Origin of the sequence: Salinispora cortesiana (genome assembly GCF_000484695.1) — a bacterium.
GTDB classification, from domain to species: domain Bacteria; phylum Actinomycetota; class Actinomycetes; order Mycobacteriales; family Micromonosporaceae; genus Micromonospora; species Micromonospora cortesiana.
This window is the reverse complement of record NZ_AXVR01000006.1, coordinates 57,319-114,989: the sequence shown is the minus strand read 5'-3', so window position 1 is coordinate 114,989 and position 57,671 is coordinate 57,319. Positions and strand designations below refer to the sequence as shown.

Genomic DNA, 57,671 nt, shown 5'->3' with positions numbered 1-57,671 from the left:
CGGTGTACGCCCGCTCAGCAAGGTCATACAGCTGCAGGTTGGCCGCGACCAACCCGAGCACCAGGTGCCCCGCCGGCTCCTGTGGGGCCAGCTCCACCCCCCGCCAGGCCGCGTTCAGCGCGGGCTGACCATTACGGGAACCGGCCAGGATCGCCGCGCCGCTGCGCTGAGCGTACGCATCCGCCGGTCCCAGCGCCAGAATCCGGTCCGCGGTCCGGGCCGCCTCCCCGTGCTCGGCCAGATCAGCCAGAGCCATCCCCCGTGCGACCAGGGCGGGGATCGAGTCCGCCGCGACCGCCAGCGCGCCGTCGGCGGCGGTGAGCGCCTCCGCGGGTCGCCCCGCCGCGAGCTGCACCCGGGAGAGCTCGGTCGACACCGCCGCGTGGGCGGGATCAAGGGCGAGGGCGAACCCCAGCTCGGTCACGGCCTCGTCGTAGCGGCCAAGCTCGGCGAGGAGCTGGGCTCGCTGCAGGTACCCGTCGGCGGCGGAACGGTCAGAGGCGGGTTCGCTGGACATCGCTGCGAGCCTAGGCGGCCGGAGCCGCGTACACCAAGGCCACCGCGATGCCGGTCAGGCCCTCATCCCGACCGGGGAAGCCGAGCCCGTCGGTGGTGGCGGCGGAGACACTCACCGGGGCACCCACCGCCGCCGAGAGCACCTGCTGCGCCTCGGCCCGACGCGGCCCGATCTTGGGGCGGTTCCCGATCACCTGCACCGACACGTTGCCGACGGTATAGCCGGCCGCCCGCACCCGGCGGGCGCTCTCACTAAGCAGTGCCACGCCGGAGGCACCGGACCACTCCGGCTGCCCCACCCCGAAGTTGGCGCCGAGATCGCCGAGGTCGGCGGCGGAGAGCAACGCGTTGCACGCGGCGTGGGCGGCGACATCCGCATCCGAGTGCCCAGCCAGACCGTCCTGCCCGGGCCAGTGCAGGCCGGCGACCCAACATGGCCGACCGGACTCGAAAGCGTGCATGTCAACGCCGATGGCAACCCGCGGAACGATCACCATCCGAGGGTACGCGTCAGCAGCCGACCGTCAGCAGATGCTCGGCCAGCGCCAGGTCGAACGGGCGGGTGATCTTCAGGGCGTGCTCGGAGCCGGGTACGCAGACCACCGGCACACCGAGCTTCTCGACCAGGCCGGCATCGTCGGTGAGCGGGTCGGTAGCGGCGGCGTGCGCGGCGGTCAGCACCGCCCGCCGGAACCCCTGCGGCGTCTGCACCGCCCGCAGGGCGCAGCGATCGACCGTGCCGAGGACACGTTCGCCGGCACCGACCTCCTTGATGGTGTCGACCACCGGCAACACCGGGATCACCGCGTCGTGACCGGAGCGGACCGCCGCGGCGACCGACTCGACCAGCCCGGGCGGGGTGAGTGCTCGGGCCGCATCGTGCACCAGCACGACCTCCGGGCCGGCGGGGACCGCGGCGAGCGCGGCGGCGACCGAGACCTGCCGTTGCGCGCCGCCCGGCACCACGGTGACCGGCGCCACCGGGGCCAACAGTTCGCGGACCGCGACGAGATCCGCCGCCGGGGCGGCCACCACCACGGTGTGCACCGACGCAGCGGCGGTGAGCCGACGGACCGCGTGCACCAGTAGCGGCTCCCCACCCAGCAGCCGAAGGGCCTTCGGCCGGCCGGGGCCCAGCCGTACGCCGGCACCGGCCGCAGGCACGAGGACCGCGACGTCACCGCGCGGATCAAGCTGCGCGGTCACGTCGCGGTCCTCGGTGATTTCCTCATGGCAGATCGGGTACGACGATCGGGTGCGGATCAGGCTTCGGTCAGCACCTTGTCGAGCAGTGTCTCCGCCTCGTCCTTGGTGCTCTTTTCGGCCAATGCGACCTCACCGACGAGAATGTCACGGGCCTTGGCGAGCATGCGCTTTTCGCCTGCCGAGAGCCCCCGCTCCCGCTCCCGACGCCACAGGTCGCGGACGACCTCGGCCACCTTCAGCGGATTACCGGAGGCCAACTTCTCAAGATTCGCCTTGTAACGCCGTGACCAGTTGGTCGGCTCCTCGGTGTGCGGAGCCCGGAGAACGTCAAAGACCTTGCCGAGGCCCTCTTCGCCGACCACCTCGCGCACACCCACGATCTCGGCATTCTCCGCGGGAACCCGGACCGTGAGGTCACCCTGCGCGACCCTGAGAACGAGGTACTGCTTCTCCTCGCCCTTGATGACCCGAGTCTCGATTGCCTCGATGAGTGCGGCCCCGTGGTGGGGGTAAACAACGGTCTCGCCGACACTGAAAACCATAGGTTCGAAACCCCTTTCGCTGTGTCTAGGGTAACACGCTCAGACACCGGTGTCTCACCGCTGCCCTGACTGTTGGCGCAGCTCAGGGGCCCTGTGAGAGGGATTTCTTCAGCTTGACAGGCGGCCAGACCGAAGCAATGAACACGCTCCGTAACGGCAATATGCCGCCACGGTTGGGTGACGGAACCCGGGATCCAAGGCGATGCGCTCGACTCATGGTAGCCCGCACCGCCGGCACTCGCCCATGCCTGGCGGGAGCGGGCCCGGTGCGGCAGGCTGAACGAGAGCCCGCCGCAGGCTCGCCATGAATCCAGGGGGTTCGATGGACAGGCCCGCCGCAGACGACGACTCCGACCTGCCGGACCTGCCGCCCGAATGGGGCCGGGTGGCCGTCCCGAACAACGCCGCCGAACTCTCGGCCGAGGCCGAACAGGTCCGCCGGGAACTGAACCGGCCGACCCCGTCCGGATCGGTCGTGCCGGCGCTCCTGGCGCTCCTGATGGCCATGGTCGCCGTGTTGGCCGGGCTGAGCGCGACCATCTGGGCGCAACCGCTCCCCACCCCGTCAACCCCCGCCACACCCGCCAACCTGATCGGGCGGACCATGCCCGCTTTCGACCTGGTGGACAACGGTAAACCGGTGTCGCTGCGGAGTCTGTTGCCCGCCGTGATCCTCCTCACCGACGCGTGCGCCTGCCCGGCCGAGGTGGCCAACACCGTCGCCGTCGCGCCACCCGGGGTCACCGTGATCACTATCAACCCCGACCCCGTCGTACGGGAGTCGCCCCCCGCCCCGGCCACTGCCCTTCGTCCGCTCGGCGACCCGGCCGACGGGTTACGTGCCTTCCTCCGCCTGCCGCCCCGGGCCGGCGTGGCCAGCGCGCTGCTCGTGGACCGCTCCGGCACGGTGCGGAAGGTACTCCCCGAGCTCCGCTCCACCGCCGACCTCGAACCCGAACTGGCCCGCCTCGCCAGCTGACCGTTCGAGCAGGCCCGCATACAGGGTCAGGCCCGGGCCGAAAGCCAACATCACCACCCGTCCCGCCGGCGCAACCGCCCGGTGCAGTCGATCCAGCACCAGCAGCACCGTCGGCGACGAACAGTTGCCGTGCTCGGCCAGCGTCTCCCGGGACGCCGCCAGGGCCGCCGACGGCAGGGCGAGTTCCCGCTCCACCACATTGAGAATGCGGGGGCCGCCCGGGTGCACCGCCCAACCGTCCACCTCCGACCGACGCGTGCCGTGTCGGGCGAGCAGGCCGTCCACCAACGCCCGTACCTGCGTGGAGAGCACCTGCGGCACCTTCGGCGACAGCCCCATCCGAAACCCGACGTCGGTGACATCCCAGGTCATGTGATCAGCGGTGGAGGTGTCAGTCACCGAGGCGACCTCACGCACCGCGTACCCGGGGCCACCGGGCACGACCACGGCGGCCACCGCGGCGTCGGAGAAGAGCGCGTGCGAGACGATCTGCTGGGTGTCCACCCGGGCGGTGGAGGGCTGAATGTGCAGGCTGGTCAGCTCGGCGCAGAGCAGCAGGGCGGGTCGGCCCCGGGCGGTCACGAAGTCGCTCGCCACGCCCAGCCCCGGCAGTGCGGCATAGCAGCCCATGTGACCGACGAAGACCCGCTGCGTGCCCGGCGCCATGCCGAGATCCCGGGCCAGAAGAATGTCCAGTCCCGGGGTTGCGTAGCCGGTGCAGGAACAGACCACGAAGAGCCCGATGTCCCCGGCGGACAGCCCCGCGGCGGTGAGCGCCCGCCCAACCGCCTCCTTGCCCAGTGGCAGAGCCTCCACCTGATAGCGCCGCATCCGCCGCTCGGTCGGCCAGTCGGAGACATCCTCCAGCACCGGGTTGACCGCGGCCTGCCGGCGATTCACCCCCGAGTTGGCGAAGATCCGTTGGGCCAGGGCCCGGGTGGTTCCGGAGAAGTGCCGCGCGAAGAAACCCTCCCACAGCTCATCCTGGTCGGCCGACGGCGGATGCGCCGTACCGATCCCCACGATCACCGGCACGGCCATGACGCCCACCCTTCGTTCTGATCTCCCAGCACGTTCACCAACGAGGGGCCGACCCGTCGCGGTCCGGGTCGCCACCGAGCACGGCGATGCCGAGCCAGTCCGCGCAGACGTCGGACGTGGCCGGGTGCAGCGAACCGCAGCGCGCATCCCGGTAGAGCCGCTCCAGCGGATGCCCCCGACGAGTGGCCGCGGTGCCGGCCGCCTCCAGCACCGAGGCCGCCACGTCGGCCGCGGTGGTGCCCGCCAGCAACTTCGCCCGCCAGACCCAACGGTTCGTCTCGGCGTCACCCGGCGCCTCGTCCACCCGCCGGGCGGCCTCCGCCACCACCAGGTCCGCCGCGGCCACCGCTGCGTCGGCACGACCGAGCCGGGCCCGGACCGCCGGCAGACCGCCAAGGTCACGGGCGTTCAGGTGCTCGGCGGCGGCGTCGATCGCGGCCCGCGCGACCCCGACGTAGACCGCGGCGTAACTCGCGACCAGCCAGTGCGGCATCAACTGCGCGACGACCAGAGCCAGCCCCTCGACCCCGCCGAGTAGCCGGTCTGCCGGCACGGTGACCTCCAGGTGCAGGTCGTGCGAGGACGTGGACCGCATGCCCAACGAGTCCCAGGTCTCCTCTACGGCCAGCCCTTCCCCCGCCGGCACGAGAAACTGGGAGACCACCGAAGGATCAGCCGCACTACGGGCGGCCACGAGATAGCCGTCGGCGTGGCCGGCACCGGAGCAGAAGGTCTTGCTCCCCTTGATCCGCCAGCCGCCGGCAACCGGCTCGTACACCGTGCTGAGCCGCGAGAGCCGGGCCCCCGCCCCACGTTCGCTCATCGCCACCGCATACCAGGAGCCATCCGCCGCCGCACGCAGCAGCCGGTCCCGCGCCGCCAACGCCTCGTCCGGCAGGCCGAGCGTCTCGGCCAGCTCCTCGGTCACCGCGCCCAACGCACCGGTGACCGAGGCGTGCATGTTGAACACCAGCGCGGTCGCGCCGTTTCCCCGGGCCAGCTCGGTCGCGACCGCCGCGTACTCCCCGAAGGTGGCGCCCAGGCCGCCAAGCTCCCGCGGCACCATCAGGCCGAACAGGCCCGCCTCCCGGAGATCTCGGAAGTCCTCGTCCGGGAAGGTGCCGTCCCGGTCGTGGTCGCCCGCCCGGGCGGCGAATCGCGGCGCCAACCGGCGAGCCACCTGCACAGCCTGCGTCATGCGACCGTCCCCTCCTCGGATACGTCCGTCTGCGTCTGATCGCGCTCGCGCCGACCCCAGCCCTGGTAGAGCACCGCCGTTGACCAGGTCGGCACGATGCGTGGCGGCACCCCGCCCGCGCCCCTCGCCCGCCGGGCCAGCCAGCCGAGCACCCGAGTCAGCTGCGGTCGAATCCCGCGCAGCCGCAGGTTAACGCCGTGCCGGGCACACTCGGCGGCCAACGCGCGCGCATCCACGAACAACCGTGGGTCGTGGATCCCCCGCGGGACCGTGGGTAGCCGCTCGCCGATGTGGACGGCGAGCAGCCGGCTCAGCGCGGTGTCGTTGAGCGTGTCGAGGACGAGCAACCCGCCCGGGCGGAGGAGACGGCAGGCCTCGGCCACCACCGTTCGCCAGTCGGGAACGTGCTCCAACAGCTCACCCGCGGCCACCACGTCGGCGCAGCCGGAGGCGAGCGGTACGGCGGTCGCATCGGCGTTGACCACCGTCACGCCATGCCCGGCCGCTTGGCGCAGCGCCGAACCGGTGAGGTCGACCCCAACATGTCGATAGCCCTTGCCGGCGAGGTGCGGGGCGAGTAGCCCGGCGCCGCAGCCCAGGTCGACCAGGAGGGCGGCGGGACGCGACGCCGCCGGCACCAGTGCCGCCCGGGACTCGGCCAGCCAGTGCAACATGGCGAATGCACCGTCCGGTCGCCACCACTCTCCGGCCAGGTCGTCGTACTGGCGCGGATCATTGCGCGGCAGGGTGCGGCGCGCGTCTGGCATGGACCGAGCGTGGCACGACTGCCCGGTAACGACCAGACTTCCCTCATGACCTCCTCAGTGCTACGGCGTGTCGCGCGGGTGCTGACCCGGCCAGAGCGAGCCGGGCCCACAGCCGGCGGCGCCGGCTCGGGAGCGACCCGCACCCGGCCGGTGGTGGCCCTGCTCCGGGCGAGTCATCCCGAGCCAGCAGCCGCGGTCACCACCGTGGCCGGTCTGCTCGCCTGGGGCGTCGGGGCCCCGCCGGCAGTGGTGCTCGCCGTGGTGCTCACCGTGGCCGCCAGCCAACTCGCCGTCGGTTGGACCAACGACGCGCTCGACGCGAAGCGGGACACCGTGGTCGGGCGGCCCGACAAGCCGGTCGCCGCCGGTCTGGTCAGCCGTCGCACGACCGCTCTGGCCGCTGCCGCGGCCGCGCTCGCCACCCCGGTGCTCGCGCTGACGACGAACCGGTCCGCCGCGGCCGTGGCCACGGCCGGGCTGATCTCCGCGCTGCTCTACAACTGGCCACTGAAGTCCTCGCCGCTGTCGGTCCTGCCCTACGCGATCTCCTTCGGGTCGTTGCCGGCGTTCGTCGTGCTGGCCCTGCCGGGCGCTGGAACCCCACCGCTCTGGCTGGTCACCGCCGCGGCTCTGCTCGGCGCGGGCGCGCACTTCGCGAACGTGCTGCCCGACCTCGACGACGACGCCCGCACCGGGGTCCGCGGGCTACCCCACCGGCTCGGCGCGGGTGGCAGCCGGGCCACCGCCCTCGGGCTCCTGATCGCCGCGACCGCCACCCTGGTCCTCGGGCCGCCCGGACCACCGTCGCCGGTCGGGATCGCCACGGTGACCGCCGCCGTCCTGATACCACCGCTACTCTGGTGCCTCGAACGCGTCACCAACCGCGCCAAGGCCCGGTCGGTGGCCGCCTTCCGAGCGGTCTTGATAATCGCTATCATCGATGTACTCCTCCTCGTGACCAGCGGACCGTTGATCTGAGCGCTCCCACCGCGGTGACATCCCCGGGTCGGCGTGCGGAACTGGATCAGCCCCAACTACCCTGGAGCGCGGTCTGCACGGGCATGGCCGCCGTGTCCGGCGTACGACCGGGCCCGATCATGACGAGGAGGACCGACGTGACGCGCTCGATCAGGGGTTCCCGCCGGTCGGCCCTGCTACTGGCCGGGTTGGCGACGAGCGGGCTACTGCTCTCCGGATGCAGCGCCGGCCAGGTTGCCGAGACCGCCGGAACCGTACCGTCGGTGCAGGGCGTCAACGTCGCGGCCGAAGGCGGCGTCTTCGCCGTACGTAGCCTGCTGATCGCCTACCCGGGGGTGGACGGCTACCAGGCCGGCGACGACGCGAACCTGGACGTGGTCCTCTACAACGACTCGCCGAACCAGGTCACGGTGACCGTCACCACCGAGGACGCCCGGGACATCGTCCTCAGCGACCCCCACGCCCCACGCGGGGAGGGCTCGTCCCCGAGCTCCACCGAGACCGAGCCTCCCGCTGGCGCACCGGCCCGGATCACGGTGCCACCGCTGAGCCACGTGCAGCTCAACTCGGAGGCGTCGACGGTGCTGCGGCTGATCGGCCTGAACAGCCGGCTGCACGTCGGTGAGGCCGTCTTCGTGACCTTCGACTTCGATGGCACCACGATCCGGGCGGCGGCCCCGGTCGCCGTGCCGCTCAGCCCGGCCGCTCCCCCGGAGCCGATCATCGAGCGCCACACCGGCTTCGAAGAGCTGGAGGACGGGCACGGCGGTGCGGGTGGCACCGGGCACTGATCGTCGACGCGACGGTTAACGTCCTGGGGTGACCACCTCCCGATCCTCCCGCTCCGGCGCGACCGGCCGCAGCCGCGCTGCCCGCGAGCCCCGCCCCGCCTACGAGTGCGACGCCTGCGGCCACCAGCCACCAAAGTGGGTCGGCCGCTGCCCGGAGTGCGGCGAGTGGGGCTCAGTCATCGAGTGCACGCTGACCGGCCCGACCGTCTCCGGCCGGGTGGTCAGTTCCCGGCTGCCGGCCGAGCCCGCGCGGCCGATCGCCACCATCAGCGCCGCGCCCGCGCGCGCCCGCCCGACCGGCGTCAGTGAGCTCGACCGGGTGCTCGGCGGCGGCCTGGTTCCGGGCGCGGTGGTGCTGCTCGCTGGCGAGCCGGGGGTCGGCAAGTCAACCCTGCTCCTCGACGTGGCGCAGCAGTGGGCCGCCGGCGGTGCCAACCCGTCACTCGTGGTCAGCGGTGAGGAGTCGGTCAGCCAGGTCCGGTTGCGCGCCGAACGGATGGGCACCCTGCACGAGCAGCTCTATCTGGCGGCCGAAAGCGACCTCGCCGCGGTACTCGGGCACCTGGACGCCGTCAAGCCGGGGCTGCTGGTGCTGGACTCGGTGCAGACGATCTCGACCACCGGCACCGAAGGAGTGCCCGGTGGGGTGACCCAGGTCCGCGCGGTCACCGCGGCCTTGGTGGCGGTCGCCAAGGAGCGGGGCATCGCGACCCTGCTGGTGGGGCACGTCACCAAGGACGGCCAGGTGGCCGGCCCACGGGTGCTGGAGCACCTGGTTGACGTGGTGCTGCACTTCGAGGGGGACAAACACTCGTCGCTGCGGTTGGTACGAGGAGTGAAGAACCGGTTCGGTGCGGCCGACGAGGTCGGCTGCTTCGAGATGCACGAGGGCGGCATCAGCAGCCTGGCCGACCCGTCCGGGCTCTTTCTCACCCGCTACTCGGAGCCGGTTCCCGGCACCTGTGTCACGGTGGCGATGGAGGGGCGACGTGCCCTGGTCACCGAGGTGCAGGCGCTGATCGGTGCGACCGTGGCCGGGTCGCCACGGCGGACGGTCTCCGGGCTCGACTCGGCCCGACTCGCGATGGTCCTGGCGGTGCTCCAACGGCGTACCGAGCGGTTGACCCTGCACGACCGGGAGGTCTTCGCGGCCACTGTTGGCGGCATCCGGGTCGTCGAGCCCGCCGCTGACCTGGCGGTCGCCCTGGCAGTCGCCTCTGGCGGGCTCAACCTCGCGATCACCCCGCACCTGGTGGCGATCGGGGAGGTCGGACTCACCGGTGAGGTACGGCGGGTGGGGGCGGTGCCGCGCCGGCTGGCCGAGGCGGCCCGGCTCGGCTTCCGGCTCGCCCTCGTGCCGCCGGGCTGCGGTCCGGAGAGCACCGGCGTCCGCGCTGACCAGCTACGAGTGATCGAAGTCAGTGATGTCCGAGCCGCGCTCCAGGCCGTCGCGCGGGCATCTGCGGAATAACCTTCATCCCCCATCAATACCGAAAGTTTCCTATTAAACCGCCATCAAACGGTTTAATCGGTTAATCCGGGCAGCACGACACATCACAGTAACCGCGGCACCACCCACCGCAGAGTAGTCCGTAGACTGTCCCCGTGCCGACCGACCGCGACACCACCAAGCCTGCCGGCGCGACACCGTACGCCCGCACCGGTGCCGTGGGCTCGCCCGCCCGTCCGATCAGCGTGCACGTGACCGGCGGCGCGGCCAGTGACCCGCTGCGCGCCAACCTGGCCCTGATGGCACCCGGCACCGCCCTGCGCGACGGACTGGAACGGATCCTCCGCGGACGCACCGGTGCCCTGATCGTCCTGGGCTACGACAAGGTCGTCGAGAGCCTCTGCACCGGCGGCTTCCCGCTCGACGTGGAGTTCTCCGCCACCCGCGTCCGTGAGCTGTGCAAAATGGATGGCGCCGTGGTGCTCTCCAGCGACGGTAGCCGGATCGTCCGGGCGGCAGTGCATCTGATGCCCGATCCCGCGATCCCCACTGAGGAGTCCGGCACCCGGCACCGCACCGCCGAGCGGGTTGCCCGGCAGACCGGCTACCCGGTCATCTCGGTGAGCCAGTCCATGCGGATCATCAGCCTCTACGTCAACGGCCAGCGGCACGTGCTGGACGATTCGGCCGCCATCCTCTCCCGGGCCAACCAGGCACTGGCCACGCTCGAGCGTTACAAGCTACGGCTGGACGAGGTCTCCGGCACCCTCTCCGCCCTGGAGATAGAGGACCTGGTCACCGTTCGGGACGCGGTCGCTGTCGTCCAACGGCTCGAGATGGTCCGTCGGATCGCCGATGAGATCGCCGGATACGTGGTGGAGCTGGGCACCGACGGCCGACTCCTCGCGCTGCAACTGGACGAGCTGATGGCCGGTGTGGACGCCGACCGCACCCTGGTCATCCGGGACTACCTGCCCACCGGCCGCAAGTCACGCACCCTCGACGAGGCCTTGGTCGAGCTGGACCTGCTGACCGCGACCGAGCTGATCGACCTGGTCTCTGTCAGCAGAGCGATCGGCTATCCGGCCGCCACCGACGCACTCGACGCCGCGCTCAGCCCCCGCGGGTTCCGGCTACTGGCCAAGGTGCCGCGGCTGCCGGTGGCGATCGTTGACCGTCTGGTGGAGCACTTCGGCAGCCTTCAGCGGCTACTCGGCGCGACCGTGGAGGACCTGCAGGCCGTCGAGGGCGTCGGAGATGCCCGGGCCAGAGGCGTCCGAGAAGGCCTTTCCCGGCTCGCCGAGGCATCGATCCTGGAACGCTACGTCTGACCGCCGGTGACACGGCTGCCCACTGAGCCGACGCGCGGCCCGCTGGGCCCCGACGCTGGCCCGCCGGTCAGTCGAGGTGCGACTCAGTCGACCGACGACTCCGTCAGCCAGTGACCTTGAGCTCCACGGGCTTGCTCAGTTTCGTGCCGACCCGGGCGAACACCTGATAGGTGCCGGGCGGCACTCCGGGGCCGACGGCGACCCCACCTTGACAGCGGGTGTCGTCGTTGCCGTTCCACCTGACCCGATAGGACCGCTCAAAGTTCGGCGTGAACGACTGGACGTCCGAGCCCGTGAACGTGCCACAGCTGTCGGAGGACCAGATCTTCGCCGCCCCATCCTTGAGGAACAGCTCCTGTAGATCCGGGCCGACATCCCGGCTACAGGTCCGGCTCGAGCTATTTTTGATCTTCAATTGCAGATCAACGGCACCACCCTGGCCCACCGACGCCGGCTGGGCGACAGCGGTCACGCTGATCTCGTCATCGACGCAGGTGCCGTCGTCGGGGACCGGGGGCGCCGGAGGCGGGTCATCCACCTCAGCCCCCTCGGACGGCTCGGGTTTGGGCGACTCCTCCTCGCCGGCGTCGCCCGAGTCATCCGGGGGGTCCGGCTGCTCAGTGCCCGTCGGGGTTTCGGAGTCGGCGCCGGGGTCACCGGCGGACTGCTCCTGCCCGCTGGCATTCGTGTTGGCGGGCTCCTCCGAGCTATTCCACGAGGAGTAGAAGACCACGATCAGAAAGAGAAACACCGCTCCGAGCACAACGGCGCGACGCCGCCAGTAAACGGCGGGGGGCAAGGGGCCGACCGTCAGACGCATGATGTCCTACCGTAGCGGCGTCGCGTACGGCAACCGACAGCGACGCGCCGAGCTGGCCCAAGCCAACGGAAGCTTTTCTCCAGTTACAACGACGCAGGTAGCCGAAGGTGCGGGCAAGAAAACGGAAGGTAACCTGCGCCGGTGCGGCCAGGTCACCTTCGTCCGGCAGACCAGTGGCCGCAGCCGGGCCGCGCGATCAGAGATACACCTTGCGCTGATACACGGCGTGGGCACCGGCGACCCGGTCCAGGAACAGCAGACCCGCACAGTGGTCAATCTCGTGTTGCAGGGCCCGCGCCTCGAACGCGTCGGTGACCAACCGAACCGTCGCTCCGGTCCCGGGTAGGGCTCCCTCGACCACCAGGTGACCGGCGCGTTTGACGTCACCGGTCAGATCCGGCACGGACATGCACCCCTCTCGTCCCGCCTTCCATCGACTGGCCTCCACCACGACCGCGTTGCACAGCACAAACGCACCGTGCCCGATGCCGGTCTTCGGATGGCCGGTGACATCCACCGCGAAGACCCGGGCACCGACCCCGATCTGCGGGGCGGCCAGACCGACGCACCCCGGAGCAACGCGCATCGTGGCGACCAGATCGGCGGCGAGGCGTACCGTCTGCTCCGCCGTCGGATCCACCTCGCCGCCGGCCCGGCTGAGCACCGGGGCCGGGGCGGACACCACCGGTCGCACCTGACCCGGGGGGCCCAGCACATCCAGCGTCCAGTCGCCGAGACCGGCGCGCTCCTCGCGGTTCACAACAGGTCCGGGTCTGCCGGCCGGAGGGTTACCTCCACCCCGAGTTCGGCGGCGGTTGCCGCCAACCGGGCCGTCACCTGCTCGGCCACGTCCGGCGGCAGCTCGACCTCAGCGAGGACGACATAGAGCGCGCCGGCGAGGCGGGTACTCAGATCCGTGACGTTGCCGCCCGCCTCCGCGAGCACCCGGGTCATGGCGGCGACGATGCCCATCCGGTCAGCACCATGCACCGCCAACACGTACGGCGCGCCGTTCGACGTCTGCTCCGCGTCCGGCACCACCGCGCGTACCGTCGCCAGTAGCTGACCGTCGGCGGCGAGCGGAGCCAGCGCGGCCTCGGCCTCGGCGACGGCCGGCCCCACGCAGATCAGCGTCATCGCGAAATGCCCCCGGAGCCGGGTCATGGTGCTGTCGGTGAGGTTCGCGCCGAGGCGGGCGAGCACCTCGGCGACATCGGCCACGATGCCGGGCCGGTCCCGGCCGATGACGGTGATGGCGAGCTCACTCATCCCCAGATTCTCCCCTACCAGGCCCACAGCGCCACCCAAATACTGCTCGGTTGACCACTCGTCGGGACTGGTCAGCGGGGCTGGCTGCCGTCGGAGCGCACCGCCCGGGGCGTGACATGATCGACCGACAATGACTGAACCGACCTTCACCACCCGGGTCAGCCGGTGGTACACGCAGCATGCCCGGGACCTGCCGTGGCGACACCCTGAGGTTGGCGCCTGGGCCATCCTCGTCAGTGAGGTGATGCTCCAGCAGACCCCGGTCGCCCGAGTGCTGCCCGCCTGGACGGACTGGATGGCCCGCTGGCCCGCCCCGGTCGACCTGGCGGCGGAGCCGCCAGCAGAGGCGATCCGGATGTGGGGGCGGCTCGGCTACCCACGGCGGGCGATCCGACTGCGCGAGGCCGCGGTGGCGATCGTGGAGCGGCACGACGGGCAGGTGCCGAACCGGCTGGAGCAGCTGCTGGCCCTGCCCGGAGTCGGCACCTACACGGCGCGGGCCGTGGCCGCGTTCGCATACGGGCAGCGGCACCCCGTCGTGGACACCAACGTACGACGGGTGATCTGTCGGGCGGTCACAGGTGAACCGGACGCCGGACCCGCCACCCGCCCGGCCGACCTGGTCGCCGCCGAGGAGCTACTGCCGGCGGAACCGGCCGCCGCCGCGCTGGCCAGTGCCGCCTTCATGGAGCTGGGGGCGGTGGTCTGCACGGCCCGGTCGCCGCGTTGCGGGAGTTGCCCGGTCGCCTCGATCTGCGCCTGGCGGGCCTCCGGGGAACCGGCGCCGGCCGGCCCCACCCGACGTCCGCAACGGTACGCGGGCACCGACCGTCAGGTCCGGGGGCTGCTGCTCGGCGTGCTCCGGGAGGCAACCGCCCCGGTACCCCGGCAACGCCTGGACCAGGTGTGGGCCGACGAAGCACAGCGCTTTCGGGCGCTGGCCAGCCTGGTCAACGACGGCCTCGTGGAGCAGGTCAACGAGGCATGCTTCCGGCTGGCCGGGGACGGACCGCCGATCCTCGTCCGCTGAGCATGCGCAACGGCCCGATGGCGGTCGCCATCGGGCCGTTGCGCGCTCGGTTGGACCTACCCGGCCTACGCCGTGTCGTCCGCCCCCGTAGCGGCACCGCCGAGGTCGGCTGGGACCGCGTCCGGCAGGTCGGCCGGCTTGTCGGTGCCACGGAAGGTGAGGGTGGCGGAATCGATATCGGCCGGATCACCGTCGCAGTCGACGATGACGATCTGGCCGGGGTTGAGCTCGTTGAACAGGATCCGCTCGGAGAGGTTGTCCTCGATGTCGCGCTGGATCGTGCGGCGTAGCGGCCGGGCGCCGAGAACGGGGTCGAAGCCCTTCGTCGCGAGGTACTTCTTGGCGTTGTCGGTGAGCTCCAGCCCCATGTCCTTGTTGCGCAGTTGGGTCTCGATCCGGCCGATCATGATATCGACGATCGAGAGGATCTCCCGGTGGCGCAGCTGGTGGAAGACGATGGTGTCGTCGATCCGATTGAGGAACTCTGGCCGGAAGTGCTGCTTGAGCTCGTCGTTGACCTTCTGCTTCATCCGGTCGTAGTTCGAGTCGGAGTCATCAGAGGCCTGGAAGCCCAGCGACACCGCCTTGGCGACATCGCGGGTACCGAGGTTGGTCGTCAGGATGATGACCGTGTTCTTGAAGTCCACGATCCGGCCCTGACCGTCGGTGAGCCGCCCGTCCTCGAGGATCTGCAGCAGCGTGTTGAACACGTCCGGGTGGGCCTTCTCGATCTCGTCGAAGAGGACCACGCTGAACGGCCGCCGACGGACCTTCTCGGTCAGCTGCCCGCCCTCGTCGTAGCCGACGTAGCCGGGAGGGGCACCAACGAGCCGGGACACCGTGTACCGGTCATGGAACTCGGACATGTCCAGCTGGATCAACGCGTCCTCGCTGCCGAAGAGGAACTCCGCGAGGGCCTTGGACAACTCGGTCTTACCGACTCCGGACGGGCCGGCGAAGATGAACGAACCAGACGGCCGCTTCGGGTCCTTCAGACCGGCCCGGGTGCGACGGATCGCCTTCGACACCGCCTTGACCGCGTCCTCCTGGCCGATGACCCGCTTGTGCAGCTCATCTTCCATCCGCAGCAGCCGGGAGGTCTCCTCCTCGGTCAGCTTGTAGACCGGGATACCTGTCCAGTTACCGAGCACCTCGGCGATCTGCTCGTCGTCGACCTCGGTGACGACATCCAGGTCACCGGCCTTCCACTCCTTCTCCCGCTGCGCCTTCTGGCCCAGCAGCTGCTTCTCGGTGTCCCGCAGCTGCGCGGCCCGCTCGAAGTCCTGCGCGTCGATCGCGGACTCCTTGTCCCGACGCACCTGCGCGATCCGCTCATCGAAGTCCCGCAGGTCTGGCGGCGCGGTCATCCGCCGGATCCGCATCCGCGCGCCCGCCTCGTCAATCAGGTCGATCGCCTTATCCGGCAGGAATCGATCCGAGATGTACCGGTCGGCCAGGGTTGCCGCCGCCACCAGGGCCGCATCCGTGATCGACACCCGGTGGTGCGCCTCGTAGCGGTCCCGCAGACCCTTCAGGATCTCAATGGTGTGCGGCAACGACGGCTCACCCACCTGGATGGGCTGGAACCGGCGCTCCAGCGCGGCATCCTTCTCCAGGTGCTTGCGGTACTCATCCAAAGTCGTCGCGCCGATGGTCTGCAACTCACCCCGCGCCAGCATCGGCTTCAGAATGCTCGCCGCGTCGATCGCACCCTCGGCCGCACCCGCGCCCACCAACGTGTGGATCTCGTCAATGAACAGGATGATGTCACCACGGGTACGGATCTCCTTGAGGACCTTCTTCAACCGCTCCTCGAAGTCACCCCGATACCGTGAACCCGCCACCAAAGCACCCAGGTCAAGGGTGTACAGCTGCTTGTCCTTCAGCGTCTCGGGCACCTCGCCCTTGACGATCCGCTGCGACAGGCCCTCCACCACGGCGGTCTTACCCACACCCGGCTCACCGATCAGCACCGGATTGTTCTTCGTCCGCCGGGACAGCACCTGCATGACCCGCTCGATCTCTTTTTCCCGACCGATAACCGGATCAAGCTTGCCCTCACGAGCAGCCTGCGTCAGATTGCGACCGAACTGGTCCAACACCAAGCTCGTCGAGGGAGCGGCCTCACCCGGCGCCGTCCCCGCCGCCGCCGGCTCCTTGCCCTGATAGCCCGACAGGAGCTGGATCACCTGCTGACGGACCCGATTCAGGTCCGCCCCCAACTTCACCAGCACCTGAGCTGCCACGCCCTCACCCTCACGGATCAGGCCCAGCAGAATGTGCTCGGTGCCGATGTAGTTGTGCCCGAGCTGCAGTGCCTCCCGCAGCGACAGCTCCAGCACCTTCTTGGCCCGCGGGGTAAACGGAATGTGACCACTCGGTGCCTGCTGGCCCTGCCCGATGATCTCCTCAACCTGCTGACGCACGCCCTCCAGAGAGATCCCCAGACTCTCCAGCGCCTTGGCGGCCACGCCCTCACCCTCGTGGATCAGGCCCAGCAGAATGTGCTCAGTACCAATGTAATTGTGGTTGAGCATCCGGGCCTCTTCCTGGGCCAGGACGACAACCCGACGCGCTCGGTCGGTGAACCGCTCGAACATGCCCTCGTGCTCCTCACATACCGTGCGCCTCGATGATCTATATCGTGGCGGGGCCGCTGCGTGAACGCCCGGGATGGGCGTCCGTGCCTTTTAACTCTATCGCCGCGGGCCGACTCCGCTGGGGTCCTGTCTCCCCCGGTGGTGCCGGATACGCGCTGTTTTGCCCAACCGTCCGCGCTCAGCAGGTGTTCCGGTAGCAGCGCTGCTACGCGCAGAGCGAAATTCGACCGCCGCCCGAGCGACCCCATGGCACCCCCGGAAAGCACCACCGGCCCAGAAACAGCCCACTCCGCCCCCGCCACGGCGACACCGCCGGCCCACCGGCGGAGCGCCCACCCAGGCCCCGGCCGCCATCGGGCCGAGACACCGCAACGCCGGCCCGGAGTCGGTGCTCCGAGCCGGCGTCCGCCAGATACCGGTCAGTGGCCGGCGCGAGCGTGGTACTCGTCCACGATCTCCTGCGGGATGCGACCCCGGTCGGAAATCTCCTTGCCGGCCTTCTTGGCCCAGGCCCGGATCGCCTTGTTCTGCTCACGGTCGGCGGTGGCACCGCCCCGGCCCCGGGCAGCCCGGCCACCCACGACCACGCCACCCCGGCCCACCTTCGTGCCGTTGGCGACGTACGCGGCGAATACCTCCCGCAATTTCTCGGCGTTGACGCTCGACAGGTCGATCTCGTACTGAACGCCGTCGAGGGCGAACTTGACGGTCTCGTCAGCGTCCCCGCCATCCAGGTCATCGACCAGCTTATGAATGATCTGCTTGGCCACGTCCCACATTCCTTTCCAGCAGGGTGCAGCGGTTCTGCGAATCCCGCAAGAGCACAATAACCCGGGTGACGCTCCGCGCGTCAATAGGATCCGGTTACGAGTCGGGTGGCCCGACCGTCACTCCGGTCGGACCAGCGGGAAGAGGATGGTTTCCCGAATTCCCAGGCCGGTCAGCGCCATGAGGAGCCGGTCGATTCCCATTCCCATACCACCAGACGGTGGCATTCCGTACTCCAGGGCCCGGAGAAAGTCCTCGTCAAGCTGCATCGCCTCATCGTCGCCCCGCGCCGCGAGCCGCGCCTGGGCCACCAGGCGTTCCCGCTGAACCACCGGATCCACCAACTCGGAGTAGCCCGTACCCAGTTCGAAGCCGAGCACGTAGAGGTCCCACTTTTCGGTCAGGCCCGGCTCGGTACGGTGCGCCCGGACCAACGGGCTGGTCTCCTCGGGATAGTCCCGCACGAAGGTGGGCTCCAGCAGACCCGGGACGACCAACTCCTCGAATAGTTCCTCGGCCAGCTTGCCCGAACCCCACTTCGGGTCGACCGCCAAGTCCACCTTGTCCGCGTACTCGACCAGACGGGCCCGCTCCGTGCGTACCGTGACCTCCTCTCCGAGTGCTTCGGAAAGAGATCCGAACAGCGTCACCGAACGCCACTCACCGCCGAGGTCAAACTCACGACCGTCCGCGTGGGTCACCACCGTCGAGCCGCCGACCGCGAGCGCCGCCCGTTGGATGAGATGACGAGTCAACTCACCGATCGTGTCGTAGTCGCCATACGCCTGGTAAGCCTCGAGCATCGCGAACTCCGGCGAGTGCGACGAGTCGACGCCCTCATTGCGGAAGTTACGGTTGATCTCGAAGACGTGATCTACGCCACCGACGAGCGCGCGCTTGAGAAACAGTTCCGGAGCGATTCGCAGATACAGATCGGTGCTGAGCGCATTGCTGTGGGTCACGAATGGGCGGGCGGCTGCACCGCCGTGTAGTAGCTGGAGCATCGGGGTTTCCACCTCGAGGAAGCCCCGCTCGTGCAGCGACTCCCGCAGGCTACGGACCGCGGTCGCCCGGGTACGAACCATCTGCCGGGCCTGCGGACGAACGATGAGGTCGACGTAGCGCTGCCGGACCCGGGCCTCCTCACTGAGCGGCTTGTGCGCCACCGGCAGCGGACGAAGGGCCTTCGCGGTAACCGCCCACCCCTGCGCCAGCACCGACAACTCACCGCGCCGGCTGGTGATCACCTCACCGGTCACCCCGACGAGGTCACCGAGGTCCACCAGGCGCTTCCAGTCCTCAAGCCGCTGCGCGCCGACCCGGTCCAGGGAGAGCATTGCCTGCAGCTCCGTCCCGTCGCCGTCCCGGAGCGTGGCGAAGCAGAGCTTGCCGGTGTTCCGCACAAAGATCACCCGACCGGTGACCGACACCTGGTCACCGGTGGCCGTGTCCGTCGGCAGATCGGCGTAACCCTGGCGGATCTCGGCGAGGGTGCTGGTCCGCGGATAGCCAAGCGGATACGGCTCGACCCCCTCAGCGAGCATCCGATCCCGCTTCTCCCGGCGGACCTTCATCTGCTCCGGAAGGTCGTCGGCGGGGTCAACTGGTACGGCGTTCTGCTCGATCACGGCGTGCTTCCTCAGGCAGAGAATTCGGGCGGGGTCAGCCCCCGAGCGTACTCAAGGGCTCTCGCGGGGGACATCGGATAGCCGGCCGCCATGACCGAACCCACGCCCACAGCATCGTCCGGGGGCGAAGACGACCGATAACGACCGCGGTAGCCGGAGTCACTCAGCGCTGACCACCGGCCGTACCGTACTCGGGAGGTCCGGGCTCACACGTTGCGGTCGTAGACCATCCGGAGCCCAATCAGGGTGATCATCGGCTCGTGGTGGGTGATCGTCCGGCACTCCCGCATCACCAACGGGGCCAGCCCCCCGGTGGCGATCACCGCCTTGACCTCACCCAACTCCTCCACCATCCGCTCAACGATCCGATCCACCTGCCCGGCGAAGCCGAAGTAGAGGCCGGCCTGCAGACATTCGACCGTGTTCTTACCGATCACCGAACGCGGCCGGGCGGCCTCGACCTTACGCAGCTGGGCGGCGCGGGCCGCGAGCGCATCGAAGGATATCTCGATGCCGGGGGCGAACGCCCCGCCGAGGAACTCACCCCGCCCACTGATCACGTCGAAGTTGGTGGTGGTGCCGAAGTCGACGACGATCGACGGACCGCCGTAGAGGTTGTACGTCGCGAGCGTGTTGACCACCCGGTCGGCACCGACCTCCTTGGGGTTGTCGATGGCGAGCTGCACCCCGGTCCGCACCCCGGGCTCGACGATCATGTGCGGCACGTGGGCGTAGTAGCGGCCCAGCATCGTGCGCACCGACCGGAGCGCGGCGGGCACCGTCGAGCAGGCCGCCACTCCGCTGATCTCCACGTCGGCACCGGAGAGCAGACCCCGGAACATCAACCCCAACTCGTCCGCGGTCGACCGCGGATCGGTGTTGATCCGCCACGAGTGCACCAGTTTGTCGCCATCGAAGGTCGCCAGCACGGTGTTGGTGTTTCCGATGTCGATGCAGAGCAGCACACCGACAGCCTAGACAACAGCCAACGCGGGCCGAACGCCGCGCCGCAGCGGGCCCGGCCCACCCGCCGGGCGGCCGTCGCCTCCCACCCCGAGGGCCACCCCGACCAGCGACCGGCGCCCTCACTCCGCCCGCAGGTCCAGCGCGATGTCCAGAATCGACGACGAGTGGGTGAGCGCGCCAACCGACAGGAAGTCCACCCCGGTAGCCGCCACCTCGGCCGCCACGGCCAGCGTCAGCCCCCCGGTCGCCTCCAACTCGGCCCGTTCCCCGACCGCGCTCACCACCTCCCGCAGCGACTCCACCCCCATGTTGTCGACCAGCAGGAAGTCGGCGCCCGCCTCCACCGCCTCCACCGCCTCGGCGAGGGTGTCCACCTCCACCTGCACAGCCACGCTTGGGAACGCCGCCCGGACCCGCCGGAAGGCCGCGGCCACCCCACCCGCCGCCAGCTTGTGGTTGTCCTTGACCATCGCCGCGTCGTACAGGCCCATCCGCTTGTTGGTGCCGCCTCCGGCGCGGACCGCGTACTTCTCCAGCGCCCGCAGGCCCGGGGTGGTCTTCCGGGTGTCCAGCACCATCGCCTTCGTGCCGGCCAACGCGTCGGCCCAGGCCCGGGTGTGGGTGGCGACGCCGGACATTCGGGAAATCAGGTTCAGCGCGGTGCGCTCGGCGGTGAGCAGCAGCCGGGTCGGGCCGTTCACCGTGGCCAGCACGTCGCCGCGGGCCACCCGCTGCCCGTCGTGGGCGACGAGCGACACCGCCAGCGCACGGCCAGCTCCGGTCACCTCGCCCACCAGCTCGAACACCGCCGCGGCCACCGGCAACCCGGCGACCACCCCGTCGGCGCGCGCGACCACGTCCGCCGTGTCAACCTGGCTGTCGGGGATCGTGGCGACACTGGTCACGTCGAGGAACTCCGGCCCCAGGTCCTCCCGGAGCGCGTCGGTGACCACCCGTCGTACGTGCTCCGGGTCCAGCCCCGCCGCCCGCAACAAGCCCTCGGTCTCTCCAGTCACGTTTCCTCCCCACGCTCAGTACCCCCGAGCCCCTGCCACCAAGGTGTCAGCCGGCCCTGTGGGTCAAGGGCGCCGACCAGGTGACCACGCCACCGCTCGTCGGCCACCGGAAAGTCCTCCCGCCAGTGGCAACCCCGGGTCTCCTGCCGCGCGGTGGCGGCAGCCACCAGCACTGTAGCCACCGTCAGCAGGTTCGTCGCCTCCCAGTCCGCGGTGCGGGGAACCCCCTCGGCGGCACCGAGCTCGACCAGGGCAGCCGCCGTGTCGGCCAGGGTCGCCGCCGACCGGAGCACGCCCGCGCCCCGCGTCATCGCCCGTTGCAGGGCGGGAACCCCGGCGACGGGGAGCACCCGACCCGCACCCCCCACCCAGGCACCGGTCGACGCCGGGCGCAACTGCTCCGGCAGACCGGTCGCCAGATCGACCGCGATCCGGCGAGAGAAGACCAGCCCCTCCAGCAACGAGTTGCTGGCCAGCCGGTTCGCGCCGTGCACACCGGTGCAGGCGACCTCACCGCAGGCGTACAGGCCGGGGATGGAGGTACGGCCGTGCAGGTCGGTACGGACGCCGCCGGAGGCGTAGTGCGCCGCCGGGGCCACCGGAATCAGGTCGGTCGCCGGGTCGACGCCGATGGTGAGGCAGGACGCCACAATGGTGGGAAAGCGACGGGCAAGGAACGCACCGCCGAGGTGCCGGGCGTCGAGAAAGACATGGTCCGAGCCGGTGGCCAGCAGCACCCGGTGGATGCCCTTCGCGACCACGTCCCGGGGGGCCAGCTCCGCCAGCTCGTGCTGCCCGACCATGAACCGCTTGCCCTCAGCGTCCACCAGCTGGGCGCCCTCGCCCCGCAGCGCCTCGGAGACCAGCGGCTGCTGGGCGTGCTGGGTCCCGGAACCCCGGGCGGACGGCGGGACGATCAGCGCGGTCGGATGGAACTGGACGAACTCCACGTCGGTGACGGCGGCACCGGCCCGCAGGGCGAGGGCCACCCCGTCGCCGGTGGAGACCGCGGGATTGGTCGTGGCCCCGAAGACCTGACCCATTCCCCCGGTCGCGAGCACCACCGCGCGCCCCAGGATCGCCCCGACGCCGTCCTCGCTGCCCTCACCGAGCACGTGCAGGGTTACCCCACAGGCGGGGCCGAGCCCGTCCGGACCATTACCGGGGGCCCGGAGCAGGTCCAGCACCAGGGCGTGCTCGACGAGCCGGATCCATGGATCCCGGCGAACGGCGGCGTGTAGTGCCCGCTGCACCTCCGCACCGGTGGCGTCGCCACCCGCATGCACGATCCGGTCCGCTCGGTGCCCGCCCTCCCGGGTGAGCATGAGCGAGCCATCCGGGTTGCGATCGAACTCCGCGCCGATCCGCATCAACTCCCGCAGCCGGGTGGGCCCCTCCTCGACGAGGACCCGGACGGCCGCCGGATCGCTGAGGCCGACCCCGGCGATCTCGGTGTCCGAGGCGTGGGCCGCGGGGGTGTCGTGCGGATCGAGCACCGCGGCGATGCCGCCCTGCGCCCAGCGCGTCGAGCCCTCCTCAATGTCGACCTTGGAGACCACCGTGACGTGCAGGCCCACCTCCCGCAGATGGAGCGCGGCGGTCAGCCCGGCGACACCGGAGCCGACGACGATCACGTCGGTCGTCTCCACCCACCCGGGCGCGGGCGCCGCCAGCAGACGGGGCAGAGCCGGCCAGTCACCGGTCGGTAGGTCCATCCCCACAGTCAACCCGAACAACGCACGTCGGAGGCGGCGGGGGCGAGACGAGTGGTTTGGGCAACGCCGCACCCGACCGGGCCGCTCCGCCCTCCGACCACGCCGAAGGAGAGCGCCGCGAGCTCCTCGTCACCGGTTCCGGACCGGCAACCGGGCCGGGCCGGCCCCCTGCAGCGACCCGGTCACCTGGCGGTCGCTGAGCCACAGGTAGCAGCGGACCCCCCGATCGCCGACCCCCCACCGGTCGGCGCTGGGTGGACGGACCACCACATCGACCCGCAGCCGAAGCGCCGGGTCGTCGGGCACTTCCACGAAGCGCGCGATCTCGCTGCGGCAACCGGCGTAGAGCGGCGCCCAGTCCGCGTCCGCGGTGGGGTACGGGCGGTCCGGCGCCCGCCACACGCCGACGAACTCCGCATCGTGCCGGCTGCGGCAGTCCACGGGGCGCAGGGTACCCACCCCGCCGCCCCGATCCGGGCCACTCTGCTGGCAACCGAGCCGCAACGGTGACCCACCGGCGAGCACGCCACGCAGGCTGCCGGTGCGCAGGACCACCTCGGCACCCGCCTCAGCGGTGGTGACCTCGGTGAGGTCGCAGCGGTACCAACGGGAACCAGCGGCCCAGCCCGAAGGGGACGGGACCGCCACCCAGGGCCGCAGCCGCCCGGTCCGCCAGTCGGCCCCCACGTACGTGCTGGTGCGGGTGTCACAGTCGGCGAACGCGCCCCGCAGGTCGGCCGAGCCGGCGGCCGGTGGGCCCGACTGCCCCGCCGCGAAGGTGCCCACGTGCACGGTCTCGACCCGGTGCGGGGCTGTGCACTCCACCGGCTGGTATGCCGCCAGGGTCACCTGGGCGGTGGGGTCGGCCACCTGGCAGACCCCCGCCTCGGGGGTGAACGGACCGGCGGCGGGCAGCGCCCCCCAGTCGTCGGTCAGGTCACCGTCGGTCGGCCCGGCACAACCGGCCAGCAGCGCCGCCACAGCGACCGCGCTCGCGCCCATCCCGACCCGATATCCCACGGCGCCTCCCGGAGTCGACGCCCCGCCTGCCGACGAGTCCACCCAGGGTAGCCAACAATGCCCGGCTGATAACAGCTCCTTTTGGCGTGGTTCCGGTGGGCGGGCGCAGTGCGGCTGGGCAGGAGGCCGGTGCCGTCCACCGGGGGAGACAGGCGGGCGCGGCCCGGTCAGGCCGGCGAGTCCGCCAACGGGTTGGGGACCGGCGCCCCCGCCGTCCCGGGCGCCGCCGTGGCCGCGTCCGCGGTCAGGTCGACGATCCGGTTGCCCGAATCGACGTGCACGATCCGCGGCTGGTAGGTACGCGCCTGCGCGTCCTCCAACTGTCCGTAGGCGATGAGGATGACCAGATCACCCGGGTGGACCAGGTGGGCGGCGGCGCCGTTGATGCCGATCACGCCGCTGCCTCGCTGCCCCGGGATCACATAGGTCTCCAACCGGGCGCCGTTGGTGACGTCCACAATCGCCACCTGCTCGCCCGGGAGCAGGTCGGCGGCGTCCAGCAGATCCTGGTCCACCGTGACCGAGCCGACGTAGTGCAGGTCGGCCTGGGTGACCGTGGCCCGGTGAATCTTCGACTTGAGCATGGTGCGCAGCATCGGGCGCCTTTCGTGAGGGTGGGTCAGATTCGTGGGGCGAGCTGGACCGACACGTTGTCGATCAGACGGGTGGTACCGACCCAGGCGGCGGCGAGCAGCCGCGCCGGGCCGGTAACCGGCCCCGGCTCCAGTTCCGGATCGGTGAGCACCAGGTAGTCCAGTTCGACGCCGGGCGGGCCGGCGCCGAAAGCGGCGTGCGCGGCGGCCAGCACCGCGCCCGCGTCCGCGCCCCCGGCGGCAGCGGCTACCCCCGCCTGCAACGCCCCCGGCAGGCTCAGCGCAGCCGCCCGTCCGTCGGGCGACAGGTAGCGGTTACGGCTGGACAGGGCCAGCCCGTCCGACTCCCGGACCGTCGGCACGCCGACGATCTCCACCGGCACCTCCAGGTCGCGCACCATCCGGCGGACCAAGGTCAGCTGTTGGTAGTCCTTCTCGCCGAAGAACGCCTGGTCCGGCCGGGTGAGCTGAAGCAGCTTCAGCACCACGGTCAACACCCCGTGGAAGAAGCCCGGGCGGCTCTGCCCCTCCAGCTCCTCGCCGAGCTGGCCCGGGTTGACCCAGATCCGAGGCTGTCCCTGCGGATAGAGCTCCGGTGCGGCTGGCGCGAAGACCACCGCCGCGCCGGCCCGGCGGCAGATCTCCAGGTCTTCGTCGAGGGTGCGCGGGTAGCGGTTGAAGTCCTCGTCCGGCCCGAACTGGAGCGGGTTCACGAAGATCGTGACCACGACGTTGTCGGCCTGCTCCCGGGCCGCCCGCAGCAGGGTCTCGTGCCCGGAGTGCAGGGCGCCCATGGTCATCACGACGCCCACGGTGCCGGTCAACCCGCCCCGCGCCGCTGCGAGCTCGACGCGGGTGTGCACCAGCTCGGTCACGCAGCCACCTCCCGATCCCGCCCACGCAACACGCCCAGCAGCGGCTGCGCATCCGTGGGCCGCAGCCGGCCGGCCGCGACCACTCGATCCACCGTCCGTCGGGCCAACGCCAGGTAGGGGCCCACCGATTCCGGCGCGGTCGCCGCGAGCTGAGTCAGGTGCCGCTCGACCGTGCCGGCGTCACCTCGGGCAATCGGTCCGGTCAGCGCGTCGTCCCCGAGCGCCAGCGCGTTGTCCAGGGCGGCCCGCAGCAGCGGAGTGAGCACCCGCTGCGGCTGGGTCACCCCGGCGTCCCGCAGCCGGTCAGCCGCCTCGTTGACGAGCGTGACCAGGTGGTTTGCACCGTGCACGAGGGCCGCGTGGTAGAGCGGTCGGTCCGCCTCGGCGACCCACTCCGGTACGCCGTTGAGGTCGGCGACCAGCCGGGTGGCGAACGGGCGCAGCTGCGCCGGGGCGGTCAACCCGTACGAGATACCGGGCAGCCGGGTGAGATCGTCCGGCGTACCGGTGAAGGTCATCGCGGGGTGCAGGGCCAGCGGGGTGGCACCGGCCCCGACGACCGGCGCCAGCACCGCCAGGCCGTGCGCGCCGGAGGTGTGCGCGACCACCTGCCCCGGACGCAGCGCCCCGGCTTCGGCGAGGCCGGCGACGACCCCCGCGAGCGCGTCATCCGGCACCGCCACCAGCAGGAGGTCGGCGGCGGCGCGAGCTACCGCGGCGGCCGGCCGCCGCGGCACGTCGGTCAGGAGCAGCGCCATCCGGGCCTGTGAGGCGGAAGAGCCCCCGGCCGCGGCGACGACCCGGTGCCCGGCGGCGGCGAGAGCGGCGGCCAGGACGGCACCGACCCGACCAACGCCGACCACGCCGACGGTCAGGGAACGGGAGGCGGGAGCGTCAACCACCGGATCGGCGGGACGCGGAGACAGCGAAGCGCTCATAGCGATGATCCAGTCCTCGGAGGGGTACCGGTCGTTGGCAAGTATGCGCCGCGGCGCCGGAACCGGGACAGGGAGGTGTGAAAACGTTCACCACCGGGGTCAGGGAACACCCGTTCGCCACCGAAGGCGAACGAGCGGGGCCGCTCCGCGACCGGGCGGCCCACCGAAGGAGGAGCTGATGTCGATCCGCTGGCGGGACGCGATGGAACAGGCGCTGTACGGGCCGGACGGCTTCTTCGTCTCCGGTGCCGGACCGGCCGACCACTTCCGGACCAGCGTGCACGCCTCCCCGGCGTTCGCGGCGGCCCTGCACCGGCTGATCGCCACCGTTGACGCCGCCCTGGAGCACCCAACTCCACTCACAGTTGTCGATGTCGGAGCGGGGCGGGGCGAGCTACTGCGCACCCTCCACGCCAGCATCGCCGGGGCCACCGACACGTCCCTCGCGCACCGGCTACGCCTCACCGCCGTCGAACGCGCGCCGCGCCCCGCGGACCTGCCCGCGGAGATCACCTGGACGCACGAGATCCCCGCGGGCGTCACCGGCCTCCTGCTGGCCACCGAGTGGCTCGACAACGTCCCGCTGGACCTGGCCGTGGCCACCCCGGCGGGCTGGCGGTACCTCCTGGTGGACCCCGCCACGGGCGAGGAGACCGTCGGCAGCCCGGTCAGCCCGGAGGACGCCGACTGGTTGGCCCGGTGGTGGTCGCCGCCGGCCGACGACGACCCGGGCACCCGCGCCGAGATCGGTCAGACCCGCGACGACGCCTGGGGGAATGCCCTCGGGCGACTCGACCGGGGGCTGGCGGTCACCGTGGACTACGGGCACCTCCGGGAAACCCGACCGCCCGCCGGAACCCTGACCGGCTACCGGAACGGGCGACAGGTCCCGCCGGTACCCGACGGGTCGTGCGATGTCACCGCGCACCTCGCCGTGGATTCGGTCGCCGCCGCCGGTGCACAGGTCGCGCAGGTCCCGTACACCCTGGTGGCACAGCGGACGGCGCTGCGGGCACTCGGCGCCGACGGCCGCCGCCCACCGCTGGAGCGAGCCAGCACCGACCCCGCGGGATACCTCCGGGCCCTCTCCGCGGCGTCGGCGGTGGCCGAGCTGATCGACCCGGCGGGCCTCGGCGGGCACTGGTGGCTCCTCCAGCCGGCCGGCGTCACCCTCGACCCACTCGTGGCACCATGACAGGCATGACCACGGACGCCGATCTCCGCGAACTGACCGTCGGCACCGGCGCCGGTGGGGAACAACTCGGCACGGACATGGTGCTCAACATCGGTCCGCAGCACCCCTCGACGCACGGCGTACTCCGGCTGCGGCTGGTGCTCGACGGCGAACGGGTGGTGAGCGCCGAACCGGTCGTCGGCTACATGCACCGGGGCGCGGAGAAGCTCTTCGAGGTCCGCGACTACCGGCAGATCATCGTGCTGGCGAACCGGCACGACTGGCTCTCGGCGTTCGCCAACGAACTCGGCGTGGTGCTCGCCGTGGAGCGGTTGCTGGGGATGGAGGTTCCGGAGCGGGCCACCTGGCTCCGGATGGCGCTCGCCGAGCTGAACCGGGTCCTCAACCACCTGATGTTCCTCGGCTCGTACCCGCTGGAGATCGGGGCGATCACCCCGATGTTCTACGCCTTCCGGGAACGGGAGACGCTCCAGGCGGTGCTCGAGGAGGTCTCCGGCGGGCGGATCCACTACATGTTCAACCGGGTCGGTGGGCTCAAGGAGGAGGTGCCGGCCGGCTGGACCGGGCGGGCCCGGGCGGCGATCGGCGAGGTCTGGCGGAGCCTGCCCGACCTGGACAACCTGATCCGGCGCAACGAGATCTTCCTGGCCCGTACCGTCGGTGTGGGGGTGCTCTCGGCGGCCCAGGCCGCCGCGTTCGGCGCCTCCGGACCGGTCGCCCGCGCCTCCGGCCTCGACCTCGACCTACGCCGGGACGAGCCGTACCTGGCGTACGACCAGCTCGACGTTCCGGTGGTGACCCGCACCGCCGGTGACTGCCACTCCCGCTTCGAGGTGCTGCTCGACCAGGTGTACGTCTCGCTCGACCTCGCCGAGCAGTGCCTGGACCGGGTGGACCGGCTCACCGGCCCAATCAACACTCGGCTACCGAAGGTGCTCAAGGCGCCCGAGGGGCACACCTACGCCTGGACCGAGAACCCGCTCGGCATCAACGGGTACTACCTGGTTTCCCGGGGTGAGAAGACGCCGTGGCGGCTCAAGCTCCGCACCGCGTCGTACGCCAACGTGCAGGCGCTGGCCACCCTCCTGCCCGGCTGCCTGGTGCCGGACCTGGTCGCCATCCTCGGCTCGATGTTCTTCGTGGTCGGCGACATCGACAAATGAGCGGGCCAGCCGCGCCCGTTCGGCGTAGCCGTCAACGCCACCGGTTGTCGCCGCGGCCATACCGGCCCGGCTCCGGCTGACGCTGGGGCTCGGACTGCCACCGAGGCTCCGGCTGACGCTGCGGCTCGGACTGCCACCGAGGCTCCGGCTGACGCTGCGGCTCGGATTGCCAACGGGGCTCGGGCTGACGTTGCCGGGGCGGCCCCCACTCGGCGGACGCCGGGGGCAGCGCGGGTCGTTCCGCCGGTTCGGACGACCACCCGCCCCCGCCAGCGTCGGCGTGGCCGCGTCCGGGCTCATCCCGACGGACCGCGGCCCACCGCTGGTCCACCCGGTATTCGGCACCGTCCCGATCCGTGCGCACCTGCGCCCGCTGCTCGCCCAGCCGCAGCTCGTGCCCCCGCTCGTCCTCGTGGACAGTGGCCCAGCGGTTTCCGGCCCGCAGCTGCGACCAGTAGTCGCCCTCCACGTCGCCGCCCGCCGCAAGCTCCCCGCCATGCTGGTTGACGCCGCCGCGATCAGACCACTCACCGCCCCAGCCCCGGCCGTCGGGATGGTTGGCCCAGCCCTGGTCATCCCACTGTGCTCCAGCCCGGGGTACCTCCGGCGGCTCGCCCAACCCATGATCCTCACGCGCCCACCCGCCCCGCTCCGACCACGACTGGTCAACGGAGTCGTCGGCACCCGGCCAGGAGCGGCGCTCCCGGTCCCGGGTCCCGGCCTCGGCCCCGGGCCAAGAGCGGCGCTCCCCGTCCTCGGCCCACGAGGGTGCGTCCGGGCCGGACGGCCACCGTCGGTCGTAGTCGCCGGCGGGATCGCCGGAGCGGCTCCGGCCGCCATCGACCACGGTGTGCCGGGTGACGTGCACCGTCTCGGTATGCCGCACCACGCCGCGCAGGGGGGCGGCGTGCCGACCGTCCGGCTCCGGCGACCAGGCACCACCGTCAGCGCCGCCATAGGTGCCGGCGGTGGCGCCATAGGTGCCGTCAGCGCCGCCATGGGAACCAGCGGCCCGCTCGGTGCCAGGCTGACCGGCGAAGCGGTCGCCGGCCGCATGCTCTCCGGCCGAGGGGCGGAACGCGGCGTACGCCCCAGCCACCCCGGCCGTCCCGGCGGCCCCGGCGGCAGAGTGGCCGCTAGCGGAGTGCGCCCGGGGCGGGGGGTCACTCGCGCGGCTCCGGTCGCCCTCGTGGTCACCCCGGTGGTCGGCATCCGGAACGGCCGCCCGCCCGGCCGGCGCGTCAACCGGGACCCGCGCCCGCGGCGCACCTCCGGTCTCGGCCGGTGCGGCAGGACCGGCGTCAAGGCGGCGGCCGAGCGCAACAACCGCCTCCTGGGTGCGCTGCGTCTGGTCGAGCGCCTGATTGCCCCGTTGGGCCGCAGCCACAATCTCCCCGTGCAGCTCATGGCGAAGCCGTTCGATCTCGCCCTGCAGCTCCCCGACTCGGGCGCCGCCATCGGGGCGCAGCGCGATCGACAGGCCGATCAGCACGACCGCCAGGATGGCCAGTACGGCGGCGACCCGTAACAGCCCGTTGCTGTCGGCGATGAGCAAGACCAGGGCCGCCACCGGGGCGCACGCCACGCCGACCCGGAACAGTGCCGTGGACAACCGAGGTTTACGCGTGTCATCGGTCACGACCGGGACGGACATGGCTGTGCAGCCTACCGAGAGTTGCGCCGCGTGGGAACGCCAACGCAGCTCGCCCTGATACGGCGGGTTCAGCCGGCGGTGAGGGCTCCGTCGGAGGAGAACACCAGACCCACGCTGACCTCACCGGTCCGCAGCGCGTTCTTCGTCTGCGGACCGCCGGCGTCGAGCGAGCTGAACGACCCGGCCCGGAAGTCATAGACCTCGACCAGCCCGGCCTGGCACTTCGGCCGCTGCGGGCACTCCGGCGGACCGGCCAGGACGGTCTCCTGACCAGAGCACTTCTCGGCCAGCTCGGAGAGCGTCCGCACGCCGTGCTGGTCGGCGAAGGCACTCGTGACGGCGAAGGCGTTCTGGTTCTGGGCCGCGGCCGGCGCGCCGAGGGCCAGGTTGACCTCCGCGCCGAGCGCCTTCAGCGCGGTGACCGTCTCGTCCAGGTTCGGCGAGGAGACCGGCTGGGCGTCCTCGCCGTTCGCCTTGGTGTTGAGGAACTCCGCCAGGGTGGCCGCGTACTCGGGGAAGACCTGGATCTCGCCCTTCTCCAGGGCGGGCTCGTAGAGTTCGCGGCTGCCGACCTGCTGCACCTCGGCCTGGTAGCCGGCGGCGGCCAGCACGATCTTGTACAGCTCGGCGAGGGTCTGGCTCTCGCTGAAGTTGGCGGCGCCAATCTTGATCGTGCCGCCGGGCCCCTTCGCGAGGCCGGCGGTGAGGTCGTGGGCGGTGGCGAACTCGGCCGCCGCGACCGCGGGCGTCTTGCGGTCATCGTCAACGGCCTTGTTGAGCTGGACCAGCTTCGGCGTGTCCAGCGCCGCGGAGACCTGGTCCAGGGCGGCGATGAGCGGCGGGGTCGCGACGTCGGCGTTGACCGCGGGGATGATGTTGTCGCTGTTCTGCAACGCCTTGTCGTCGGTCAGCACGACCAGCTCGTCGCCGGCTACGGGGACGCATCCCTCCCCCGTGGCCGCCGTCTCGGGCGCGTCCGTGCCCGACGAACCAGCCTCGCCGCAGCCGGTCAAGAGCCCGGCCGTGGTCAGGACGCCGACAGCGCCGATCGCCAAACGTGTGCGTGCGTGCATGTCTGCCCGCCTTCCGTGTCCCGGCACGGCTCCTGAGCCGGCCGCGTGTCCGACGGGCGATCGGTGCCGCCCGCGCTCCCACCCAACATCCTCACGCCGGGTACGACAAATTCCGGTCGGACTTCGTCACCGGATCGTCACCCAGCACCGGCGCGACTGCCCGGGCCAGCCGATACGCCCCCGCGAACCCGGTCAGGCGCCGCTGACCGCGTCGGCCGCACGACGTCCCGCCCGCCGGCCCCGGTTGCGCAGCGGTCGCGGGGTCACCAGCCGCTCGACCAGCGCCAACACCAGCTCCACCAGCATGGCGAGCCCCGCCACCAGTAGCCCACCGGCGAGGATCTGCCCGCCCCCGGCGGCGATGTCCAGGCCGAACCCGGCCCGGATGATCTGCCCCAGGCCGCCCCCGTTGACGAAGGAGGCCAGCGCGGCGGTGGCCACGACCTGCACCGCCGCGGTGCGAAACCCCGCCGCCAGGTACGGCACGGCGAGCGGCAGCTCGACCCGGCGCAGCAGCTGCCAGCCGGAGAAGCCCATCCCCCGGGCCGCGTCCCGGGCCTCCGGATCCACCTCACGCACCCCGGTGTACGCGTTGGCCAGCAGCGGCGGGATCGCGAAGACCGCCAGCGCCACCACCACCGCGGGGCGACCGAACCCGAGGAAGGTCAACGGCAGGATGGTCAGCAGGGCCAACGTCGGCACGGCCAGCGTCAGGTTGGCCACCAGCACGACCAGCCCGCCACCGCGCCCGCTGTGCCCGAGCCAGAGCCCGATCGGCCACGCGACCAGGCAGCCCAGGAGCACCGCCGCCGCGGAGATGGCGAGATGTTCGCCGACCCGGTCCAGGATGCCGCCGGGATTGGTCCAGTTCAGCGGGTCGTTGAGCCAGACCACCGCCGCCTCGATCGGCCCCGCCGCCGCGGTCATGCCGCGCTCCGGCGACGCAGCCACGGGGTGAGCAGCCGCCCGGCACCGGCCAGGGCGAGGTCGAACACCAGGGCGAGCAGGACGCAGAGCAGCGTACCGGTCATGATCTGCGCCTTGTAGAAGTTGTTCTGGAAGCCGGCGAAGATCAACTGGCCGAGCCCGCCCCGCCCCACGACCACCCCCACGGTGACCAGCGCCACCGTTGAGACCGTCGCCAGGCGCAGCCCGGTGAGGATGCCCGGTAGGGCCAACGGCAAATCGATCCGGAACAACCGCCCCCAGCGGCCGTACCCCATGCCCTCCGCTGCTTCCCGCACCTCGGGCGGCACCTGGGTGAGCCCGGCGAGCGCGTTGCGGACGATCACCAACAGCGCGTAGAGCACCACCACGGTGAGCACGGTCACCGCCCCGATCCCCAGGTACGGCGCGAGGAAGGCGAACAACGCCAGCGACGGGATGGTGTACAGCACACCGGTGACCGCCAGGATGGGCCCGGCCAGAGCGCGGAACCAGTACGCGGCCACGGCCAGCGGCACCGCGATCAGCACCGCGATCAGCACCGCCCGCACGGTAAGCGAGGTGTGCTCGCGCAGCGCGGTGAGGATCGTGTCAGAGTTGTCCCGCACGTACTGCCAGGAAAACCACGGGTTACCCGGGTCGGCCCGGTAGCTCAAGCGGAAGGACATGTGTGGACGTTACCCCGCGGGGATCCGCCGCCGACGAGGCGCGTGCGGCCTCGATCTCCCTTGACAAGATCGGCAAGCGCTACCCGGATGGCACCGAGGCGGTCCACGAACTGACCCTGGAGGTCGCCGCCGGCGAGCTGGTGGTGCTGATCGGCCCCTCCGGCTGCGGCAAGTCGACCGTGCTCCGGATGGTGAACCGCCTCATCGAGCCGACCGGCGGCCGAATCCTGCTCGATGGGGCAGACGTCACGCGGGTTGACCCGGTACGGCTGCGCCGCCGCATCGGCTACGTGATCCAGAACGTCGGCCTCTTCCCGCACCAGACCATCAGCGCGAACGTCGCCACCGTGCCGCAGCTGCTCGGCTGGCCCCGAGACCGCCGCCGGCAGCGAGTCAACGAGCTGTTGGAGCTGGTCGGTCTGGACCCGGCCCAATTCGGCCCCCGCTACCCGCACGAACTCTCCGGCGGTCAGCGGCAGCGGGTGGGGGTGGCCCGGGCACTCGCCGCGGACCCGGTGGTCCTGCTGATGGACGAGCCCTTCTCCGCGGTCGACCCGATCGTCCGAACCCGGCTCCAGGAGGAGTTCCTGCGGTTGCAGGCCGAGGTCTGCAAGACCATCGTGCTGGTGACGCACGACCTCGACGAGGCGGTTCGGCTGGGCGACCGGATCGCGGTGCTCTCCGAGGGCGGCCGCCTGGAGCAGTTCGACACCCCGGCCGCCGTGCTTGGCGCGCCGGCCACCCCGTTCGTCCGGGAATTCGTCGGTGCCGACCGGGGCATCCGACGTCTGGCCGTCACCCCGGTCACCCGAGAGACGGTCGAGCCGGTCTCCGCCACCCCGATCTCCGCCGGGCTCCCCACGGTGCCGCTCGGGGCATCGGCGTACGACGCGCTGGGGGTTCTGTTGACCTCTACGGCGGACCAGGTGGTGGTGACCGACCAGGAGCAGCCCGTGGGTGTCCTCACCCGATCCCGTCTGCTCGACCTGGGCCACCCCGACAACCAGCGCCGGCTGCCCGCTCCCAACGGGGCAGTCACCCCCGCAGATAGTCGATGAAGGCCGCCCGCAACAGCGGCGCCGACTCCTCGTAGCCGTGGCCGGTCAGCTCCCGCCACAGCGCCACCGCCTCGTCGATCGTCGGCCCGACCGAGTTCGGCGCGCCATCCAGGGCGGCGGCCTCGTCGGCGTTCGGCAGGTGCCGCAGAACCGACCAGAAGAAACGCACGTCACGGCGCTCCCGCGCCATCGCGAACGCCTGCTTACGTAGCTCCTCGGTGGGGAGTGCGTCCAACTCCTCGAACGACCGGCCGGCGGGGAAGGTCGAAGGTGTGTCGGTCATGCGGCCGAGCCTAACCGTCCGGCTCCCCACCGACCTGCTGGACGCGGGTCAGCGGCGGCTGGGGTCCCAGTGCCGTCCGCTTCCCCAGTCCGGGAGCTCCCACTGGTCCGTTGGGCTCTCGGCGGGCTGGGGCGGCAGGGTCGCGGTCCAGTCCGTGAGCGGCTCGGGCCGCCGCACATTCCAATCGGCGGGCAGCTGCTCGTCGAGATCGGGGCCGTCGGCCACCGCCTCCCGGTCGTCCCGCGCCCCCCCATACGCCTCAACCAGCCGGGTGACCACCAGCCCCACCCCGAGCACCACCGCCCCGACCGCCCAGCGACTCGCCGAGAGGCCGCTCGCCCGCAGGTCCGTGAGGACGAGCGTGACCAACGAGACGGCCAGCAGGGTACCGAGGATGCCACCCCGGCGGCCGAAGGCACTGGTGCCGGCAAGCAGCGCCGTTCCCACCGCCAGGACGGTCCAGTCCAGCCCCGACCCGACAGCGACCGGGCCGGCGGCGGGAGTCCCTAGTAGGGAGCCGGCCAGCACAGCCAGGACGCTGGAGGCGACCAGCGCCCCGCCGGCCACCACCGGGGCCAGCACGCCCGGCCGGCGGGCCGGATCGCTAACCGGCCGGAACCGGCCGGCCAGTCGACGGATCGGCCGTAACGCGCCGAACAGCCCACCGAGCACGGCGAGCGCTGCGAACCCGGCGAACAGGTAGAGCGCGTCGCTCGTCGGGTCGTAGCTACCCTGCGGCAGAACCGGGTCACCGCGCCGCTCGATGTACGCGACCAGCGCCGCGCCGGCGGCGAGGCTGGCCGCCCAGGCGGGGACGTGCAGCACCGTCACCACGAACGCCAGGAGCAGCCCACCGAGCACCCCGGCGGCGATCGCCGGGCCGAGGGCGGCCACCGCGCCCCGGTCTCCCTGCTCCGCCATGTGCAGCGCCGCGGCGACGGCCGCCGGCCCGATCGCCAGATTCACCGCCGCGGTACGCAGGCTCAGCCCGGCGGCGAGGGCCAGCAACCCGAGGACGGCCCCGTCAACGAGCAACGACCGCAGGTCGTCGCCCCGCAGCGTGTCCGGGTTTTCCCGCCAGAGCAGGTAGGCGACCCCGGCCGCGGCCACCAGGAGTAGGAGCTCCCAGACGACGTGCACGCCGAGCCGGTCCCCACCGGACTCGACCGGGGCCGGATCCGGGGCGGGGACGACGGTGTGGGTACCGGGGGAGGGCTCCGAATTGCCTCGCACCGATTCGTCGTACCCCATGCAGCGCCCTCCACCTGGCCGTCCGTCCCGCTTCCCGACGCGCGAAGCGGCTCGGGGCAGCCGTCACTCTCTGGTGGCAGGCACCGTACCCGCGCGGGAAGCGCGGCGGAAGCCCATCTCAGCGCTGGCCGGGGCGGCCTTCCCGGTCGCCGGGCTCGCGGTCCTCGTCATCCTCCTGCTCGGGGACCCGGCAGGAGCGCTCCAACCAGAGCGCGGCGGCCACCAGCGCCAGGGCGGCGAGCAGGCTGCTCCCAGCCACGTTCCGGTCGCTCGCCGCGACCTGGGTGGGCTCCAAGAACAGCCACCCGGTCAGGCCCCCGTAGAAGCCGGCAAAGATCGCGCCCGCCAGCGCGGACGCCTTGGCCAGCACCACGAAGCGGGCAACCAGGAGCGGGTTCACCGGCTCCTTCCCCGGCCGGCGCTCGATCCGGGCCCGGGTGTTCACCGCGGCGTACGCCTCCAGCACGGCGAGCCCGGCCAGGGTGACCACCGGCAGCCAGGGCAGGCCGCCGGGGAGGTAGTCGTAGTAGAAGAAGCTGATCAGCAGCCACGCCACCGCGGCGGCGGCGAGACCGGCGACCACCAGGGTGGAGGCCCGGGTGGGGCCCATCCGGCCGGGGCCCGCGCCGTCCGGGGGTGATGACTTCGCCCGCGTCATGCCCGCCGGCTCCGCTGCCTCATGCCGTTGACTCTAACCCCACTTCGGGGCAGGGACGCAGCTCCAACGCGTGCGCACCGACCGGCTCCGAGTTCAGCAGGTCGGTGACCCAGCCGTGGCCCGGCAGCCGTCCGTACGGTTGCAGGTCGAGCCAGGGCCGCAGGACGAAGGCGCGCAGGTGGGCGCGGGGATGCGGCAGCGTCAGCTCGGGATCGTCCCGGAGCACCGGCGTGCCGTCCTGGGTCCAGACCGCGATGATGTCGACGTCGAGGGTGCGGGGCCCGAAGCGCCGGGCCGGGTCGCGCTCCCGGCCGGCCGCGCGCTCGGCCGCCTGGGCCCGCACCAGCCAGTCCTCCGGCGCCGCTTCGGGATCCTCGACCAGCACCGCGGCATTCAGGTACGCGGGCTGGTCCCGGTCGCCCCAGGGCGGAGTCTCGTAGACGCCGGAGACCAAAAGCACGGACTCACCCAGCGCGGTGACCGCCGACCGCAGGTGGTCGGCCCGATCGCCGAGGTTGCTGCCGAGCGAGAGCAGGGCGCGGGTCACGAGGCGGACCTGGTCATGGTGACGGCCACGTCGGTGAAGCTACCCGAGATCGGGGCCTGCGGCTTGTGCACCGTCACCGTGGCGCGACGGACCCGGGCGTCGGCCAGACAGACCGTGAGGAGCCGGTCGGCGAGGGTCTCAATCAGGTTGACCGGTTCCCCGGTCACCACCGCCACCAGCTGCTCGGCCAGCTCGCCGTAGTGGACGGTGTCGGTCACCTCGTCCGAACGGGCGGCGGGGGCGAGGTCCAGCTCCAGCAGCGCGTCCACGACGAAGTCCTGCCCGTGCGCCCGCTCGAAGTCGTACACCCCGTGCCGGCCGTGCGCCCGCAGGCCGGTCAGCTCGATTCGGTCGGTCATCACTGCTCTCCCCTGGCCCGGGCGCCGCCGGTGGCGGCCGGGCCGGATGATCCGGTGCCGGCCAGCCGGGGCGATCCGGTGGCCCGCCAGACGGCCAGCGCGTCCGCGGTGGCCCGGACGTCGTGCACTCGTACTCCCCAGGCGCCGGCCGCGACCGCGAGCACGCTGGTGGCGACGGTGGCGACCTCCCGGCCCTCGGTCGGCCGCGGCTGGCCGTCGACGGCGAGCAGCGCGCCCAGGTGGGACTTGCGGCTGGCGGCGAAGAGCAGCGGGTAGCCGAGCGCCAGCAGCTCCGGCAGCCGGGTGCTCAGCTCCCAGTTGTGGGCGGCGGTCTTCGCGAAGCCGAGCCCCGGGTCGATGACGATGCGGTCGGCCGCCACCCCGGCGGCGAGGGCCGCCTCGACCCGCTGCGCCAGCTCGGCCTTGACGTCGGCGACGACGTCGCCGTAGCGGGCCAACTCCCGCATCTCGCGGGAGTGCCCGCGCCAGTGCATGAGCACCCAGGGGCAGCCGGCGTCCCGGACCACCCGGGCCATGTCCGGGTCGGCGAGCCCACCAGAGACATCGTTGACCACCTGTGCCCCAGCGGCGAGCGCCAGCTCGGCCACCCGGGCCCGGGTGGTGTCGATGCTGACCGGCACGCCGGCGGCGGCCAGCTCGCGGATCACCGGTCGCACCCGGGCCGCCTCGGTGTCGGCGGCCACCCGGTCCGCCCCCGGCCGGGTGGACTCGCCACCGACGTCCACCAGGTGGGCACCGTCGCCGCGCAGCCGCACGCCGTGTGCGATGGCGGCATCGAGATCGGCGTAGCGTCCGCCGTCGGAGAAGGAGTCCGGCGTGACGTTCAGGATGCCCATCACCACCGGGGACGCGGCCTGCACCAGATCGGTCACAAGGAGACCGTACCGGTCCTCGTTGGCGCTCCCGCGCCACCCGGCCCGGGGGCGCTGACATGCGCGTCGGCGCAGGTGTGGGGGCGGACGACAGAGTCGGATCGGGGTCATTCTTCGCGGCTTGTCGCAGACAGTGGGTGGCCGTACGCTTTGGAATTGCCGAGCATCGAGATGGCGAAGCCTGGAGGGAGGGCCGAAGCGGGAAAATCCGCCCAGGACCCACCGTCTCGTGGTGGGTGACGACCGCGGCAGCCTAGCCGCAACGTGAGCACTGTTCCCGCCAGGCATGCCTACTGCACCGCCGCGGCGCCGCCGGCCGCGAAATGGGGAGGTTTTCCAGTGATCGCCATCGAGCTGACGGAGGCGGCATCGTCCGCCGCCCACGCTCTCACCGCGCTGAGCGCGACACCGCTCGCCGAGCCCGCGCCCACCGGCATCGACACCGAAGGCGTCGTCGCCTTCTTCGCCAGCAAGATTGCCCCGATCCTGCTGGCCGTGCTGGGCGTCATCTTCATCGGGCGGGCGAGCCGGGGCGAGATCTCCAAGGTGCTGACGAGCTCGGCTATCGCGATCGTCGGCCTGGCCTTCATCGCCGGCGCCGCCACCCTCTTCTTCGTCGGTGACTACCTGATCGACCTGATCTTCGAATAGGCGCGGGCACGAGCATGCGGCTGCGCACCGACGACGACATCTACCGGGCTCGCCTGGTCTACCTCGGGCCGCCCGGCTACACCCTCCCGGTCCACCTCCCGTACGCCCAGTACGGGCTCTTCATCCTGCTTGTTCCCCTCTACATGTTCATCCACTGGTTGTTCACGCTGCAGGTCGAGCTCTTCCCGGCGTGGGAGATCGCCCTCGCGATCGTGACCACCTCGTTCGTCTTCCGGTACGTCGACCCGGACCGGCCCGCGCGGATGGTGATCCACACCGCGCTGACCGACTGGCGACGCACCCGGGAGCCGGCCGCCGAGCAACGCGACCCCCGCCTGGTCGGCAGCCGGATCAGGATCCGAGAGGAACTGGCATGACCGGGCAGTGCAACGACGCGGGTGAGGCGATCGCATGAGTTCCCACTACGCGCCGGGACCCCCGGCTGGGCAGCCGGCCGCGACCCAAGGTGACACAGCGCAGTCTGTTGGCTACGCCCCGGAGCTCGAGGAGGCCCACCACGACCCGGCCCGGGCCACCTCCCCGGGCCACGGCGGGGTCGGCGTCTTCCAGGCACCCCGCCCACTGCAGCAGCGGACGCCCACGGAGTCGACGCCGACCGCCGGCACCGATATCGACTCCCCCTTCCTCGACCTGTTCGGCGCGACCCGCCCGGCGCGGCCCACATCGGGCCGGGCAGCGGCGCGCGAACAGCAGCCGACCATCCCCCAGCAGCTCGTCGCCGGGGATCCACTCGTCGCCGAGAATCCGCCCGCCACACTGACCGCCCCCGCCGCACCGACCGAGGTGGAGCGGCCGCCAGCCGGGCCGGCCCGGCGCTCCACCCGGGTACCGCACCAGGCTGGCGAGCGGCTCGCGCGGCCAGAGACCGGCGCGCCGGCCCCGCCGCCAGCCGACACCGCGCCGCGGCACCTCGACGAACGGTCGGAGCCGGACACCCGAGACGCGCCCCCGTCCGACCGGCGCTCCACCAGCCGTCGGGACCGCACCACCAAACCGGCACGAGTCCGGCCACCGAAGATCAAGTTCAGGGACCGGGACCCGTCGGTGGAGCTGGCCATCACCGAGATCGCCGGCCACCTGACCTTCACCCCCAACACGGTCACCGCCTGGTACTGGCTACCCGAGGTGCGCTGGGCCTTCCGCCCCGACGCCGAACGGGAGGCGCTACTCGCGGCGATCTCGGAGCAGTACGCCGGGTTGGCCGGATTCCGCCTGCACCTGCGGCGCACCACCCGCCCCTTCCCCGCCGACGAGTGGGCCCGCACCATCGACACCAACACCCGGGCACCGCTCCCCGACGTCCCGGGGACACCGAGCTGGGCAGATCATCTGGTCGCCGCACAACGGCACCTGCTCTCGGTCAACCACGCCGAGGGACAGACGTACCTGGGGGTGACCTTCGCCCGGCGCTCACTGGGCGACTCGCTGGTGGAGCGGGTGCGACGCAGCTTCGGTCGCGGCGTCGCGGAGGGCGAACGACGCAAGCTCGGCCGCACCGTCGAACAGTTCGACGAGGTGCTGGGCGCCTTCGGGATGCGCGGACGCCGGGTCACCACACCGGAGCTGGAGTGGCTCCTCTACCGCTCGGTGGCGCTCTGCATGGCCCCGCCCGGGCGACTCTCCCCGGTCACCGACGGGCACTGGGAACGCGGCGACCTGCTCGCCCTGACCGAACAGGTGGAGCGCTACCGCACCCCGTACGGGTCCACGGTCAAGCTGGTCAACCGGATGACCGGGGAGGAGGGGCACGTCGCCGTCCTCGCCGTGGGCCGGATGGAGCCGCTGGAGATCCCCGAACGACACGAGCCCTGGCTGCACTTCCACGAGCGGCTGCCCTGGCCGATGGAGCTGTCCAGCCGGGTCGACATCCTCGGCTCCGGCGACTCCTTCCGTAACCTGGAGCACCGGCTACGGATGATCCGCTCCCAGCAGCTCGACTACGCCGAGCACGGCATCGACGCCCCGCCCGAGCTGGAGCGCCTCGCGGAGCGGGCCCTGGTCATCGGCGACGAGATGACCACCGGGCTGCCGGTCGAGTCCGCCCGCGCGCACGGCTGGCACCGACTCGCCGTCGGCGGCCGGACCCGAGAGGAGTGCCTGGAACGCGCCCGGCGGCTGATCCAGCTCTACTCCCGAGAGCTACGGGTCTCGCTCCAGCACCCGAAGAACCAGGACTGGCTGGCCCGCGAGTTCATCCCCGGGGAGCCGATCGCCAACACCGGCTACGTCCGCCGGATGCCGGTCAACCTCTTCGCCGCCGCGCTCCCCCAGGCCGCCTCGACCGTCGGCGACCGCCGGGGCGACCTGATCGGGCGTACCGCCGGCACCTGCCGCCGGCCGGTCTTCCTCGACCTGCACTTCCCGATGGAGGTCCGGGAACGCTCCGGTCTCGGGGTCTTCGTAGCCGAACCCGGCGGCGGAAAGTCCACCCTGCTCGGCGCCCTCGGCTACCTCGCCGCCCGCCGCGGCGTGCAGGTAACGCTGCTCGACCCCTCCGGCCCGCTCGCCCGACTCTGCGCCATGCCGGAGCTGGCCCCGTACGCGCGGGTGCTGAACCTGACCGGCTCCGAGCCCGGCACCCTCGCCCCGTACTCGCTGATCCCCACGCCGCTGCGCAGTGAGTTCAGCGCCGGTGACGCGGGCGAGCGGGAGTTCGAGATCGCCGTCTCCAACGCCCGGGCCGAGCGCCGGATGCTGGTCCAGGACATCTGCATGATGCTGGTGCCGCCACAGGTCGCGCGGGAGGCCTCCACCGCCACGCTCTTCCGGCACGCCGTACGCCAGGTGCCGGCGGAGGAGACGGCCACTCTCGACGATGTGGTCGCCACCCTGGGCAAGCTCGACGACGACGCCGGCCGGGAGCTGGCCAACCTCCTGCTGGACACCGCCGAGATGCCGCTGGCCATGCTCTTCTTCGGTCGTCCCCCGGAGGGGCTGCTCGGGCCGGACGCCACCCTCACCGTGATCACGATGGCCGGCCTCCGCCTCCCCGACCTCAAGATCGAGCGAGAGTACTGGTCGGCGGAGGAGGCGCTCGCCCTGCCCATGCTGCACACCGCGCACCGGCTCGCCGTCCGCCGCTGCTACGGCGGCTCGATGTCGTCGCGCAAGCTGGTCGGGCTGGATGAGGCGCACTTCATGGAGGGGTGGCGTTCCGGGCGGTCGTTCCTGGTCCGGCTGGCCCGGGACTCCCGCAAGTGGAACCTGGCCGCGCTGGTCGCCTCGCAGAACCCGAAGGACATTCTCGGCCTCGACGTGCAGAACCTGGTCTCCACGGTCTTCGTCGGGCGGATCGCCGAGGACGAGGAGATCGCCTCCGAGGCGCTGCGCCTGCTGCGGGTCCCGGTCAACGACGGATATGAGGCCACCCTCGCCTCCCTCTCCGCCGCCGACAGCACCTCGGCCGCCCGCCTCGGCTACCGCGAGTTCGTCATGCGCGACGTTGACGGGCGGGTGCAGAAGGTCCGAGTCGACGTCTCGTACGTCGATGGGCTGCTCGACCACCTCGACACCACACCGGCGGCGATCGCCGCCGCGGCTGGAGTGCTACCCGTCGTAGCGGATCTGGAGGCGTGAGATGGCCGGGGCCCGGGCTCGGACGGTGGCGCTCTTGCTGGCTCTCGGCGTCCTCGCCGGGGCCACGGTCAGCTGGCCGGGGGTCGGCGCGGCAGCGGCACCAGCGGTGGCTCCGGAGCTGTCCACGCAGGCCCCAGCCAGCCCCTGCACCACCGAGGAGTGGCAGGCCGACTTCCGCGCCTGTGTGTCCCGGCTGGCGGAGGTCGCCGAGGACGACGTCACCTGCCGCAACGCCCCGACGCCGACAGCGCCGGACTCCGGCCTCGCCGGCTGGTTCGCGGCCCGCCCGGACGCGGCGAAGGAAGACGGCCGCAAGGGGTACTACAGCGACTACGGCTACGCGGGATACAGCTACACCACCTACGACATCGACACCGGGTGCGCCACCGCGGTGCTGCACCCGGACTACAAGTTCACCAACACGGTCGCCAACGGCGAGTTCATGATCGCCACCGCGATCGTCGGCGCCTCGAACGCCCTGCGGGAGCGGGCCTGGGATCCGCAGTCGATGTGGGGCTGGGCCGATCCGCTGGTGGAGCAGGCGACCACGGCGGTCTACCAGAAGGTGTTCAGCGTCTTCGGGATCGTCACCCTCTGCGTGGTCGGGCTCTATCTGCTCTGGCGTTCCCGCCAGTCGGACATGAGCAACGCCCTGACGACCGCGGGCTGGGCCCTGCTCGTGATGGTGGCGGTGACCGCGCTGGCCGCCTGGCCGGTGAAGTCCGCCAACGTCGCCGACGGCACCCTGGTCACCACGCTGGGGGTGGTCCACGACGCGGTCGGACCAGCCACCCAGGAAGTCCCGCCGGACCAGTGCCCGGTCCCGAATCCGGCGGCCTGCGCCGACAACCGGCCGCCGGCGGTGCGGGCGAGCGACACGGCGACCGAGACGATGCTCTACCGCAACTGGCTGCGCGGGGTGCTGGGCTCGGCCGACAGCGAGACCGCGAAGAAGTACGGGCCGGCGCTCTACGACGCGAAGTCCTTCTCCTGGGAGGAGGTGGAGCGGCTCCGGTCGAACCCCGCGACGCGGGAGCTGACGGTCAAGCTGAAGAAGCAGCAGTGGGCGCGGGTCGCGCAGCAGATCAAGCAGGAGGATCCGGAGGCGTACGAGTACCTCCAGGGGCTCCGGGACATGGACCGGGTCGGCGCCGGCTTCATCGCGGTGCTCGCCGCGCTGCTCTTCGCGATGTTCGACCTCACCGCGTCGGTGCTGGTGCTGCTGGGCTTCCTGCTCTTCCGCTGGGCGGTGATCGCCGCGCCGATCCTCGGCACCATCGGTCTGCTCCGCCCGGCGAGCGCCGGGCTGCGCCGGCTGGGTAACGCGGTGGTCGCAGCGGTCTTCAACATCGCCATCTTCGGCACCGGCGCCGCGATCTACCTCTTCGCCGTGGACCTCATCATGAGCACCCCGACCCTGCCCGGCTGGCTCCAGGTGGTGCTGGTCTGGCTCTGCGGCGTGGTCGGCTGGCTGCTGCTGCGTCCCTACCGACGAGTCACCCAACTCGGCGGCAAGGGCGGGAGTGAGGCGGGCGGCTCGGCCAGCTCCTGGCACCGCCGGTTCTTCCGGGACATGCGTGCGGCGTCCCGCCTCGACGCGGAGCCCCGCGGCGCCGGCGAGCCGAGCTCGGGTCGCCGCGGGGCGGTGGTGGCGGAGCAGAGCAGGCTGCGGCCGGAGGCCCGGCACGAGGAACTGGTGCCCGCGACCGCGGGTGGGACCCGGCCCGAGCACCGCGAGCGGCCGGACGGGGCACCGGCGTCCGGGGAGCGCAGCTCGCCGAGCCGCACCACCCCGGCACCGCGGCAGCGGCAGGCACCGGCGAGCTGGACCGAGCCGGAGGGCCCGCAGGAGAGCCCCTCCTACGTCATCTACCGACCCGGCGCGACGAAGCCCGCGCCGGAACGGAGCACCCCCCGGATCCGCTCCGAGGCTCGGTGATCGCGGTGCGGCGGGCAGTCGAACAGCTCCTCACCCGGGTACTCCGGTCCCGGGTGGGGATCGCGCTGGCGCTCGCCGTGGTGGTGGTCGGCATCATCGGCACCACCCGGCTGGTCGCCGGGGCGGGGGAGCCGGGGAGCGGCCTCAGCAACCGCCCGGAGCAGCCGATCACCACGGTGCACCCGACGGTCGGTGACGACGGGCTGATCGACACGCGCTCCCCCACGCCGGTGACCCGGCCCGGGGCGGCGACGCCGGAGCAGGTCGCCGCCGAGTTCGTCACCGCCTGGCGCGGGCAGCCGGGGATCACCGCCGAGCGCTGGCACGCCGGGCTGCGCCCCCTGGCCACCCCGGCGTTGGCCGAGCAGCTCGCCGACGTGGATCCGGTTGACGTCCCGACCGGTGAGGTGGCGGGCGCCGTGACGGTCAGGGCCCGGTCCGAGACGGTCGTCGAGGCGCGGGTGCCCTTCGACACCGGCCAGCTCCGGCTGGAGCTGGTGGCGCCGGACGGCCGGTGGCGGGTGGACGCGGTGGACTGGGAGCAGGTATGAGCGAAGCAGCCGAGCCGAAGCGCCGCCGCCTGCGCGTCGGCGTGCTGGCCTTCGCGTTCACCGCGACGCTGACCCTGCTCTGCTGCGCCGGCGGCGCGGGAGCCTTCTTCCTCACCGAGCTCGGCAGCGACGACGAGCTCCGGCTCGCCAACCAGGAGTGCACCGACGACTTCCGGGTCGAGGTCACCGGGGCGATGCCGCAGATGTCGCAGTACGGTGAGCGCCAGCTCCGCAACGCCGCCCGAATCATCGAGGTCGGGCAGGAGCTGCAGGTGCCGCCCCGCGGTTGGGTGATCGCCGTGGCGACCGCCATGCAGGAGTCCCGGCTGCGCAATCTCGCCAACCCCACGGTCCCCGGGTCGGAGCAGCTCCCCAACGAGGGCGTCGGCTCGGACCACGACTCGGTGGGCCTGTTCCAGCAGCGGGCGGGCTGGGGCTCGGTCAAGGAGCGGATGACGCCGGAGTACGCGGCCCGCAGGTTCTACGAAAAGCTGCTGGCGGTCCCCGGCTGGCAGCAGCTGCCGCTGACCCGGGCGGCGCAGGCCGTGCAGGTCAGCGCCTTCCCGGACGCCTACGCGAAGCATGAGGCGCTGGCCTCGACAATCGTCAACTCGCTGGCCGGCGGCGCGGCCCGGAGCGTGCCGGTCGCCGACGGGCATCTCTGCAACGCCGCGGAGGCGGGCCGGATCGCCGCCTCCGGCTGGACCGCCCCGATCCCCGGTGACGTCGGCTCCGGCTTCCGCACCCAGGAGCGGCCGGCGCACCAGGGGGTGGACATCGCCGCCGACAAGGGCACCCCGATCCACGCCGCCGCCAGCGGACGGGTCCTGGTCGCCCGCTGCGACCCGGACCGGGCCGGGGAGCTGAGCTGCGACGTGGACGGCTGGCCGGGCAAGGGTGGCTGCGGCTGGTTCGTCGACATCGCGCACGCGGGGAAGATCATCACCCGCTACTGCCACCTGGCGGAGAAACCCAAGGTCAGCGCGGGCCAGACGGTGCGCGCCGGGGAGGAGATCGGGGTGATCGGCAGCAGCGGCAACTCCTCCGGCCCGCACCTGCACTTCGAGGTGCACGTCGACGGCGACCGGAGTCGCCACGGCGCGATCGACCCGGTGCTCTTCATGCGGGAGCAGGGCGCGCCGCTGCGGAGCGTGGAGTGAGGCACCGACGGCGATGACCGACCCCCTCCCCGACCCCTTCCTGGACCAGCCGGACTGGGCGCCGCTGCCACCCCGACCGATCGCGGTGCTGCCGGCCGCCGGCCGGGTCGAGCTGCGCGGGTGCCGGGTGCGGGTCGGCCAACCCGGGCTGGGCTGGCGCGGTGACCTGCGCGCGGACGACCGCGTGGTCCAGGGCAGCCGCACCTACGTGCCGGTCATCGCCGAGCACGAGTGGTACCGCGCCGAGGCCGATCAGGTCGAGGTCTTCGCCCCCCTCGTCCCGGTCGACCGGGTCTGGGTGGAGACGGTCGGGCAGCGGCCGGAGCTGCCGCCCGCGGAGGCCGATCGGCTGGTCTCCCTGGACGCGCCCACGCATCGGGCGCCGACGCCGGTCTTCGAGGCCGACGCCGTCGCCGGTCGGCGGGTCGTGCAGGTGGTGGGCTCGGTCGAACACCGGGACCTACGCGCGGTGACCGAGACCTACTCGAGCGCCGAGGGGGACATCTGCGTCCGGATCACCCCCGAGATCGAGTGGTATCGCTGGGCCTGGCGCGGGCAGACCCCGACCACACTCGAGGTCCCCGTCCACCTGCTCTGGATCGAATAGGTCAGTCAACCCGCGCGCCGGCGCAGACCCGCCAGTCCTCGCCCAGCCGGGTGGTGAAGCGCCACGGCTGCCGTTCGCTGTAACTGCCACCGTCGACGTAGGCAGAGATCACCAGTTCCAGGTCGACGATCGCCTCGTCACCCTCGCGTTGGACCGCGAGGCTCCCCCAGCTGACGGAGATGGGCACCGCGAACCGCGCCTCCCGCGCCGCCAGGTCCTCGCGCAGCGCCCGCAGCTCAGCGAGGGACGCCCCCTCGGCGCAGAGGAACAGGTCGGCGAGCGTGTCATTCCTGTCTACAAAAAACGCGGCGAGATAGCTACTCACGACCACGTCGGGTGCGCTGCGGTCGGGGGTGGTGGCCCGGTCGTAGAGGACGTAGCCACCGACGATCCCGCCCAGCACGAGCGCCGTCAGCACGGCGGCGGTCACGGTGAGGATGGTGCGAAGTCGTTGCCGCCGCGGCTGGACCGGCGTCCCCGTTCCTGGCGCGGGCGCCGAGGGTGGGGCCGCCAGCTGCTCCGAGGGAGGCCGCTGCGCCGGTAGGCGGGACACCTGGGAACCGGCGGGGGGCTGCACTGATTCCACCCCCTGAGGCTAACGGCTGCCGGCCGCTGGCCCAATGCCCAGATTAGGCGGATCGTGACGGCTTCCTCCCCGCCGGTAACGTCGGCAACAACACCGACGCGGCACCGCGGCGCCTCCGCCGGAACCAGGTCGTCCTGCGCTACGGTCTTCGCGCGGGGCGGGTCGCCGACCTCGCGAAAAGGGGGTGGACGCGGTGGGTCCGAGGAGGCGGGCGAACCGGGCCGCCGCCCTACACCGGCAGGCTGCCGCCACCGCGCTCGCCGCCGCCGACGTCCTCGACGACATCCGTCCTGCTCCCGCCGACCACGCCCGCCAGTACGAGCTCGCCGACCGGCTGCGGAGCGCCGCCGGTCAACTCGCCCCTGGCTGGGCGGGAGCCGCGCTGGAGACCCTGCCGGCGGAGACCATCGCCGGGGAGGGGCCGCCGCGCTTCGTCCGGGTCGGCACCGCCGCCCCACTCGACGAGGCTCGCTTCCCCGCACTGGTCCCGCTGATCGGCGCCGGGAACCTGACGGTCGACGCCGACACCGGGGATCCGCGGGTGGCGGGCCTGGTCCGGGCCGTCCTGTTCCGGCTGCTGGCGGCCACGCCGGCCGGGGCGCTGCTGGTCCGCGCGGTTGACGGTACGGGTACCGCGCTGACCCCGTTCGCGGCGCTCGCCGACGCCGGCCTCCTGCCGCCTCCGGTTACGGACGTCGCCGGCCTGCGCGCGGTGCTGGCGGAGGCGGAACGGTGGGTGGCTCCGGCCGGAGCCGACCGACGCCGGCACGACCGGATCCTGCTCCTGGTCGTCGCCGCGCTGCCCGAGTCCGCCGGCCACACCGACCTGACCCGCCTGGAAGCGCTCGCCGAGCAGGGCAGCGCGAGTGGCCTACACCTGCTGGTGGCGGGGTGGCCAGCCGGCCGCGCTCCGCTGCCACGCGCCGCCGCGCTGACGATCCGCAGTGCGTACGCGCTGCTCACCGGCCCTCCCGGCACCGCCTTCGGGGCGCCGGAAGCGGATCCTCCGAGCGGGTTGAACTCGCCGGTCTTCCTCGAGCCGGATCCCCCGGCAGACCTCGTGGACGAGGTCTGCCGTCGCCTCGCCGAGCAGGTGGAGGAGGGCTCACGGCTGGCCCTGGCCGAGCTGCTTCCGGAGCCGGGTGAGCCGGTGTGGACGGCGAGTTCCCGGGCCGGGATGGCGACGACGGTGGGGGACGCCGGGGGGCGGCCGGTCTCCCTGGGCTTCTCCGAGCTGACGCCACACTGGTTGGTGAGTGGTCGCTCCGACACCAGCCGATCGACGTTCCTCGCCACCGCCCTGCTCAGTCTGACCGCCCGCTACGGCCCGGAGGAGCTCGTCCTCTACCTGGCCGACCTCGGCGTCGGGGAGTCCTTCACCGAGTTCCTCCAGACCGAACGCGACCGCTCCTGGATTCCACAGGTCCGGGCCGCCGCCATCACCGCGGACCGGGAATACGTGCTGGATCTGTTCGACCTCCTGGCCACCGAGGTCCGCCGCCGTGCGGAGGCCGGTGCCCGCGCCGGCGGGCAGCGGTATCAGGAGCTGCGGCAGCACCAGGAGTTGCCGCGGATCGTCGCCGTGGTGGACGGCCTACCGCGACTACTCACCGGCCGGGACCGGATCGCCACCGAGGCCCGGGCCCTGCTCGAGGCCGTGGCGCGCACCGGCCGGTCGTACGGCGTGCATCTGCTCCTGGCCGGGGAGGGGGACCTGGGCCTTCGGCCGCGCAGTGACCGGGATCCGCTGCTCGGGCAGTTCCCGGTGCGGGTGGCGCTTCCCGGTGGGGGTGCGGTGTTGGCCTCGACCAACGACTCGGCGGCCGGGCTGGCGGTGGGGAGTGCGGTGGTCAACACCGCGGGCGGCCTCGGGGGGCCGCGGGGCGCCATCCGGGGACACGAACGGGTGATCCGCTTCCCCGATCCGATGGATCACTGCGAGGCGGTGGAGGGCCTGCGGCACCGGCTCTGGGAGGCCCGCCCGGAGCGGAGCGCCCCACCAGTCGTCTTCGCCGGTTATGCCCAGCCGCAGCTGCGCAACGACCCCCGGTACCGAGCGGCGGTGGCCGGTGGGGCAACCGGTCCGGTGGCGCTGCTGGGCCGGGCGGTGGATGTGACCCGGTCAACGGTGACGGTGTCGCTCGACGCCGCCCCGGGGCGCAATCTGGCGGTGCTCGGTGCCAGTGTGGCGGCGGCTGGCCTGCTGGTCACCGCGGCCCGCAGCGTCGCCGCCCACCACCAGCCGGGTTCCGCCCGTTTCGTGGTGGTGCCTTCCGCGGACGAATCGGGCCCGCTCGCCGCGGCGCTCGCCGCCGAGTTGGCCGCCCAGCACTCGGTTGAGGTGGTGGATCAGGCTGATCTGCCGGCTGCCCTCGACTCGGCCGAGCCGGCCTACCTGGTCGTCTTCGATGTGGACGGGCCGGGTGCCGGGGAGGTTCCGCCGGACCGGCTCGCCACCCTGCTCCGGGAGGGGCCGCCGACCGGTCGTCACCTGCTCGGCCGGTGGGGCACCGTGCCCTCCTTCGCGTCCCTACTCGAACCAGGAGACGAGTTGACGAAGCTCGCCACGGTCGCCGTCGTGGACGTGCCGGGGGCCCAGCTCGGGGCGCTCTTCGGCCGCCCGGTGGAGTGGCGGCCTCGACCAGACCGGGCGCTGCTCTGGGACGGCCACAGCGAGCAGGGTGTCGTCCTGGTTCCGTTCGCCACGAAGCCGGTCCTGACGTGAGCCGGATACCCATCCAGGATCGGGGCCCGGATCGGCAGCAACCCCCGGGCGCCCCGCCGCTGCCGATCCACGTACCGCAGCCGGTCCCTCCGCCGGCGGCGGCCCACCAGCCGCTGCCCGACCACGAGCCGGAGCCGACCCACCAGCCGGAGTCGCCCCACGAGCCGGAGTCAGCCCACGAGGAGGAGGCGACCCACCAGCCGGAGTCAGCTCTCGAGGAGAAGGCAGCTGACGAGCCGGTCGAGGTGGCGTGGGCCGAATACCTCGCAGCGACCCGACAGCTCGACGAGGTACGCCGAAGTGCGGCCACCGCCGCGGGCGAGCAGGCCCGCGAGGTCGCGGCCGCCCGGGAGGAACTGGCGACGGTCCGGGCCCAGCTGGCCGGGCAGGAGGCGCGGCTACGAGACTCCGGCGTACCGCCGATCTCGCTGGCGCCGACGCCACCGGAGCTCTCGGCGGCGAGTCGGTCGATGGCGAGTGGGCCGGCGACGGTGCTGGCCGCGCTGCGGGAGGCGGCCAGCCGGGTGGAGTCGGCGGACGCCGCACTGGCCGCCCGCGGGCTGGTCAACCTGGCCGGCTGGCCCGTCATCGCCCGGAACCTGCTCTGCTACGCCCCGCTGGCCCTGCTGATGCCGCTGGTCCAGCTGATCCTGCTCGCCGTCACCGGCCCCAGCACGGTGAGCGCCACCGCGCTGGTTGTCGGGCTGGCTACGCCGGCCGCGGCGTTCGCAGCGGGCTGGTGGTGGGTGGGGCGCCTCGCCGGGCCGGAGACGGGCGGGCAGCCGGACCGCACTCCCCGGCTCGGGGTGTTGGTCTGCCTGGTCCCAGCCATCCTGACCAGTACGGTGCTCCTGCTCGCCCTGCTGGGCTGAGCTCGGCGGAGCTGCCGTGCGGTCCAGCCTCGACTCACCCGTCATGGCCGGCGGCGACGGCGTCCCGGGGGTGGAGGGTGTCCCGCCGGGCGGGCGGGATCAGCGGGCGTTGATCAGCGCCATCGCCTCGGCGCGGGTCCTCGCGTCCTCCTGCAGGCTGCCGCGCACCGCGGAGGTGATCGTGCAGGCGCCCGACTTCTGGATGCCGCGCATCGCCATGCACATGTGCTCGCACTCCAGGACGACGATCACGCCACGCGGCTGGAGCTGCGCCATCAGCAGGTCGGCGATCTGTGCGGTGAGCCGCTCCTGCACCTGGGGACGACGCGCGAAGACCTCTACCAGCCGGGCCAGCTTGGACAGACCGGTGATCCGGCCGTCCGAGCCGGGAATGTACCCGATGTGGGCGCTGCCCCGAAACGGCAGTAGGTGGTGCTCGCAGAGGCTCATCACGTCGATGCCCCGGACCAGCACCAGCTCGTCGTGGTCGGCCTCGAAGGTGGTGCTGAGCACCTGCGCCGGGTCGACCCGAAGCCCGGCGAACAACTCGACGTAGGCCCGGGCAACCCGGGCCGGGGTCTGCTGGAGCCCCTCGCGGTCCGGGTCTTCGCCAACCGCGATCAGGATCTCGCGGACCGCCTTCTCCAGCCGGACCAGGTCAACGCTCTCCTCGACCGGACCGCCGGCGAGCCGACCACTGACCAGCCGAGCGGCGACGTGGTCCAGGTCGCCGTCGGCCTTGGTGGCGGAGGCGGCCAACCCCTGCGGGCGGTCGGCCGCCTCATCGTCGCTGTTCAGTGCGGGGCCTCCGAGTTGTTCGAGGCGGCACCGCTGATGGACGCGGTGTCGGCCGTGCCCTGCGCCTTGAGCGCCTCGTTCTCGGCAGGCGTGCGCACCGGCGGCTCGGTGGAGGGCTGGCGCTTGCCGAACCCGTTGTACGGAGCCATCGGCGGGCGCTTCGCCACCCGGTCGCAGATCCGGGCCATGTCGGCCGTGGAGAGCGTCTCCTTCTCCATCAGCTCGAGCACGATGTTGTCCAGCACATCGCGGTACTCGACCAGGATCTCCCAGGCCTCGTCGTGCGCCAGCTCGATCAGGGCGCGCATCTCGGCGTCGATCTCGGCGGCGACGGCGTCGGAATAGCCCCGCTCGTTGCCCATGTTGCGGCCCAGGAACGGCTCGTCACCACTGCTGCCGTACTTGAGCGCACCGAGCTTGGAGCTCATCCCGTACTGAGTGATCATCGCGCGGGCCAGCTGGGTGGCCTTCTCGATGTCGTTGCCGGCGCCGGTGGTCGGCTCGTGGAACACCAGCTCCTCGGCGGCCCGGCCACCCAGCGCGTAGGCCAGGGTGTCGACCATCTCGGCCCGGGTCTGGGTGTACTTGTCCTCGGTCGGCAGGACCAGGGTGTGCCCCAGGGAACGACCCCGGGACAAGATGGTGACCTTGTGCACCGGTGCGGCGTGCGGCAGCGCCCAGGCGACCAGCGCGTGCCCACCCTCGTGGTACGCCGTGATCTTCTTTTCGTTGTCACTCATCACCCGGGTACGGCGCTGGGGGCCGGCGATCACCCGGTCGATCGACTCTTCCAGGGAGTCGTCGGTGATCGCCCGCTGGTCCCGGCGGGCGGTGAGCAGCGCGGCCTCGTTGATCACGTTGGCCAGGTCGGCACCGCTGAAGCCGGGGGTACGCCGCGCCACCGCATCGAGATCAACATCGGGGGTGAACGGCTTGCCCTTGGCGTGCACCCGCAGGATCGCCTTGCGGCCCTCCATGTCCGGCGCGTCCACCGGGATCTGCCGGTCGAAGCGGCCCGGCCGCAGCAGCGCCGGGTCGAGGATGTCCGGCCGGTTGGTGGCGGCGATCAGGATGACGCCGCCCTTGGTGTCGAAGCCGTCCATCTCGACGAGGAGCTGGTTGAGGGTCTGCTCCCGCTCGTCGTGACCGCCGCCCATGCCGGCACCCCGGTGCCGACCGACCGCGTCGATCTCGTCCACGAAGACGATCGCCGGCGCGTTCGTCTTGGCCTGCTCGAAGAGGTCCCGGACCCGGCTGGCGCCGACACCGACGAACATCTCGACGAAATCCGAGCCGGAGATGGAGTAGAAGGGCACCCCGGCCTCCCCGGCGACCGCGCGGGCCAGCAGGGTCTTACCGGTGCCGGGCGGGCCGAAGAGCAGCACGCCCTTCGGGATCTTGGCGCCGAGCGCCTGGTACTTCGCCGGGTTCTGCAGGAAATCCTTGATCTCGTGCAGCTCCTCGACGGCCTCCTCGGAGCCCGCCACGTCGGAAAAGGTCGTCTTCGGCGTGTCCTTGGTGATCATCTTGGCCTTGGACTTGCCGAAGTTGAGCACCCGGGAGCCGCCGCCCTGCATCTGCGACATGAAGAACAGCAGCAGGGCCACCAGCAGCAGGATGGGGAGCAGGCTGATCAGCAGGGTCATCCAGATGCTGTCGGACGAGACCTCTGTGTCGGCCGTGCCGGTGATGCGGTTGTTCGCCTCGGCGTCAAGGACGTCGTCCCAGACCTGGGCGCTCCACTCGTACGGGATCTGCGCCTCGATCCGATCGGTGGACGTGTTGTCGTCCCCGAACTCGGCCGACTCGGCCAGATCGAGCTGAAGGGTCTGCTCCTTGTCGGCGTAGACGGCCTTCTCAATGCCACCCTTGTTGAGCTGGTCCAGCGCAACAGAGGTCTCCACCCGATGGTAGTCGGGGCCCCCGGTGAACAGCTGACCGAGCAAAATGGCGCCGAGGATGACCAGGATGATCCAGACCACCGGTCGGCGGAAGAAACGCGTACGTTCCATACTGTTGTCGAGCGCCGAGACGCTCGCATCCTCCTGATCGACGTCCGGACCGTCTGAAAGGTATCGCCACCAGCGCGGCGGCTGGGCCGCCGTGCGGGCCGATCTGACCCCCGGGGCACCACATCGCGCCACGGTCACTCGACGGTACACCGTTCGTGCCGGATGCGAGCATGCCAGCCCCAGCACTTACGCGTAGGGCGAACCGGGGTTCCTGCCAGCGGGACGGGAGCTCCGCACCCGCCCCGCAACCGCCCGGTCCCGCGGTTGCGGAGGTCGGGCGGGGAGGTTTCCTCCACGCCGCCACCGGCCTCAACCCTAGTCCGTACGGCTGAGAGTCCGCTGAACGTCGCAGCGAGCGCTCCTACCGGGCGTAGACCTCGGGTCGGAGTACGCCGACGAAGGGCAACTCCCGGTAGCGCTCACCGAAGTCGAGCCCGTAGCCGACGACGAACTCGGTCGGGATGTCGAAGCCGACGTACTTGACCGCGACCGGCACCTTCACCGCCTCCGGCTTACGGAACAGCGCGACCACCTCGACGCTCGCCGCCGAGCGGGACTCCAGGTAGCGCAGGAGCCAGGAGAGGGTCAGCCCGGAGTCGACGATGTCCTCCACCACGACCACGTGCCGGCCGGCGATGTCCCGGTCCAGGTCCTTGAGGATCCGCACCACGCCGGAGGAGGTGGTGCCCTGCCCGTACGAGGAGATCGCCATGAATTCCAGCTCGGCCGGGGGGCCCTGCCGGCCCAGCGCCCGGGCGAAGTCGGCCATGAACATCACCGCGCCCTTGAGGACGCAGACGAGCAGCAGCCCGTCCTCGACGTCGGCGTAGTCCGCCGATATCTGTTTGGCCAACTCCGCCGTCTTCTCGCGGATCTGCGCCTCCGAAATGATCACGTGGTCGATATCGGCGTCGTACCAGGAGCCGTCAGCCATGACTCCTAGCCTGCCGTACGCACGATGGTCTCCGTCGGCGGGGCCGCTCCTTTTATACGACCCAGACCGGGTTTCTCCGCAAAGACCGACACACGGGACCAACCTCACCCCGCTGACCAGGGAAAGTCCCTCCGATCACCGCTGTGCGTCCGAGGCGACGGCGGCGAGCCGACCCGCCTGACGGAGCACCCGTAGCCCGCCCGGCAGGTACGCCGCCCCCTGCCCACGCCAGCCGGTGATCAGGGCCTCCAACGCGCCCACATGCCGGTGCGACAGGGCGGTGGGGCGGGCCCCCAACTCCCGGGCCCAGGCGTGCAACACCCGCCCCCGGACCGCCGGCGCCAGCTCTGCGAGCCCGCCCACGCAGAGCCCGCCATCGGGGTGCCGCACCCCCTCCAGCGCGGCGTTGGCCTGCTCGTCCAGCGCGGCCGTGTCAACAGCGACCAGCCGGGCGGTACGGGCCAGGTTGTCCAGCACGGCCGGCCCGAGCGCCCGCACCAGCACCGGCAGCACCTCGGCCCGGACCCGGGCGCGGGCGTACGCCGGATCGGCGTTGTGCGGATCCTCCCAGGGGTCGAGCCCCAGCGCCGTACAGGCCGCCCGGGTCTGCTCCCGCCCCACCTCCAGCAGCGGGCGCAGCAGCAGCACCGAGCCGAGCCGCCGCCGCGCCGGCATCCCGGACAGGCCGCGCGGACCAGCACCGCGCGCCAACGCCAGCAGCACCGTCTCCGCCTGATCGTCACGGGTGTGTCCGGTGAGTAGCGCCGCCGCCCCAAGCCCGCCGGCCACCTCGGTCAACGCCCGGTAGCGGGCTGCCCGGGCGGCGGCCTCCGGGCCACCGGGCCGCCCGGACACGTCCACCCGAACCACCTCGACCGGGGCGAGGCCGGTCGTCCGGGCCCAGTCGGCGACCGCCGCCGCCTGCTGCGCGGAACCCTCCTGCAGGCCATGGTCAACGGTGACCAGACCGGCGGACCGCCCGAGTCGGGGCGCCACGAAGGCGGTCGCGGCGGCCAGTGCGAGCGAGTCGGCTCCCCCGGAGCAGGCCACCAGGACCGGCCCCGCACGGGGTAGCTCGATCAGCGCGTGCCGGATCGCGCGGCGAATCGCGGCGACCGGTGGGGCGAGTGCGGCCACGGGCGGCCGGTCAGTCGCCGGCCGGAAGCGGGCCGGCTGGCCCGTGCACCCGGGCCACCCAGGCGTCCGGGTCGCTGAGCTCGGCGAGCCGGGGCAGGGTCAGCGGTGAGGCGAAGACCCGGTTGAAGCCCGCCATGCCGACCCGCTCGACGACACCGTGGACGAACCGCCGCCCCTCGGCGTACTGGCGCAGCTTGACCTCCACCCCGAGCAGCCGACGGAGCGCCTTCTCCACGGGGTTGCCCGACTCCCGACGCCGGTTGAACGACGCCCGGATCCGCTCCACGCTCGGGATCACCTGCGGCCCCACCCCATCCATCACGAACTCGGCGTGCCCCTCGAGCAACGTCATCAGCGCGGTGAGCCGATCCAGCACCGCCTTCTGGGCCGGGGTCTGGACGATGTCCAGGACGCTGGTGCGACCGGCCGGCTCCCGCACCGCGTCGGCGAGGACGGCGACGCCGCGGCGCAGCCGCTCGACCAGCGGGTCGGTGCCGGTGCTGGAGGCGTCGATGAACGCCTGCACCTCACCAAGAAAGTAGGCCCGCAGCCACGGCACCGCGGTGAACTGGGTGCGGTGGGTGACCTCGTGCAGACAGACCCAGAGCCGAAAGTCGCGGGGGTCGGCCGCCAGCTTCCGCTCCACCTCGACGATGTTCGGCGCGATCAGCAGTAGCTGGCCCGGCTCGCCGGAGAAGACCTCGTACTGGCCGAGGACCCGGCCGGAGAGGTACGCCAGCACCGTGCCGGCCTGCACGCCGGTGATCCGCGAACCGATCGCCTCGGTCAACACACCGGGCTGCTTGTCTCCCGCGAGGCGACCGACCAGGGGGCCGATGACCTCGCGCAGACCGGCGATGTTTGTCGCCGCCCAGTCTCGACGGTCCACCACCTGCACCGGCGGGTGCGACACCTGCGAGCGGAGCCCGGTGAAGTCGCCGACGTGCTCGGCCGCCTCGTCGGTCAGCCGTCGCAGGTCACCGACGACCTCCGTGGCCTCGGCGTAGGAGACGCGCGGGCCCGTCTTGCCGAGCGTCCCCGCGGTCGCTGCGGCCAGATCCCAGTCCACGAACTGCGCCATGGGCCCACCGTACCCGTGCGGTCGCCCGCTGACCGGGGCCACGACGGTCACAACCGGTCCCTCCCCTCCGCGTCCTCCGCGCCGCAGCGGCGCCGAGCCGAGGTCAGCGGCAGCCGCAGGCGGCGAGGGCCGCGGCGATCCGGTCCAGCTCCAACCGGGTCGCCTCCAGCCCGTCGGCGGGTGTCCGGTCGGTGAGCACCGCGAAGGTGAGCAGGCGCCCGTCGGCGGTGGTCACCAACCCGGCGATCGCGTGCACTCCGGTCAGCGTGCCGGTCTTGGCGCGGACCGCCCCGGCGCCGGCCTGCGCCGCGACATCGGTGTAGCGGTCGGCGAGGGTGCCCGACCAGGCGGCGACCGGCAGTCCGCCGAAGAGCGTCGTCAGCTCCGGACGGCTGCCGTCGGCGGCGAGCCGGATCAGGTCGGTGAGCAGCGACGGGCTGATCCGGTTGGCGCGGGACAGGCCGCTGCCGTCGGTGAGCGTGAGCGCGTCAACCGGCAGTCCCAGCTCCCCCGCGACCGCCTCCATCGACTCCCCCGCGCCGGAGAATGACGCCGGCTGCCCCCGGGCCAGGGCCACCTGCCGGGCCAGGGCCTCGGCCACCACGTTGTCACTGTCGGCGATCATGATGTCGACCAGTCGCACCATCGGCAGCGACTGGACCACGCCCAGCTCGCCGCCCGGCGCACCCGCCGTCGCACCCGCCGAGGCGTCCGCTCCGGCCTCGGGCGCCGGGCCCCGCTTGACCGCGTCCTCCGGTACGCCCAGCAGCCGAGCGAACGCCGCGCCAGCGTGCAGGTCCGGCTCCTTTACCCGTTCGGCACCGTGCGCGCCGTCGTCGTGGTCCCGCTTCGCCTGCTCGAGGTCACTGCGGGCGCCATCGGTCATCAGTGCGGTAATCGCCGAGCCGTACCCGCCCGTGGGAATGTCGTCGTCCCAGCCGGGCGCGTGCACCGGCCCGGAGTACAGCGACGAGTCGACCACGACCCGCGTCGGGGCGACGCCGCCGAGCGCGGCCTTGACCTGCGCGGCCAGCTCATCAAGGCGCGCCGCGCCCGGGTAGAAGCCGGTGTCGTCCACGGCGAGCGTCGGGTCGCCCCCACCGATGAGCACGACCTCGCCAGGGGCCGCCCCGGCGACAGCCCGGGTGGGGATCCGGTGGCCTGGGCCGCGCGCCGCGAGCACGGTCGCGGCGGTGACCAGCTTGGTCACCGAGGCGGGCACGGTGCCGATATCAGC

At 72.1% G+C, this 57,671-nt stretch carries 54 protein-coding genes (2 of these 54 only partly in view); 17 read left to right on the top strand and 37 right to left on the bottom strand.

Annotated features, from left to right (window positions below):
- The 7 genes from K228_RS0105205 to K228_RS0105170 form a co-directional block, all read right to left on the bottom strand.
- A protein-coding gene (locus tag K228_RS0105205) for a tetratricopeptide repeat protein (RefSeq protein ID WP_025617459.1) crosses the window boundary here: on the bottom strand, positions 1-517 show its 5' portion. Its footprint begins 509 nt before the window's first position; only the first 517 of its 1,026 coding nucleotides appear in the window; its start codon is at positions 515-517; its stop codon lies off the left edge, out of view.
- Positions 518-527: 10 nt separating this feature from the next.
- On the bottom strand, positions 528-1,013 hold the full coding sequence (gene ispF / locus K228_RS0105200; protein ID WP_025617458.1) for a 2-C-methyl-D-erythritol 2,4-cyclodiphosphate synthase: 486 nt from the start codon (positions 1,011-1,013) through the stop codon (positions 528-530).
- Between the two features lie 13 nt (positions 1,014-1,026).
- Positions 1,027-1,722 (bottom strand): 2-C-methyl-D-erythritol 4-phosphate cytidylyltransferase, encoded by a 696-nt coding sequence (gene ispD / locus K228_RS0105195; RefSeq protein WP_025617457.1) that lies wholly within the window; start codon positions 1,720-1,722, stop codon positions 1,027-1,029.
- Between the two features lie 56 nt (positions 1,723-1,778).
- Entirely contained in the window at positions 1,779-2,264 is a 486-nt protein-coding gene (locus tag K228_RS0105190) for a CarD family transcriptional regulator (RefSeq protein WP_012015454.1), read from the bottom strand.
- Between the two features lie 835 nt (positions 2,265-3,099).
- Entirely contained in the window at positions 3,100-4,284 is a 1,185-nt protein-coding gene (locus K228_RS0105180) for a type III polyketide synthase (RefSeq protein ID WP_025617455.1), read from the bottom strand.
- A 34-nt stretch (positions 4,285-4,318) separates the two neighbouring features.
- Positions 4,319-5,482, bottom strand: a complete 1,164-nt coding sequence (locus K228_RS0105175; protein WP_025617454.1) for an acyl-CoA dehydrogenase family protein — start codon at positions 5,480-5,482, stop codon at positions 4,319-4,321.
- Positions 5,479-6,249, bottom strand: coding sequence for a methyltransferase domain-containing protein (locus K228_RS0105170; RefSeq protein ID WP_025617453.1), 771 nt, complete (start codon positions 6,247-6,249; stop codon positions 5,479-5,481). Before K228_RS0105170 ends, K228_RS0105175 begins: the two co-directional genes overlap by 4 nt.
- A gap of 45 nt (positions 6,250-6,294) precedes the next feature.
- Between K228_RS0105170 and K228_RS0105165 the strand changes: the two genes are divergently transcribed.
- The 4 genes from K228_RS0105165 to disA all read left to right on the top strand — a co-directional run bounded on the left by K228_RS0105165 (position 6,295) and on the right by disA (position 10,799).
- Positions 6,295-7,227, top strand: coding sequence for a UbiA family prenyltransferase (locus K228_RS0105165; protein WP_025617452.1), 933 nt, complete (start codon positions 6,295-6,297; stop codon positions 7,225-7,227).
- A gap of 137 nt (positions 7,228-7,364) precedes the next feature.
- Entirely contained in the window at positions 7,365-8,018 is a 654-nt protein-coding gene (locus K228_RS0105160) for a hypothetical protein (protein ID WP_025617451.1), read from the top strand.
- Between the two features lie 28 nt (positions 8,019-8,046).
- Positions 8,047-9,489, top strand: a complete 1,443-nt coding sequence (gene radA, locus K228_RS0105155; protein ID WP_025617450.1) for a DNA repair protein RadA — start codon at positions 8,047-8,049, stop codon at positions 9,487-9,489.
- A 134-nt stretch (positions 9,490-9,623) separates the two neighbouring features.
- On the top strand, positions 9,624-10,799 hold the full coding sequence (disA, locus tag K228_RS0105150) for a DNA integrity scanning diadenylate cyclase DisA (RefSeq protein ID WP_025617449.1): 1,176 nt from the start codon (positions 9,624-9,626) through the stop codon (positions 10,797-10,799).
- A 103-nt stretch (positions 10,800-10,902) separates the two neighbouring features.
- Here disA and K228_RS0105145 read toward each other — a convergent pair whose 3' ends face one another.
- From K228_RS0105145 to K228_RS0105135, 3 genes are all read right to left on the bottom strand, one after another.
- Positions 10,903-11,619: a hypothetical protein gene (locus K228_RS0105145; protein ID WP_025617448.1), complete on the bottom strand. Its 717-nt coding sequence runs from the start codon at positions 11,617-11,619 to the stop codon at positions 10,903-10,905.
- A 196-nt stretch (positions 11,620-11,815) separates the two neighbouring features.
- On the bottom strand, positions 11,816-12,379 hold the full coding sequence (locus K228_RS0105140; RefSeq protein ID WP_025617447.1) for a peptide deformylase: 564 nt from the start codon (positions 12,377-12,379) through the stop codon (positions 11,816-11,818).
- Positions 12,376-12,888 (bottom strand): glycine cleavage system transcriptional repressor, encoded by a 513-nt coding sequence (locus tag K228_RS0105135; protein WP_025617446.1) that lies wholly within the window; start codon positions 12,886-12,888, stop codon positions 12,376-12,378. The genes K228_RS0105140 and K228_RS0105135 overlap by 4 nt, the downstream gene beginning before the upstream one ends.
- Positions 12,889-13,018: 130 nt before the next feature.
- On the opposite strand from K228_RS0105135, the gene K228_RS0105130 reads away from it, so the two are divergent.
- Positions 13,019-13,918 (top strand): HhH-GPD family protein, encoded by a 900-nt coding sequence (locus K228_RS0105130; protein WP_025617445.1) that lies wholly within the window; start codon positions 13,019-13,021, stop codon positions 13,916-13,918.
- A 65-nt stretch (positions 13,919-13,983) separates the two neighbouring features.
- Here the strand turns inward: K228_RS0105130 and K228_RS0105125 are convergent, their stop codons facing one another.
- From K228_RS0105125 to K228_RS0105075, 10 genes are all read right to left on the bottom strand, one after another.
- Positions 13,984-16,518 (bottom strand): ATP-dependent Clp protease ATP-binding subunit, encoded by a 2,535-nt coding sequence (locus K228_RS0105125; protein WP_018255240.1) that lies wholly within the window; start codon positions 16,516-16,518, stop codon positions 13,984-13,986.
- Between the two features lie 419 nt (positions 16,519-16,937).
- Complete coding sequence (locus K228_RS0105120; protein ID WP_033660423.1) at positions 16,938-17,288, bottom strand: histone-like nucleoid-structuring protein Lsr2; 351 nt, start codon at positions 17,286-17,288, stop codon at positions 16,938-16,940.
- A gap of 117 nt (positions 17,289-17,405) precedes the next feature.
- A complete protein-coding gene (gene lysS / locus K228_RS0105115; RefSeq protein ID WP_025617444.1) occupies positions 17,406-18,914 on the bottom strand; it encodes a lysine--tRNA ligase in 1,509 nt (502 codons plus the stop codon).
- A gap of 206 nt (positions 18,915-19,120) precedes the next feature.
- Entirely contained in the window at positions 19,121-19,879 is a 759-nt protein-coding gene (locus K228_RS0105105) for a type III pantothenate kinase (RefSeq protein ID WP_025617443.1), read from the bottom strand.
- A 120-nt stretch (positions 19,880-19,999) separates the two neighbouring features.
- Positions 20,000-20,896: a carboxylating nicotinate-nucleotide diphosphorylase gene (gene nadC, locus K228_RS0105100; RefSeq protein ID WP_025617442.1), complete on the bottom strand. Its 897-nt coding sequence runs from the start codon at positions 20,894-20,896 to the stop codon at positions 20,000-20,002.
- A complete protein-coding gene (locus tag K228_RS0105095) occupies positions 20,893-22,611 on the bottom strand; it encodes an L-aspartate oxidase (protein ID WP_025617441.1) in 1,719 nt (572 codons plus the stop codon). Before K228_RS0105095 ends, nadC begins: the two co-directional genes overlap by 4 nt.
- Before the next feature lie 129 nt (positions 22,612-22,740).
- The gene (locus K228_RS0105090) at positions 22,741-23,631 is read right to left on the bottom strand and encodes a septum formation family protein (protein WP_025617440.1); all 891 of its coding nucleotides are present in this window, start codon (positions 23,629-23,631) and stop codon (positions 22,741-22,743) included.
- Positions 23,632-23,798: 167 nt separating this feature from the next.
- The gene (panD, locus tag K228_RS0105085) at positions 23,799-24,227 is read right to left on the bottom strand and encodes an aspartate 1-decarboxylase (RefSeq protein ID WP_025617439.1); all 429 of its coding nucleotides are present in this window, start codon (positions 24,225-24,227) and stop codon (positions 23,799-23,801) included.
- A gap of 23 nt (positions 24,228-24,250) precedes the next feature.
- Positions 24,251-25,099 (bottom strand): pantoate--beta-alanine ligase, encoded by an 849-nt coding sequence (panC, locus tag K228_RS0105080; protein ID WP_025617438.1) that lies wholly within the window; start codon positions 25,097-25,099, stop codon positions 24,251-24,253.
- A complete protein-coding gene (locus tag K228_RS0105075; protein WP_025617437.1) occupies positions 25,096-26,037 on the bottom strand; it encodes a Rossmann-like and DUF2520 domain-containing protein in 942 nt (313 codons plus the stop codon). The genes panC and K228_RS0105075 overlap by 4 nt, the downstream gene beginning before the upstream one ends.
- Before the next feature lie 178 nt (positions 26,038-26,215).
- Between K228_RS0105075 and K228_RS0105070 the strand changes: the two genes are divergently transcribed.
- Entirely contained in the window at positions 26,216-27,232 is a 1,017-nt protein-coding gene (locus tag K228_RS0105070) for an SAM-dependent methyltransferase (protein WP_025617436.1), read from the top strand.
- A complete protein-coding gene (locus tag K228_RS0105065; RefSeq protein WP_188116167.1) occupies positions 27,229-28,395 on the top strand; it encodes an NADH-quinone oxidoreductase subunit D in 1,167 nt (388 codons plus the stop codon). The genes K228_RS0105070 and K228_RS0105065 overlap by 4 nt, the downstream gene beginning before the upstream one ends.
- A 31-nt stretch (positions 28,396-28,426) precedes the next feature.
- Here K228_RS0105065 and K228_RS0105060 read toward each other — a convergent pair whose 3' ends face one another.
- From K228_RS0105060 to K228_RS0105045, 4 genes are all read right to left on the bottom strand, one after another.
- Complete coding sequence (locus K228_RS0105060; RefSeq protein WP_025617434.1) at positions 28,427-30,049, bottom strand: hypothetical protein; 1,623 nt, start codon at positions 30,047-30,049, stop codon at positions 28,427-28,429.
- A gap of 68 nt (positions 30,050-30,117) precedes the next feature.
- Entirely contained in the window at positions 30,118-31,122 is a 1,005-nt protein-coding gene (locus K228_RS0105055; protein ID WP_025617433.1) for a glycine betaine ABC transporter substrate-binding protein, read from the bottom strand.
- Between the two features lie 192 nt (positions 31,123-31,314).
- On the bottom strand, positions 31,315-32,049 hold the full coding sequence (locus K228_RS0105050) for an ABC transporter permease (RefSeq protein WP_033776536.1): 735 nt from the start codon (positions 32,047-32,049) through the stop codon (positions 31,315-31,317).
- Positions 32,046-32,735 carry an ABC transporter permease gene (locus K228_RS0105045; protein ID WP_018745207.1) on the bottom strand — a complete coding sequence of 230 codons (690 nt, stop codon included), beginning with the start codon at positions 32,733-32,735 and terminating at the stop codon, positions 32,046-32,048. Before K228_RS0105045 ends, K228_RS0105050 begins: the two co-directional genes overlap by 4 nt.
- 2 nt (positions 32,736-32,737) lie before the next feature.
- On the opposite strand from K228_RS0105045, the gene K228_RS0105040 reads away from it, so the two are divergent.
- Entirely contained in the window at positions 32,738-33,793 is a 1,056-nt protein-coding gene (locus K228_RS0105040; protein WP_025617431.1) for an ABC transporter ATP-binding protein, read from the top strand.
- Here K228_RS0105040 and K228_RS0105035 read toward each other — a convergent pair.
- From K228_RS0105035 to folP, 6 genes are all read right to left on the bottom strand, one after another.
- Positions 33,771-34,076, bottom strand: a complete 306-nt coding sequence (locus K228_RS0105035; RefSeq protein WP_025617430.1) for a hypothetical protein — start codon at positions 34,074-34,076, stop codon at positions 33,771-33,773. The genes K228_RS0105040 and K228_RS0105035 overlap by 23 nt on opposite strands.
- Positions 34,077-34,124: 48 nt before the next feature.
- Positions 34,125-35,327 carry an ABC transporter permease gene (locus tag K228_RS0105030; RefSeq protein WP_025617429.1) on the bottom strand — a complete coding sequence of 401 codons (1,203 nt, stop codon included), beginning with the start codon at positions 35,325-35,327 and terminating at the stop codon, positions 34,125-34,127.
- A gap of 118 nt (positions 35,328-35,445) precedes the next feature.
- Positions 35,446-35,985, bottom strand: a complete 540-nt coding sequence (locus K228_RS0105025) for a DUF3180 domain-containing protein (RefSeq protein ID WP_033776526.1) — start codon at positions 35,983-35,985, stop codon at positions 35,446-35,448.
- Positions 35,986-36,004: 19 nt separating this feature from the next.
- Positions 36,005-36,532 carry a 2-amino-4-hydroxy-6-hydroxymethyldihydropteridine diphosphokinase gene (gene folK, locus K228_RS0105020; protein ID WP_025617427.1) on the bottom strand — a complete coding sequence of 176 codons (528 nt, stop codon included), beginning with the start codon at positions 36,530-36,532 and terminating at the stop codon, positions 36,005-36,007.
- Positions 36,529-36,891 carry a dihydroneopterin aldolase gene (gene folB / locus K228_RS0105015; RefSeq protein WP_025617426.1) on the bottom strand — a complete coding sequence of 121 codons (363 nt, stop codon included), beginning with the start codon at positions 36,889-36,891 and terminating at the stop codon, positions 36,529-36,531. Before folB ends, folK begins: the two co-directional genes overlap by 4 nt.
- Entirely contained in the window at positions 36,891-37,784 is an 894-nt protein-coding gene (gene folP, locus K228_RS0105010; protein WP_025617425.1) for a dihydropteroate synthase, read from the bottom strand. Before folP ends, folB begins: the two co-directional genes overlap by 1 nt.
- Positions 37,785-38,123: 339 nt before the next feature.
- Here folP and K228_RS0105005 point away from each other — a divergent pair, with 339 nt between their 5' ends.
- From K228_RS0105005 to K228_RS0104975, 7 genes are read left to right on the top strand one after another with little or no spacing between them, the layout of a single operon-like run.
- Entirely contained in the window at positions 38,124-38,435 is a 312-nt protein-coding gene (locus tag K228_RS0105005; RefSeq protein ID WP_025617424.1) for a hypothetical protein, read from the top strand.
- Positions 38,436-38,449: 14 nt separating this feature from the next.
- Positions 38,450-38,812: a hypothetical protein gene (locus K228_RS0105000; RefSeq protein WP_012015490.1), complete on the top strand. Its 363-nt coding sequence runs from the start codon at positions 38,450-38,452 to the stop codon at positions 38,810-38,812.
- 34 nt (positions 38,813-38,846) lie between these two features.
- A complete protein-coding gene (locus K228_RS0104995; RefSeq protein WP_025617423.1) occupies positions 38,847-42,032 on the top strand; it encodes an ATP-binding protein in 3,186 nt (1,061 codons plus the stop codon).
- A gap of 1 nt (position 42,033) precedes the next feature.
- On the top strand, positions 42,034-43,971 hold the full coding sequence (locus K228_RS0104990; RefSeq protein WP_025617422.1) for a hypothetical protein: 1,938 nt from the start codon (positions 42,034-42,036) through the stop codon (positions 43,969-43,971).
- Complete coding sequence (locus K228_RS0104985; protein ID WP_025617421.1) at positions 43,968-44,522, top strand: hypothetical protein; 555 nt, start codon at positions 43,968-43,970, stop codon at positions 44,520-44,522. Before K228_RS0104990 ends, K228_RS0104985 begins: the two co-directional genes overlap by 4 nt.
- Complete coding sequence (locus K228_RS0104980; protein WP_025617420.1) at positions 44,519-45,682, top strand: M23 family metallopeptidase; 1,164 nt, start codon at positions 44,519-44,521, stop codon at positions 45,680-45,682. The genes K228_RS0104985 and K228_RS0104980 overlap by 4 nt, the downstream gene beginning before the upstream one ends.
- Positions 45,683-45,695: 13 nt before the next feature.
- Positions 45,696-46,289 (top strand): hypothetical protein, encoded by a 594-nt coding sequence (locus K228_RS0104975; protein WP_025617419.1) that lies wholly within the window; start codon positions 45,696-45,698, stop codon positions 46,287-46,289.
- Position 46,290: 1 nt separating this feature from the next.
- Here the strand turns inward: K228_RS0104975 and K228_RS25335 are convergent, their stop codons facing one another.
- Positions 46,291-46,866, bottom strand: coding sequence for a hypothetical protein (locus tag K228_RS25335; RefSeq protein ID WP_033776523.1), 576 nt, complete (start codon positions 46,864-46,866; stop codon positions 46,291-46,293).
- 193 nt (positions 46,867-47,059) lie between these two features.
- Here K228_RS25335 and K228_RS0104965 point away from each other — a divergent pair, with 193 nt between their 5' ends.
- Together K228_RS0104965 and K228_RS0104960 are read left to right on the top strand one after the other, a co-directional pair.
- The gene (locus K228_RS0104965) at positions 47,060-49,600 is read left to right on the top strand and encodes an FtsK/SpoIIIE domain-containing protein (RefSeq protein ID WP_025617417.1); all 2,541 of its coding nucleotides are present in this window, start codon (positions 47,060-47,062) and stop codon (positions 49,598-49,600) included.
- Positions 49,597-50,472: a hypothetical protein gene (locus tag K228_RS0104960; RefSeq protein WP_025617416.1), complete on the top strand. Its 876-nt coding sequence runs from the start codon at positions 49,597-49,599 to the stop codon at positions 50,470-50,472. The genes K228_RS0104965 and K228_RS0104960 overlap by 4 nt, the downstream gene beginning before the upstream one ends.
- 99 nt (positions 50,473-50,571) lie before the next feature.
- Here the strand turns inward: K228_RS0104960 and folE are convergent, their stop codons facing one another.
- From folE to dacB, 6 genes are all read right to left on the bottom strand, one after another.
- Positions 50,572-51,231 carry a GTP cyclohydrolase I FolE gene (gene folE, locus K228_RS0104955; RefSeq protein ID WP_025617415.1) on the bottom strand — a complete coding sequence of 220 codons (660 nt, stop codon included), beginning with the start codon at positions 51,229-51,231 and terminating at the stop codon, positions 50,572-50,574.
- A gap of 35 nt (positions 51,232-51,266) precedes the next feature.
- The gene (ftsH, locus tag K228_RS0104950) at positions 51,267-53,282 is read right to left on the bottom strand and encodes an ATP-dependent zinc metalloprotease FtsH (protein WP_025617414.1); all 2,016 of its coding nucleotides are present in this window, start codon (positions 53,280-53,282) and stop codon (positions 51,267-51,269) included.
- A gap of 361 nt (positions 53,283-53,643) precedes the next feature.
- Entirely contained in the window at positions 53,644-54,216 is a 573-nt protein-coding gene (gene hpt, locus K228_RS0104945; RefSeq protein WP_018255207.1) for a hypoxanthine phosphoribosyltransferase, read from the bottom strand.
- A 135-nt stretch (positions 54,217-54,351) separates the two neighbouring features.
- Positions 54,352-55,353 carry a tRNA lysidine(34) synthetase TilS gene (gene tilS / locus K228_RS0104940; protein ID WP_025617413.1) on the bottom strand — a complete coding sequence of 334 codons (1,002 nt, stop codon included), beginning with the start codon at positions 55,351-55,353 and terminating at the stop codon, positions 54,352-54,354.
- Positions 55,354-55,363: 10 nt separating this feature from the next.
- Positions 55,364-56,434, bottom strand: a complete 1,071-nt coding sequence (locus tag K228_RS0104935) for a zinc-dependent metalloprotease (protein WP_025617412.1) — start codon at positions 56,432-56,434, stop codon at positions 55,364-55,366.
- A 103-nt stretch (positions 56,435-56,537) separates the two neighbouring features.
- A protein-coding gene (gene dacB, locus K228_RS0104930; RefSeq protein ID WP_425414496.1) for a D-alanyl-D-alanine carboxypeptidase/D-alanyl-D-alanine endopeptidase crosses the window boundary here: on the bottom strand, positions 56,538-57,671 show its 3' portion. It continues 450 nt past the right edge of the window; the window shows 1,134 of its 1,584 coding nt (coding positions 451-1,584); the start codon falls outside the window, past its right edge — the gene reads right to left on this strand; it ends in the stop codon at positions 56,538-56,540.

Coding starts and splice junctions, on each gene's coding strand:
- ispF (WP_025617458.1), bottom strand. CDS start 1,013: ATGGTGATCGTTCCGCGGGTTGCCATCGGCGTTGACATGCACGCTTTC.
- K228_RS0105190 (WP_012015454.1), bottom strand. CDS start 2,264: ATGGTTTTCAGTGTCGGCGAGACCGTTGTTTACCCCCACCACGGGGCC.
- K228_RS0105180 (WP_025617455.1), bottom strand. CDS start 4,284: ATGGCCGTGCCGGTGATCGTGGGGATCGGTACGGCGCATCCGCCGTCG.
- K228_RS0105175 (WP_025617454.1), bottom strand. CDS start 5,482: ATGACGCAGGCTGTGCAGGTGGCTCGCCGGTTGGCGCCGCGATTCGCC.
- K228_RS0105170 (WP_025617453.1), bottom strand. CDS start 6,249: ATGCCAGACGCGCGCCGCACCCTGCCGCGCAATGATCCGCGCCAGTAC.
- K228_RS0105165 (WP_025617452.1), top strand. CDS start 6,295: ATGACCTCCTCAGTGCTACGGCGTGTCGCGCGGGTGCTGACCCGGCCA.
- K228_RS0105145 (WP_025617448.1), bottom strand. CDS start 11,619: ATGCGTCTGACGGTCGGCCCCTTGCCCCCCGCCGTTTACTGGCGGCGT.
- K228_RS0105135 (WP_025617446.1), bottom strand. CDS start 12,888: ATGAGTGAGCTCGCCATCACCGTCATCGGCCGGGACCGGCCCGGCATC.
- K228_RS0105130 (WP_025617445.1), top strand. CDS start 13,019: ATGACTGAACCGACCTTCACCACCCGGGTCAGCCGGTGGTACACGCAG.
- K228_RS0105125 (WP_018255240.1), bottom strand. CDS start 16,518: ATGTTCGAGCGGTTCACCGACCGAGCGCGTCGGGTTGTCGTCCTGGCC.
- K228_RS0105095 (WP_025617441.1), bottom strand. CDS start 22,611: ATGGACCTACCGACCGGTGACTGGCCGGCTCTGCCCCGTCTGCTGGCG.
- panD (WP_025617439.1), bottom strand. CDS start 24,227: ATGCTGCGCACCATGCTCAAGTCGAAGATTCACCGGGCCACGGTCACC.
- K228_RS0105075 (WP_025617437.1), bottom strand. CDS start 26,037: ATGAGCGCTTCGCTGTCTCCGCGTCCCGCCGATCCGGTGGTTGACGCT.
- K228_RS0105070 (WP_025617436.1), top strand. CDS start 26,216: ATGTCGATCCGCTGGCGGGACGCGATGGAACAGGCGCTGTACGGGCCG.
- K228_RS0105065 (WP_188116167.1), top strand. CDS start 27,229: ATGACAGGCATGACCACGGACGCCGATCTCCGCGAACTGACCGTCGGC.
- K228_RS0105060 (WP_025617434.1), bottom strand. CDS start 30,049: ATGTCCGTCCCGGTCGTGACCGATGACACGCGTAAACCTCGGTTGTCC.
- K228_RS0105055 (WP_025617433.1), bottom strand. CDS start 31,122: ATGCACGCACGCACACGTTTGGCGATCGGCGCTGTCGGCGTCCTGACC.
- K228_RS0105050 (WP_033776536.1), bottom strand. CDS start 32,049: ATGACCGCGGCGGCGGGGCCGATCGAGGCGGCGGTGGTCTGGCTCAAC.
- K228_RS0105045 (WP_018745207.1), bottom strand. CDS start 32,735: ATGTCCTTCCGCTTGAGCTACCGGGCCGACCCGGGTAACCCGTGGTTT.
- K228_RS0105035 (WP_025617430.1), bottom strand. CDS start 34,076: ATGACCGACACACCTTCGACCTTCCCCGCCGGCCGGTCGTTCGAGGAG.
- K228_RS0105030 (WP_025617429.1), bottom strand. CDS start 35,327: ATGGGGTACGACGAATCGGTGCGAGGCAATTCGGAGCCCTCCCCCGGT.
- K228_RS0105025 (WP_033776526.1), bottom strand. CDS start 35,985: ATGACGCGGGCGAAGTCATCACCCCCGGACGGCGCGGGCCCCGGCCGG.
- folB (WP_025617426.1), bottom strand. CDS start 36,891: ATGACCGACCGAATCGAGCTGACCGGCCTGCGGGCGCACGGCCGGCAC.
- K228_RS0105000 (WP_012015490.1), top strand. CDS start 38,450: ATGCGGCTGCGCACCGACGACGACATCTACCGGGCTCGCCTGGTCTAC.
- K228_RS0104995 (WP_025617423.1), top strand. CDS start 38,847: ATGAGTTCCCACTACGCGCCGGGACCCCCGGCTGGGCAGCCGGCCGCG.
- K228_RS0104990 (WP_025617422.1), top strand. CDS start 42,034: ATGGCCGGGGCCCGGGCTCGGACGGTGGCGCTCTTGCTGGCTCTCGGC.
- K228_RS0104980 (WP_025617420.1), top strand. CDS start 44,519: ATGAGCGAAGCAGCCGAGCCGAAGCGCCGCCGCCTGCGCGTCGGCGTG.
- K228_RS0104975 (WP_025617419.1), top strand. CDS start 45,696: ATGACCGACCCCCTCCCCGACCCCTTCCTGGACCAGCCGGACTGGGCG.
- ftsH (WP_025617414.1), bottom strand. CDS start 53,282: ATGGAACGTACGCGTTTCTTCCGCCGACCGGTGGTCTGGATCATCCTG.
- hpt (WP_018255207.1), bottom strand. CDS start 54,216: ATGGCTGACGGCTCCTGGTACGACGCCGATATCGACCACGTGATCATT.
- K228_RS0104935 (WP_025617412.1), bottom strand. CDS start 56,434: ATGGCGCAGTTCGTGGACTGGGATCTGGCCGCAGCGACCGCGGGGACG.